Raw genomic sequence first — 57,267 nt, forward strand, 5'->3', positions numbered from 1 at the left:
TCAGTGCCGCCCTGCAAATATGGGCTTCAAGACGTGGGATCGGCTTGGAATACATCCAGCCCGGCAAACCGCAACAGAACGCCTATGTCGAGCGCTACAACCGAACCGTCCGCCATGAATGGCTCGGACAATACATATTCGAAACGATCGAGGAGGCACAGGACCACGCCACGCGCTGGCTATGGACATACAACAACGAGCGGCCCAACATGGCCATCGGCGGCATCACACCCGCAATGAAACTGAAAACAGCGGCCTGAAGTCCAGTTTTAAAACCCGCCAAAAATGGGATGATTACCCCCCCATGACCCGACAGTCGGGCCAATGGCGCGGCAAGGCCTTCATTCAGGGAGGGCGTAAATTCCTGCGCGATGCCCTTTACATGTCCGCCCTTGTCGCAACGCGCTTCAATCCGGATATGAAGGGAAAATACCAGGCCATGCGTAAAGCTGGAAAACCGGCAAAAGTCGCGATAACAACCATCATGCGAAAGATGATCCAACTCGCAAACACACTCATCAAGCACGACAGAAAATGGACCAAAAATCCTGCTTGATCAAAACGGATACTCTAGTTCCCCTTCGCTTTTATCTCATCCAGCATCTTAGCGACGTAATCCGCTACTCGTTCCACATTTTCGAAATGGTCGTAGCTCGCGACCAGTCGTTCATAGGGTTTCCCGACAACGCCGATGGGCATTTTTTGCAGAATATCAGACATATAGTCCCGCACCTGTTCTTCGGTCGGCGCGCCATGTTCGATAATATCGCGAAGTTTTTCGTAGTTCTCAATATCATTGATACGAAATACACCCGGCGCGGTATTGTACCATGCTTGCCCAAAAGTAAGAACTGGCTTTCCGAAAGTAATAGCCTCGAACCCTACCGTACCTGAGATAGTCGCAACAAGAGCGCAGTGTCTGATCAATTCCTTTGTATCAGTCTCAATCGGAACAAATTCAACATTCTCGAGCTTTCTCGCCCGCAGATAGAATTCTTCCGGACGCATATAGTCTTCCTGCTTTGGATTTTCCTTTACCAGTATTCTGATGTCCTTCGCTAAGTAAGCCAGCTCTTCGATAGCGTCCATTTGATTGATGAACTCTCCTCCTAAAGCGCTGGTCGTCAGCTCCGGCTGATAGTGAAGAGGAAGGTAAATGTATTCATAATGACCGAAGGAAACACGCTGTCGCTCTGCATTTGCAGAATTCAAGAGGAACTTGACTTTTTCGGATGACCAGTAATGATTAATTGGTGGCTGGCGGTACGAAACGATTTTCTCCAGTTTCTTGTGCCGCAAGGCTGTTCTCATCGCATTGAGGATGGATTCAAGTCCACCTTCCGCTAGAAATGCCCTATACCTGAAAATTTCTCGAACTGGGCTATATACTTGTGATTCCATCGTGACTATCTCTTCTTGAACACCACTAGGATATCTTACAAACCTCTTGACCTGATACCGGTTTATCGGGCTATCCATTGAAACCACTCGGTCAACTTTTGTCGCAAAGTTTACTATCTTGTTCCTCGCCTGCTCTTCCGCGAGTTCTTTAACCTCCTCACGATTGTAACATTGGCGAGAAGTTTTCCATTCTCCAAAATCTTCCAACTTCTCGAACACGAAAAAACGGCCCGGAATGATAGACTGGTATAAGATTCTGGTTGGAATGCCCTTATCTCTCGCGACTAAGTACAGGACGTAATCCGCACCCTGATGCGGCATGTTTGTCAATACAATGGCTTTTATACTTTTCTGATCAATTAAGTATGCGAAGAACGTATAATAAAGATCGTACAAATGATCTATCGAAGCAAAATCCCTTAGGCCAAAGTCAAAATTTGTTGTTTCGAATGTATACCTAGATATTAGATTGCAAAAATGCATGAATTCTTTCGGGGAGTTCTTCGAGGCTTTTATTATTTTTCCGAAATCTATTTTATCAACAATTTCTAGGAATCTGTTCCTTGATAAAATATTATTCAAAGTAAAGGATGAATTCTCAGAAGTCGAAATGGACAGAATTTTACCTTCAGTAAGGGAATTCAATCGGTCCAATACATCGCCATATTCCTTGGCAAACCCCCAAATGAGTGAGTAGTCTTTTTCATCATCCAAATCTTTTTCATAGAAATTCTGACGTTTGTCCAGTTTCTGGCGTACTGTGTTGATAGCCGCATCATCAACGTTCTTGTAATCAGGAGACTCGAAGAGCTCGACTAGCTCTTTATATTTTGACTGGTTGAACAGATGCAGGACCAAAAGTCTTTTCACCCTGACATCTTCAGTTCCATATACCTCAATATGTTCAAGAAGTTGTATTTCGAACAAAACAAGAATTCGGCTCTTCCAAAGATAGATAAGAATTTGGATGTCCGCTTCTTGCCTAGAACTATGCAGTTCGCGAATGCGCCTGCCAATTTTACGCACGATACCTGTATCTACGTAACTAAGATCCAAATTGTAAATCTCTTTAAGGCTCTTGGTCTTATTTAAACGCCTTAAGGAGGAGATTGTTCTTAAAAAATTCAGAAGGTCAATCATTCTTATACTTTCTCGCTATCGTTCGCGTAGAGCTCGGACCGAGATGCGCTCATAGCCGGAATATCTCCGGTGGTAGCTGTTTCAACCAAAAATCTGTGCCGCGGCCTCTTCGACAGAAGCCATTGCAACAACGGTGCTTACTTAGATGTTATTCATATTTGGCGCGAGACTTTTAATGTCTGAGTATGGTCATTTCAAAACATAACTAGTTCCAAGACATCGCCCTCCAGAAGTTTCTGTACCAGTGGAAGCACATCGGCCGGCGGCGCCTCGATCGTCCGGCACAGGTCGATGAAATCGAGCTTTCCATCCGCGTAGGCAACGATGTTGAGCAGTGTGCGGACCTGCTGGGCTTTGTTCTTGGTGCTTACGGAAGGATAGAGCCCCCGCGCTCCGAGCTGTGGTTCGCACGGCCGCTTGATTTGCCACGTCCGATTGTTGTCAATGATCGCAAGCGCCTGGGCAACGGCCTCGAAGCCGCCTTGCAGGCCGGACGGCGTGACCAGCGTCAGGTCATCGAGAGAGGTATGATACTCCGGGTACTCGGCATATTTCGTGCGCATGATGGAAGCGATCGGCAGGTCTACCCCCGGGCTGCAATACTGCCGTTCGTCACTGCCCCGCGTCAGGAAGCTAAACGTCTTGTAGTCGGGAGCAACCGAGTTGAGCGCAAGCCGGCCGGCGCGGTCGGACAGCGTACCGTCCTCCCGGGAGGGCAGGAACGAATAAGACCTGTCGTCGCCGATGCAGGTGATCACATAACCGGCGACAGTTCTCAGTCTGAGCAGGTCAAGGTGCTCGTGGACATAGGCGATGGCGCCGATCGTTTCGGGGACGAACACGAACCGGTAGGTATAATGATTGTCCTGCTGCGCGATCCACTCTGCGACCGCCGCCGCGACGACCGGTCCCGACAGTTCGTTGTTTGCCATGGAAGGATGGCACACATAGGTGGATATCAGGACCTCTTCCTCCGTCCTGCCGGGAATGATCAGATCCGCATAGTTCAGGACCCCGTCCACGTGCTCCGCGTCTATGACCGCGCGGTACATGCCCGGCTTCATGCCGTCGCGGGCGGCCTGTGAAACACAGAAGCCCCAGTGCGGCTTGTAATAGGAGGTGATGTAGGGGATGGCGTCCGGCTGCTCCGGGAGGGAATAGAGATGGCCTTCCAGCTCTTCCAGGGACAGTTCCCTGTCAACGCCGACGGAATAACCGACGACGTGCAGATTGTTGTCGACGAAATCCGCGACGACCTCCCCATCCGGCCCGGTCAGTCGCGCGGAGCGGATGTGCCATTCCTTCGGGACCGTCCAGTCGAACACCTTGGTGCCGCTCCGGACCGAATGAACCTGCAGATCCGGCAATATCTTCTGGAGATAGGCCAGCGTCTCGCGCACTCCTGGTCCGGTCAGGGACCGGCAGACCGGCCAGAGATCCCTGGCGCGGCCATGCGCTGTCTCGCCGATTTCCGGCGTCTCGAATCCGAGCGGCATTGGGCTTCCTTTCCGATTTCGCCGGGTCGTTACCCGAGAAGATCCCAGGACAGGGGTTCCCCGCGCTTCAGGGCGCGCCTCGCGGTCCTGCCGAGCACGTCCGGCAGGAACTTTGGCTTGAGGCCGTAGCCCGGGCGGATTGAGCGGACGTTGGACTCGGTCAGCGGCTCGCCAGCAGCGACGTCCTCGACCACGTAGAGCGACCTGCGCAGCCGGCCCATGCGGGCCTCGTCTTCGCCCTTGACGCCATAGTTCACCTTGCCTTTGGCGGCCCATGCCGCGCGGGTGTCCTCGACAAGACGCGTGAGCTCGTTCGGCTCGAGCGAAAACGCGGAATCGGGGCCGCCGTCGGATCGTGCGAGCGTGACATGCTTCTCGATCACCGCCGCGCCGAGTGCCACGGCGGCACTCGGCAGCGCCGTGCCCGGCGAATGGTCGGACAACCCGACGACGACGTCGAACGCCTCTCCAAGATGGGGAATGGTTGCAAGGTTCGCGTCTTCGGGCCGACTCGGATAAGCACTGACGCAGTGCAGCAGGCAGATCTGATCGTTGCCGCATTCCCGAACCGCGTCAACGGTTTCCGCGGCTTCCGCCAGGCTTGAGACACCAATGGAGATAATGACGGGCTTGCCCGTGCTGGCCGCCTTCTTTACCAGCGGAATGTCCATGGCTTCAAAGGAGGCGATCTTGTAGGCCGGGGCGCCGAGTTCTTCCAGGAAATCGATGGCGGTGAAATCGAACGGCGAAGAGAACACGGTGATGCCGACGGACTTGGCGTGCTCGAACAGCTCCTTGTGCCATTCCCATGGGGTGTTGGCTTCCTCATAGAGGTCGTAGAGCTTGCGCCCGTCCCACAAGCCGCCTTCCAAGGTAAAACCCGGGCCGTCGTGATCGATGGTGATCGTATCGGCTGTGTAGGTTTGTAGCTTGACCGCGTCCGCGCCAGATTCCTTGGCCGCGTCAATCAGACCGAAGGCTCGGCTGATGTCGCGATTGTGGTTTCCCGACATTTCGGCAATGACATAAGGCGGGTGGTCTGGGCCGATCTTGCGGCCGTCTATTTCAATACACCGTGCCTCTTTCTGCTTTGTCATGTCTGGTGGCCTCCGAGTTAATGACGCGGTCAATTCGCTTTCGCGATCTTTAGAATGTATTTCTGCCCATTGATCGTAAAAAAGGCTGGATAACGTTCATTATCTACCACGCGAAACAGCTGGAACTGCTCCGCGATCGACTTCTGCGGATCCAGTTCGCTGTCAGCAGGTTTGCGACGACGGTACCAAGTCGGTTCCCCCGTCTGAGGGACGGCAACCGGGCGTGTCTCCGCGACAAGATAATCCATGCAAATGTCAACGATGCTGCGTCCGAGCGCTTCTCGGATTTCGTCGTTAAGCTCATGCCCCTCGAAGGCTACCGTGCTCTGCCTGACGATCGGACCGGTATCGGCGGTGCCGTCCATCTCGAACAAGCTGAGAGGAATAACATCGAGACCTTCAAGGATCTGCCACACAACCGGTGAGAATCCGCGTCCCTTGGGCAGAGCGCTAGCATGCACCACCAAGTTTATCCTGTTTCGGGAGAGTACATGTTCCGGCGTCAATTTCAGGCAGCTCAAGTAGAAAGCTATGTCCCCTTCAAGTACCTGACCTTGGTCGCGGAAAAAAGCCGCTCGGTCATCATTTTCGCGGATCCGATCCACCAGTTCGTTTGCGAAACGATCGAACCAGCCTTCCGTGTCAGTGACGATGGAAACGGTTCGCTCGCCGGTCCACCACGTCTCAGACTTGCCCATAGGCCCTCTCCCTTTCCGCAACCAGTTGCAACACGCGTTCAGCAACACGCCGGGTCCCAGAACCGTCGCACAGCTCTGCGCTCGTTCTACCAAGTTGACGCAGATGTTCGGCGTCGTTCAGGAACCGAGTCAGCCCAGCGAACAGGTCCCGATCTGAAGACGTCCGCGCGTCTCCGATGAGACCGATAGCCCCTGCCCGGTTCATCAGATCGGCAATCTTGATCTGGTTGTCTGCAAGGATGACGACAAGAGATGGCAGGCCCAACGCACAGCGCTCCCACGTTGTGGTGCCTCCCGCCCCTACCGCCACATCGCACGCCAGCATCAACTTAGCCATGTTCCGGACGTCACTGTGCACTTGGAATCGGACGTCAGCGGTGCAGATTTCTTCAAGGAAAGCGTAGCTTGGAGCCTTCCGTCCCAGAACCACGTCAACACGGTCGATACCGCCGAGTTCCTTGAGCAAGCCGCAGATCCGACCAGCAATACCGCCGACATCGGTCATGCCGAGGGACACTAGCACGCGGCAGCTTTTCCCGCTGTTCGCCCGTCGACATAGCGCAGCCGCGCGATTCAAGGCGAACTCCTCGCGCAAAAGGGCGTATCCGGAACCGAGAAGCATGCGACAACCAAAGGGCACCAACGCTTTGTAGTCGGCTGCCTGCACACCGTAGGTCTGGTCCAATAGGACATCGCAGTCATGCGGACGGTCCGCCAGATCGTCGATGACCAGCAGGGTTCCCGCCCTAGCGCGCCACTGGCTCTCCTCGGGCGCCGCAAGACCATAGTGATCGAACACCAGCAGATCGAAACGGCCTGCTAAATCGCCCGTCTCTCCAACCTCGATCGTACGGACGTCGACCCCGTCCCACATGTCCGGCGGGATGACCTCAAGCGTCTCCGGAGAGGACAGGAAGACACAGGAATGGCCGCGTGCGCGGAAGGCGCGTGCGAGCGTCAGGCAGCGCATGACGTGGCCGCCGCCAAGCGTTACGCCCGCATCCACCCTGAAGCCTATCCGCCTGCTCATTGACACCGTGTTCCTGGTTGGGTCCGCTTCAGACTGCCAGCGGATAAGGGATTTGCTCGAAACCTGCGAATGTGCTCTGCCGCGCGTCTACCGCACCGCCGGACCCATAATGGTCGCTCAGCACCGGTGTTGCCCGGCAGATGTCCGCAAGCTCACGCCAGCCGCGGTCAGGCAGGCCCGGGACAACGCTTTCCAGCGCCCCGAAAAACGCAAAGTCGTCCGGCGTGTCGAGCGTCAAGCGCAGCTTGTGCTCCGCGAGATTCGGGGGCAGGTGAACATTCAGCTTCTTCAGGCCTGGGTTCCGGCGCACCGCCGGCATGACATGTTCGCGGTCATGCGCTGTCGGCTCGTTCCGGAGGGCCGCTTCCAGGACAGCAGCGCGGACCACCTCCACGTCGAGGCCGTGAGGAAAGCTCGGCGGAGCGTTGTTGGTCGCGAAATCCGCGTTATGGCCGAGCAGGGCCTCGACGACCGCGCCGCAGACCTGCGGATCGATGACCGGGCAGTCTGAGGTCACCCGCAGCACGATATCCGCGCGCGCAGCCCTAGCCGCGCCGACATAGCGCGACAGGACGTCCTTTTCATCGCCCCGGAAAACGCTGACGCCCAGCCGTTCCGCCTCCAGCGCCACCGGGGTGCAGTCCGGCGTCTTAACGGTCGCGCAGATCACCTCGTCGACATTCGGAATCGCCTTGCAGCGCTCGAGGCAGTGGGCAAGCACGGTTTTTTGCCCGAGATGCATCATGACCTTGCCGGGCAAACGGGTGGAGCCCATGCGCGCCTGCACGATCGCGACGACCCGAGTCTTCGCTCCGGCGTTCATGAATTCACACCGACGGCTTTTTTCAGGGCGTCGACGACACGATCGACATCATCTGGTTCCATGGCTGGGAACAGCGGCAGGGACAGTGTGCGCGCGTAAAACGTGTTTGCACCCGGCAGCGACTGATCGCCGTAGAGCGCCCTGAAATAGGGCTGCGTGTGAACGGGTATGTAGTGGACCTGGGTGCCGATGCCGGCCTCGCGCATCACCTCCATAACCTCCCGACGCGAGCGTCCGGCTGCACCGAAATCGATCCGGGCGGCATATAGATGCTGCGCGGGCAGACTGTCGGGCGCGCCCGCATTGGTGCGGATGAGCGGGCCGCAGTCCTGCAGCAGCTCGTGGTAGCGGGCCACCAGCGCCTGCCGCCGGGCAACGAATGCCGGCAACTTTTTCAACTGGCTGATTCCGAGCGCGGCCTGCATGTCGGTGATGCGGAAATTGTAGCCGATCGCCTGCATTTCGTAGAACCAAGGATTGGCCGTTTCGCCGTCAAAGGCCAGATCCCGATTCTGGAAGCGTCCTGCGTCCCGGACCATCCCGTGCGAACGTAGTTCGGCAAGGGTCTTCGCCAGCTCCGGGTCGCGCGTCGAGGTCGCCCCGCCTTCGCCGCAGGCGATCGTCTTGACCGGGTGGAAAGAGAAATTGGCCATGGCCGAGTGACGGCAGTCGCCGACCGTGAAGGTGCCTTCGGACGTGGTGTATCTGCTGCCGATCGCGTGGCAGGCATCTTCAACGATCGGGGGAGCCTTGTCCTGCGGCCAGGCAGCCACGATGTCGGCAAGTTGCTCCATCGGCGCCACATGGCCACCCAGATGCACCGGCATAACCGCCCTGACCGGGCGGCCGCCTACCCTGGCCAGCGCCCCTTCAAGGTCCTGTGCCCGCATGATGCCGGTATCGGGACAGACATCGGAGAAGATCACGTCGGCACCGACGTAACGCACGACGTTGGCGGTCGCCAGGAACGTGACGCTGGGAACGATGCACACATCTCCCGGTCCGATACCAAGCGCCAGCATCGATAGATGGAGCGCTGTCGTCCCGTTTGCCGAAGCAACGACCTCGGGATCTCCGAAAGCATTGGAGAGTGCCGCCTCGAAGCCGACCACTGCAGGACCCGATGTCAGGAAATCACCACGCAGGACATCGCAAACAGCTGCAATGTCGTCTTCATCGATCATCTGACAACCATACGGCAGGAAATCAGCCATTCATCACGCCTCGCACTCAAGGTCCTGCAACGACGGCTGCAGATCTCAGTGGCTGCTTTTGTTCAGCAGGTCCTCGAGACCGGCAGCGTCGAGCCACTCGGAATTGTTGTCGCTGGTATAGCTGAAGCGGTCGGTCACGCGTCTCACATGCGCCAGATCGAGATAGCTTTCTCGATTGAATTCGTTGAACGCGGGTTCGATGGCATACCGGTCGGGAAACTCAACGGTGACATATGAGTCATCTTCAGAGATCATGATCTCGTGCAGCTTTTCGCCCGGGCGGATGCCCACGATCTTTTGAGGCAACCCGGGAGCAAGAACATCGGCAAGATCGGTGATCTTCATACTCGGGATCTTCGGGATAAAAATCTCACCGCCCCGCATAAGGGCGAAAGAGGAAATCACAAACGCAACGCCCTGTTCGAGCGTAATCCAAAAGCGGGTCATGCGATCATCAGTTATCGGCAATTCTTCCACTCCGCGCTCAATCAGACCGCGAAAGAAGGGCACGACCGAGCCGCGTGACCCGACAACGTTTCCATAACGCACTACCGAAAACCGGGTTCCAATATTTCCGCTAAAATTATTGGAAGCCACAAAAATCTTGTCGGATGCGAGCTTGGTAGCCCCATATAGATTGATTGGGTTCGCAGCTTTATCGGTTGACAGCGCAATTACATGCTTCACATGATTGGCTAGTGCAGCGGAAACCACATTCTCCGCACCCTGAATGTTGGTGCGGACGCATTCTTGAGGATTATATTCGGCTGCCGGCACCTGTTTTAGCGCCGCAGCGTGAACCACGAAGTCCACCTCCCTCATTGCGAACTGAAGTCGTGCCAGATCCCGCACATCGCCGATAAAGAACCGGACAGCGCGCAGCTTCTCTGGCGGCAAAAGCTCCTGAAGTTCCATGTTCAAGTCGAATTGTTTCAGCTCATCCCGTGAATAAATAATAACCTTATGTGGATTTTGGGTCTGCAAAACTGTTTTTACAAATTGCTTGCCGAAGGAACCGGTGCCTCCAGTCACAAAAATAGTTGCGCCTTCGAAATTGGCGGAGTGTTCAGTGTCAAAAATTCGATACATTGAAATCTTCTTCTTCTCTATGGTCGTTCGCAGTGGCGCTCTGCATCCAGTATTGCTCGAGAAGTGTCAAGCGGACATTCCACGCGAAATCAAAAAATTGGGGGTCTTGCGGATCTGACGCGACATGAATTGCTGCTTATCGCGTGCAGTGATGACAACCACACTGCCGCGGCCAACGGGCTGGATTGCAACGATGCCAGCTTCGCGCGCTAATTTATTAAACAGCTCGAATTTGGCAACCGCTCCAGTATCTTTCATGTCGCGGCAGAAGAAAATCACTTCCGAGGGTTGCCAGCTTACACCGTTCCATATTTCTCCCAGCATGCCGCGATCCTGACGGTAAGGCACATTCAGTTGTCGCTCGACATAATGAATAAATGTTGAGCCAGCATCGAAGTTGATATTGCAGACTTTACCCCCGACGTCCAGAAAACGCTCCCAGAAACTCCCCCTTCCAAAGCAGTCCTTTGAGACATCTTCCGTCAACTGCTTTTTCATGGAACCGACGGCAGCAACCGAAAACATCGGCTCGACCGATCGGCAGGCTTGCGGCAACTTGCGTACATATTCCGATAGAGAACCACATGCAGACGGGGTGACCGCGGGTTCAAACCGACGTTCAGGCTTATCCGAGCCAAACGAATAGCTGAAAGTCGGAACAACAAGGGTTCCTTCCGGCCCGATAACATCGAACAGGGCATCGACCGTCCTGCCGCAGAGCTCATCCAGAGACCGGGCGCCCTCCATCCTGCCGGAATAGCCGACATTAGAATGCACGAAGATTACGTCGCCTGACTTTATGCCGCAGCGTGATACCGCCTCGGACAGGTCATCTGCCGTGTAGGATCCAGTCATGGTGTCCGTTTGTCCCGGATGATGTCTGCCAGACCGGAGACCTTCGAGAAAGTCCTGTTCTGAAAATCGTCTTCATCGAACTTGATGCCGAACTCCTGCTCGGCAGCCTCGATCAGCATGATGACCCCGAAGGAATCGATATATTCCGCAGCAAAAAAGTCGGCGCTTTCCATGTCATCGTCCGCCAGAGACGCAAGAGTCGGGTTCTGCTCCCTGAACCAGTTGATCAGCCAAGAAAGTTCCACCGCGCGCTCCTGCAGTTCAATGTTCATTTGCAACTCTTCTTATCCTGTTCTTCCAAGACAACGCACGGGCGCACCGTCTCCTTCATGGATTTTCAGGGGCAGAACAATGAGTTCGAACGCATCGACATTCCCCAAAGACCTCAGATTGGTCACATATTCAACAAGGATCACGTCTTTGCCCAGCAGGATGTAGTGGTTCGGCGAGTCGTTGTCCGAGGTGCGACCGTTTCTGGGATTGTCCGGCATGGGCGTATCCATCGCCAGGACCTTGACGCCGACATCAACCAGATACTGCGCACATTCCTCGGAAAGAAACGGGTGGTCCGTATAGTACTCTTCCGAATTGATTTGATCGGACCAGTCGAACCGCAGCATGAGGCGCTCCGGTGTGCGGCCGGTCAGCTTGCGTTCCATGTCAGCTTTGCTGACTTCGGCAAACGGGCCGAAGTCGGTCATGTTCAACAGCACGCAATCACCGACGAACAACGCTGGGTCCAACTCGTCAATGGTCTTTCCACCGACGATGAAGTGCCGCGGCGCGTCCATGTGCGTGCCGGAATGAGTGCCTAGCACCAGTTTCCGGGTTTCGCGCTTCTCGTAATGAAGTCGGCCCAACTGGCTGATTTCAACAAGCGGATGCCAATAGACCGGAAATGTCGTCATCCCTTCGCGCAGAGTTAACGTGAGATCCACCACTTCAGACATGTTTTAGCGACCCTATTTCTTTGTGATTTCGATAAGCTCTAGCAGTTCACCGTTTGGTCCGGAAGCAAGCAGAATTCTCAATGCCTTACCATTCACCTCCAGATCGAAGATTTCACCGACCTGTCGTGCCGATGCCTGACGCAGTTTCTCGGCATCCACCTCGATCGACGTCGTCAAACAGGCCAGGCACGGCCATCCCGCGTCGTCCAGGTATCTGTGTTCCTCAACGTTTCCGTGTTCCTCGACAAGCAGCAGTTCCAAGCGCCATTTCGGCATGAGGGCGGGCGGTTTTACAACCGCCCAGCGACGGCCGCCAGTGACGCCCTGCCGGTCGATTTTGCAGGACAGTCCTGACGAAAAGAAGGAGAGGCTCGCGTCAAGATCGGCAACGGTCAGCACGCCAGCATGGAGGCAGCTAGTCTCGCAGACCGGACGCAGATAACAATAGGTGTCCAGCCCGGAAAGCGCAAACCGGCCGAAGCCGTTGCCAAAGGCGGCAGCGAGGCATTCGCTTTCGCAATCTTCCGCAGGTTCCACTGTCACTGCGTCGACGGTCACATCCAGGACGGGCGTATAACCATTCCGGCCGCCCCTATGCATGACATCATGTGCCGTCAGCTCAATCGCCGATCCGTTGTCCGGGTCATACACGGCGATATCGTGGAGCGGCCCATACTCTGATAGAAGCGCCCGTTTTTGCGGGGCGTTGGCGACCCCCCGGTCGGCAAAACGCTCGGCCAGACCCAGCGAATCAAGAGCCCGCTGCCCCGTTTCCAGATCCGCGCACGTCAGTGCGATATGATCCACACCCACGATCATGGCGAAACCGGACGCACAAGAAGGCGTTTCTGAATCTTCCCGGTCGGCCCGGTCGGCATCTTGTCGACAGGATAAAACCGCGCGGGCCGGCTTGCGGCCGGCAATTCGCTGCGGGCACTTTCCCTCAGGTCTTCAAGGACCTGTGCCTCGTCGGCCGACTTTTCCAGAAGCACGAACGCCACGGGTACTTCCCCGTAGACATCGTCGCCTTCTCCGACCACCGCAATCTCGGACACACCGGCAACGGACTGGAGCTGCTCTTCGATTGCGGCCGGGCTGACATTGATACCCCCGACCACGACGAGGTCCTTCTTGCGGCCCGTGATCTTCAGGCAGGACCGGTCGTCGAACTCGGCCAGATCGCCCGTGCTGAAGGGCTGAAGTCCGTTCGCCCGGTCGATGGCACCGCTTTCCGGATCCAGATAGCCGGCGAAAAGATAAGGGGTCCTGATCTCCAGTTCCCGATCCTCGGCCACCCCGCTTTCGATCCCCTGAAGAAGCGAGCCGACGCTGCCGAGCTCTCCTGAGGAGGGACTGTCGCAGGACACCAGGAGCAGTTCCGACAACCCGTAACTTTGGAGAGGCCGAACGCCGTAGCTATCCAGGAATTCCTGGCCGAGAACCGGCGCCATCGGTGCGGTTCCGACAAAAGCATGTCTGAGGTCGCGGGCCGCGTATTCCCTTGAATCCTTCGTTCTGTCCAGCTTCATGACCATGCGCAGCATGGTCGGCGACAGCCAAAACGCGGTGGCCCGGTTGTCGATCACCTGGCGCCAGAAGGATAGCGCCGTGCGCGGTAGAAGGGCCGGTGCGACGATGATCGTGCCGCCTGCCATGAGCGGACACAGGATGGTATTGAGGAGACCGGCCATGTAGTACATCGGCATGACGTGCATCATGCGCTGCTCCGCGTCGCAGCCGAGTTGGGTATTGAAGGCGCCCGCGTTTGCCAGCATTCGTTCCGCGCAATGGGCGACCCCCTTGGGCCTGCCTGTGGTGCCGGACGTGAAATTCACCGAAAAAATGTCATTGTCGTCGTAGTCGGCAGAGACAGGCTGTGCCCGGGCATTCGGCGCCTCGTCAAGTGCCGCATCGAGGCAGGCAAGCAACGCTTCAGGCTCCACGGTCACGTCCGGCCGGAATACGGAGCCGATATACTCGATATCTTGCTGCGGACTGTCCGGGCTCACCGGACAGATAACGATCCGGTGGCGCAGACAGGCGAGATAGAGCACCAGTAGCGCCAGGCAGTTGGGCATCACGGCAAGAACCCGGCTCTGCGGTGCGGCGCCCAGGTCTTCCAGATATGCCGCGACTCGGTCGGCCGCATGCAGAAGCTGGGCTCCGGACACGGTCCTTCCTTCAATCAGCGAGACGACCGTCTCCCTTTCGGCCGCAGCCCGGATCCTGGCAAAAAAAGTGGAACGCAACATCGTGTCGGGTGACCGTTTCAAAGAATGTCCTGCTCTTGACCGAAATACTGACGTAGCGGGAAACGGTGGCGGAAGTTGTTTTTCGTATCCTGGGCGGAAATCTCCCTTGCTAGCTCATCCACGAGACCCGCCGGCGCCGTATCGCGCGTCTGTTCGCACAGATCCATGATCAGCACCCGCGGATCGACATTGTGAGCGATGCAGGCGTCCCGGATGACGGACATGTAGCTGGAATGAAACCCCGCAAGGCCGCAGGCCAGATCCACTGAATCCAAACCGACTTGAGTCAGGAAAGGCCGGACAAGGAGTTCCGACGTGTCCATCAGCCGGAAAAGATCGTAGTCGTGCTCATGGCCCATACGGTCCAGGATCGCCACAAAGTGCTCAGTGATAGTGTTGCCCGTACAGCGACCCATGCCCTGAAGCGAGGAATCGATCACTTCCACACCCAACTCCATCGCCTTCAGAGCATTGGCATTTGCCAGACCAAGATTGTTGTGCGCGTGAAATCCGAGCGCAATATCGGTGGCATCCCTTGTCGCGGTAATATAGTCTTCAACGGTCTGCGGCAGCATATTGCCGGCGGAATCCACCACATAGGCTATGTCCGCGCCGAAGGCTCCTGCCGTCGCGCAGGCCTTTGCGAACTCGGTCGGCGGGCGACTGTAGCTCTTCATGAAGTTAACAGCGACGAACATCCCAGCCTTCTTCGCCCTTGCGACAAACGCCTCCGCGGCATCGACCCTGTCGATGGAGACGCCAAGGCGGACAAAATCCATGTCGTGGTCGATGGCTGAGTCAAGATCTGGCAATTCAGCGATTCCAGGGATGCAGAACATACCCCAGGATCCGTTCTTGACAGTATCCGCCGTTGCTTTCATGTAGGCTTCGTCGGTCTCGCGCGCGACACCCTCGCCCTTGCGACTCGCTCCGAGACCTACGCCATGCCCGACTTCAATAAAATCGATCCCCGCCTCATCCAATTCCCTTGCGATCTGGCGCGTGTCGTCAACAGAAAACTGAAAATTTATTACATAGGATCCGTCGCGTAGAGTGGTGTCCAATAGCTTCATAATAAATGTCCTGCGCGCCAGCAACTTCCTGACCACGTCGGTCGGTGTATGGTCCATGCCGGACTGGCGGGCCGGTCACGTTCCGAAGAGTGTGTTTCACCTAAGCGGTATTGACCACTGATGCAAGCTTGGCTTGGGAGGGAAAGCGCCGTTCGGGGCCCAGGCAAACCCGGCTGAAGTTCTCTTCCACTGTCAATCGAACTCACAGGTGCCTGAGCACCCCGAATGCTTTCAATGCCCCCCTCGAACGCATCGACCAAGACCCGCAGTTGTCTCGGCCAACGTCGCGAAAGGTGTGAAAATGAAGCAAATTCCCCGCACTTCCGCTTCTCGATGACGAGCAATCCGCTTCAAACCATTTCAGTAACGTTTGTGAGACCGTGACCTAGACTGCGGTTTCGTGGCCACGCTTGAAGGCGCGGTAACGTTCATAGTCTCCTTCGGTGGCCACACCGCTTTCACCCGGAACGAATTCGCGCACGTACTCGTCCGCCATTCTTTCCACCGAGGGGTCACCGGAGCCCTGCCATCTTTCGATGTCCTCCCGGATCCAGTAGTAGGGGCCGACAGGGTCGTTTGTCGCGGGACGGGGACAGTACCTGTAGGGTGAAAAAACCGCATCGCTGCCCATCTTCTGCAGATAGTCGATCGCAAGGCCGGCGTTGTCCGGATGCTGCTTCAGGCTGTCCGGATCGCGGATCATCCGCTCGTAGTCCGCTCTACTTTGGGGGGCGATCAGATCGACCGGATAGTCGATCGTTCCGAAATGCGCACAGATGACGACGGGCAGCCCCCAGACGCTCATTTCCAGACAGGAGGTGCCGTTCCACAAAATGGCGACGTCCATCATGTCCTTGAGCTTACTGTTGTTGAACCAGTCATGCCCCAGAAGGATAACGTTGTCCGGAATTTCAACGCTGATGCCCTCGCACAGCGTCTGGGTCAGATGGCGCGCGATCTCGGGCCTTAGTTCATGGGGATGCGGTTTCACGAGCAAAAGCGTATCGCTGTCGCGGGCGCAATCGATGGTGTGATTGAGCCAATCCAGAATGTCGTGATGCGCGGGGCCGCCATCATAGGGCACGCCGAGGTCGCACAGCACCTTTCCGTAGCAAACCACGACCTTGCCGCCGCCTGCCCTGTGGTCCCGAATGCGTTTTTCGACCGCCGCAACAACGGGTGTCAGGTCCGTGACACCGACACGGTCAGCCGTCAGAACGGATTTCAGGCGCTCCTTTTCGACTTCGCTATCCGCCGGCTGCTCCAGCATGTCTCGGCGGACGATGAGCGGAGAGCGGATAAAGGGCCGCACAGTCATGTCCCGGACCCCCATCGTTGAGGCTACCTTCGTGCCCAGGTTGGAGAAGTAGTTCTCGTAGCCGTTAATGTGAAAGACAAGATGCATGTCGTCCCTGTAGCCGACTTCCGCGCAATATTCTTTGAAGATGTAGGATGGAGATGTCTGGGCAGAAACCGCCATGAACCGGACCGGCAAATCTTTCAGCACTGGGTTCGCTTGGATGCTTTTACAGACGGAGACCGCGCGATCGCATTTCAATAACTGGGTGTAGAAGAATTTCCAGATCGGCGCCTGCTCGATATCGATGTCGAAGCGGCGGTAACAGTTCGCCAGATATTCGAATACACCCTGGAAATAGTTTATCCCGTCACATTCCAGAACCTTGTTCTTCCAATCGATCTTCCAATCGTTCTTGAGTGTCCGGTCATAGTATGGCTCGTCGCTGAGCGTGGTATAATTATAGCTGATGATGCCATGATACTTGTCGATCTCGTCCAATCCGGTCGGCTCCTTGGGCAGGATTCCGGTTCCAAGATAGACTGTTGCATAGCTGCGCTTGCGCAACTCACCCAGCACGGGAACTCCCATTGCCATGGTGTTCTGTGCGTCATAGGGTAGTATGAAAATCACCCCTTTCGGCTTAGTTGGCTGTGGGACTTTAGACAGAAGTTCCGCGCAGGACTTGTAGAATGTCTTGCGTTCGCGGTCTTGCGTGAGGTCATGCAGTTGCTTGAAGATTGAGGGAGTGTCCCCACTTTTGAGCAGATTGTTGCGAAAAATAACTTCTGCACGATCCAACTGCTCGAGTCCCTCATCCATGCGCCCTTGCGCGAAAAGGTGATCGCTTGCCATGCGCCGGACATGCCAATTCATCCGGAACTCGCCGCGCGCAGCGACCTGAAGCCGTTCGTCGACCTTACTAAACTTACACATCCGAATACCGATTCGAACCAGATCCTGCTGGATGAGCGCGTTCGCCTTGAACCGCACAGCTGCGATCTCGGACGCCTCGTGCAGCATATCGCACGCAGCGGCGGAAACCGGCGCGTTGGCAGTCGCCAATTGCTCAAGCGCTCTGATGTACCTGCTCAGTGGCTTGGCAGCGCCGGATCGAGGCAATGCTGCCTCGACAGCTGCGCTTCCTCCTGCAAGATGCTCGCCCATCAACTTTTCCAGCTCCACAAACTCGCCGGAGCGGATCGCGTCGCAGTCGTAACCGACGGCGACAAAGCTAATCAAAGCAGTCCAAAACCCTGCATCCGTCTTGCCCTGCCAGTTGAGCCTCATGAACTGGGTCGCGAGATTGTCCGCCAAGTCGGACATGATGCGCTCACGACCGGACATATTGCGTTGGGTGATCACCTCGTTGTTGTTAACCAGGTTGAGCAGCGAAACCAAATACGCCAACTCGTTCCTGTTGTGCCGTATGATTAGCGCGATCAATTCGTGTGGAATATCGAAGTCTTCCCGGTGCAACACTTTGATCACAGCGTTCGACAGCGTCCTGGTGGGACTTCGTTGCACGTTCGGTAACTTAGCCCAGTTCGCGAACAGGCTGTAAAGGAGGTCGATTAGAGCCACCCTGCTGTGTTCATCCAAGCAGCTTTGACCGAAGGACGCCAGAAGCTGGTCCAGCTCGTAGAGGCAATTCAGCGATCGTTCGAGTCGCTTCAGAGTCCGAACTGTGAGCCTACTTTGCACGCGCTTAATGCACTCGCGTACGAAGGCGTTCGAAACATTCTGGAGCCTATTGAACGCGCCTTCGTTAAAATAACTATATAGAATAATCGGTAGATGGCGATCGAAGGTACCGAAATCGTCGGTGGCCGACAAACTCCGTTCAATTTCCTTGCTGTGTCCCGCTAGGTAATGTAGCGCATTGGTTGTATGAATCGGCCCTACGCCTATATTTGCACCTGGGTGAAAACCCGACAGAAAATCGGACAATATGATCGCCTGTGCCAGGTAATTCGCCTGACCGAGCATGAAAACGCGTTCGGACCAAACGGCAGCGGCTTGGGCGTCGACATAGGAACCATGATCAGCGACTGGGTCTTCTACGTTAAGAGCGGAGAATTTTTCCAAAAGCTTTTCTGCAGAGACGAAGGTTTGCGTGGCGCAATCAAAGATGCAGGTTTGCGGCCGTAACATCTGCCGGGCGATCTGCGCACCGGCAGCGTCAGCGCCGATCGTCTTCCCGCCGGGTGCGGATTGGCCGATCAGGCGGGTCGCCTTGCCATGTAGTGCAGACTCGGCGCACACATGCGGATCGTCGCTGTAGACGGTTCCGGCTGCCTCGTAAAAAACGCAAGGCGGAACGTTGATAACCCGAATTCGGTCCTCGGCGCGGTCAAGCCCGAACCCGTCCAAGCAGGCAGTCTTGTTCCAGCTGCCAAAGGAGACGAAAAGAAGGGATCGATCGCCACTGGTCATCTTGATATCGGCCTCGATCCATTCCGCTATCGCGCCATTTCTGTCCCGTTTACAGCGGCTGCTCAGAACCACTAGGTCGAAGTCTGTGCGCTCGGGCAACATTTCTGCTAGCACCTTGCGATAGCTTTCGCCATGAGAGCGGGCAAACCCGGAGATCAGCGAAACGTGCTGGGATGCAAGGTCTTCAAGACTTGAGGAAAAATTGCGCAAACGCTCGTGCCATCCGGGTCCGGCGGCCGCGTCATTGTCCGCGACTGTGTAGCGGCATGGCGCGCAACGAAGGTCTGCAAGGAAAGTGGAAAGGTCACCGGTGGACGGAATTCTGATCAAGTGACCGGACCAAAAGTCAGTGGGGTCACACGCATCCTGAGACCGCATAAAGTCGTTTAAAGGCGCCCAAACCGCGACATGGACGGCCGTTCCAACGGATCTCAAATAGTCGATCTGATCAACAACGTCTTCCACAACTGCCGCGCTCACGACGATGGAGCCAGCGCCGCCGTAACGAGCACGGTACGATCCGGACGCGAAAGCGGCCTTGTCGCAGAAGTCAACGCGGCCAACTGCGCCGATCAGCTGAGCAAAACATTTGTCAAGGTTTCGCGGAAGAGCCACGCAAAGCACATCATCGCTGCTGGAAACATGGTCCGAACATTTCTGGTCCAGATTGAACTCTTTCTTCCCAAAAATTTTGATATTTCCCAACGCGTTTAAAAACTTCATGTCATTTTTCCGAAATAAGAAGAGCAAAGACGGGCTTGCCAGCTACCAACCGAGTGCACTTGGCGCCTGCGAGCTCAGAGCCGATGTACTTAAAGCGACTGTCAAACAACAGGGTTCGTTGACCAGTTTTTGGTCAAATTTGCAAGCCTGCAAGACATTCTTTTTAACCGCTTGACGAACCGTGGAGCACGACGATTGCCCACGGAAATAGGTTTGGGATGAGGCGCCATACCATTGCAAATGCTGCAGACTTGCCGTGTTTGCGTCCCGTATTCGTTCTAGGCTTAAGGTTCATAATCAGTACCAGACGACTGCGGCGAGGCAGAGAGCCGACAGAAAGATTTTGACGTTGCGGTCATAGCGTGTAGCGATCCTGCGAAACTCCTTGAACCTGCCGAACATTCGTTCGATGGCGTTTCTGCCTTTGTAAAGATGCGGCGAGAAACAGTTTTTCCATTTTCTTGTTTTGCGAGGTGGGGTGTTGGGGAGAGATCCACGCGCTCTCACGGTCCTGCGGATACGGTCACTGTCGTAGCCTTTGTCGCCAGGCAGAACGCCTTTTGCCGGAACGCGCGGGAAGACCGCTTCGGCTCCGATGAGGAGGAAGGCAATGGGTCGGCCCTTATTGTCGTTCAGGGCGTGTGACCTGAGACCTGATCTTATTCCACTTCAGCGCGGAGTCCTTTGGTTGGTGGAGTGCTACCCAACATGCCCCCGGGAGGGGCTAGAGTTTTCCGGACCAAATCAGGAACACGGGCTGGCTGCGTGTTCTGATTTTATCAGGTCCATCGGCACCTTGTTGCCGATGGCACCGTGAGGTCTGTGTTCATTGTAGTCCTTGCGCCAATCCTCCAACTTTTCGGCTGCATCTGCAAGGCTCAGGAACCAGTGCGCATTCAGGCACTCAGCCCTGAACCGGCCATTGAAGGCCTCGATGAACGCGTTGTCCGTCGGTTTCCCCGGCCTTGAGAAGTCCAGCGTGACGCCCCTTCGATAGGCCCACAGATCAAGATCCCGGGAGATGAACTCGGAGCCCTGGTCGACCCGGATCGTCTTGGGATAGCCAATCCAGGTGCAGACAGTTTCCAGCGTTCTCACCACATCCTCGCCCCGATAGCTGAAGCGCGGATCAAGCGCCGGCAGATAGCGGGAATACGTGTCGATCACCGTTAGAACGCGGATCTTCCGACCGGTCGCGAGCTGGTCATGCACGAAGTCCCCTCTCAGCGAATGCAAGCATTCGCCTGCCGGGCAGCGCATGGCCCAGACATCGTTCGGCCCGACTGCTTCCTGCCGGTCTTCGCACAGCTTTGCCTTCACCCGGCGCTTGGGATGCTTGTTTCTCAGTTGCAGGCCCAATTCGTTGTAGATCCGCCGCGTTTTCTTCTGATTGATCATCCAGCCCTCCCGGCGCAGCAAAACATGCACGCGTCGGTATCCGAACCGGACGCGCGTCTGGCAAATCTCCTTGATCCGCTGTTCCAAAGCGGCCTGACCCCCTCTCATGATTTGCTTGCAAACCACTGCCGGGCAGTGGGGCCGACGGCATCTGTAACGGTAAGTCGTCGGGTCAAACCGGGTCACCGCGCACGCACGGCGAATGGACATCGACCAGTCCGACCGCATCTCGTCGACCAGCGTTCTCTTCCGGGCAGGCCTCAGAGCTTTCGTTTGACGATGTCCTGGAGCATTTCCTTGTCGAGAGACTAGTCAGCGACGATCTTCTTCAGCCGGGCGTTCTCCTGCTCCAACTCCCGGAGCCGTTTCATCTCCGACGGCATCAGGCCCGCGTATTTCTTCCGTCAGTTGAAACAGGTCGCCTGACTGATCCCAGCCTCACGGCAGATCTCCGCAACACAAACACCTTTTCGCCACGCCTGACGATGAACGCTTTCTGCGCATCCGAAAACTTCGATGCCTTCATCAATTCCGCTCCTTCCCAGCCAGGAAAAACGTCGCGGAAAACTCTAACTCAAATCGGGGGCATTTAGCGGGAGCACATCAATCAAGGAGGCCACCGTCAAACACTTCCAATACGATGATCATGGCCAGCTCGAAGCCCATCGCAAGACTTTATAAACGCTTACAATTTTGGGCACCGATTGAAGTCACTGCGTGGTCTCACACCCTATGAATACATTTGCAAGATATGGACTTCTGAACCCGAACGTTTCAAGCCTAATCCCATCCATCAAATACCGGGACTGAACACCTAAATACTCGGCTTTTCTGGAGTACGCCCCCTTGCCTTTCCCCCTATTCACGCGTATCCCGCACGGCCATTCCGTGTTCCGAGATTTTTCCCTGTTGGACTGCCCTTTGCGCATCCAGCGATCTGACTTTTTTTGCAGAGGACTTTTCCCATGCCCCCAACCATCGGCCTTGATTTCGGGACCTCGAACACCGTTGCCGTCTCGGCGGATGGGGGCGGGGGGACGCGGGCGATGGGGTTTCGGGATGGGGAGGAGGCGTTTGCGTCGTTGCCGACGGTGCTGAGCTTTCTGGACATGGGGCCGGCAAAGCGGCCGCATCCGGAGGTCGGGCCCTGGGCGATCCGGCAGTTTCTGGAAAGTTACGGCGATGTGCGTTTCATTCAGTCGTTGAAATCCTTCGCGGCCAGTGCCGCGTTCAAGGGCACCGGCATCTATGGCAGCCGATTCGAGTTCGAAGACCTGATGGCGACTTTCCTGAGGTGCGCTTTCGAGCGGGCCGGCAGCGCCGTCGAGCCGTCTTCGGTGCGGTTGGTCGTCGGACGGCCGGTGGAATTTGCGGGATATAATCCGAACGAGGCGCTTGCCATGGCGCGTTACCGCGCGGCCTTCGGCAAACTCGGCTTTGAGGACATCCTCTTCGTGATGGAACCGGTCGGGGCGGCGTTTTCCTATGCGCAGTCGCTGGACAGGGACACCACGATCCTGGTCGCCGACCTTGGCGGCGGCACGACCGACTATTCGCTGATGCGCTTTCACACCCATGCCGGTCATCTGTCGGCAACGCCACTCGGGCGCGGCGGCATCGGCATTGCCGGCGATACGTTCGACTACCGCATCATCGACAATGTGGTGCTGCCGAGGCTGGGCAAGGGATCCATGTACAAGAGCATGGGCAAGGTGCTTGAAATTCCGCCGAACCTGTTTTCCAATTTCGCCCGCTGGCACCTTCTGTCGATCTTCAAGACATCCGATGATTTCCGCGAAATGAAAAAACTGCTGCGCTGGTGCCTGGCGCCGGAAAAGATCGAGCTGTTTATCGATCTTGTCGAGGAAGACCAGGGCTATCCGCTCTACAAGTCCGTCTCGGAGACAAAAGCCGCGTTGTCATGCGAAGACGAAACGGAACTCGTCTTCGCGCCGCTTGGCAAGGACTTCAGGGCGAGTGTCACGCGCCGCGACTTCGAAAGCTGGATCGCGCCGGACTTGCAGAAGATGGACAAGGCGCTGGACACAGCCCTGGAAAAGGCCGGATTGCGGGAAACGGATATCGACCGGGTGTTCATGACCGGCGGCACATCGTTTGTGCCGGCCGTCCGCCGGCAGTTCGCCAACCGATTCGGCGCGGAGAAAACCTCCGGGGGCAACGAGCTGACCTCGGTCGCCAACGGCCTGGCGCTGATCGGCGCGCGTGAAGACGCGGCGGACTGGGCGGTCGCCGCTTAAAGCACATCCCGCCTTCAGTTGACCGCCGGCAAGAAGTTGAGATTGCTTTCAGTTATCGCCTTGGACCTCTTGTTCCTTTTCACCGTGACCGCGTTTTCACGCATCAGCGGCCCAACACGCCGACGGCCGACATCGATACCCGGTTCCTTCAACTCCTCGGTCGTGCGAGGACGCCCTTATACCAAGCTCAACAAATAAGAACCTGTTTGATGATTTGTTCAGGGCCGCAGGCGAGGAGCGGCACGCGGGCCGGCCTGGTTGGCCGGTCAAGCGGCGCAACACAGTCCGGTGGGCCTTTTTTGGCACCTCCCACTCTTCCCGGAGGTGGCGCTTCGCTCTGCGAAGCTCCGCGATCGCCTTTTCGAGATCAGATTGTATGGCCGGTTTCTCTGGATCGAAGCGATCCTGCTGTGGCCAAAGGTTCAGCGTCGAGAAATCAGCTCCAGGATCCTGGGCGACCTGCCCGCGCGGCACGCCGCTTGTCAGCGCAATCCGGATTGCTTCTTCGTGAAACTCCGCGCTGTGACGTCAGGACATGTACATTCTCCTTTGTGGCAAAATCCCAAGTTAAAGGAGCGGTACAAATCCGGGGCGGGTCCAAGTGTGCACGAAGATGCTCATTCCATACCTCCGAACATCATCACTGGCCGTTATATCGTGGATTGCATCGTCAGTTGTCCCAGTGGACCGGAAGAGATTTTTCAAAACCTTCCAGGGCTTCTATGCGGCGAGCCCAGGCATGACCCATTGGGAACTTTTGATCGAGGTCGGCAAAGCCAAGTTCAGTCATCAGCTCAGAGTGTGTTTCAAGCGCTCTGGCAAGGATGCGGACTTCCGGATACGAAACAGCATCCGCTGCGCTCGGATTGTCGCCGGCCATATAACGTTGACCATCCAGACGATTCTCAAGCCACTGAAGTTCATACATGACAGTATCCGCCGCTTCCCGCAGCTCCGGCGTCAAGGTATCCGCCCCCTTGAAAAAAATCGGGAGCAGCAGGCCATTCATGCCGTCCCTGAGTTTATCGGTCGTATCCCGGGTGGCCGACCAGATCCTGGCGTGTTCTTCCGGGTTCGTGCCAAACAAGGGCCGCTCGGGAAATTGCCGGTCGAACCATGCCAGTATCGCCAGGGAGTCGGTGATAACGACATCTCCGGCAACGAGGGAGGGGACGCGGCCGCGCGGATTGATCTCAAGATACATATCAGACTTGTGCTCGCCGTCTGAAAGGCTGAGATATTTGACCTTCATATCCAGGCCCTTGATGACCATGCCGAGCAACACCCGCCAGCCACGCGGAGAGCCGCTGATTGTGTAGATCGTAGGTTCCATACTCAATTACCTTCTATCGAATTGTGCATTTCGCGGAGGCCCTGGAACCCAACAGAGGCCCTGTCCCTCCTGATGCGGTTGAGACCCGGTGGAGACGAGGGACGTTTTGATCCAGCTTCCGGACCAGGCCTTCCAGCAGCAGCTTGCTCCGCCGTGTGGTCAGAACGTTGGTTGAGATGCCTTCGGCAGAGTTTGGCAACGCCACAGAATGCTGCGGTCCTTTGAACATCGGACCGCGCAAAATGATAAGGCTCCAGCTATCGCCCAGAATGGTTGCGGCGAAACGCAATCCACGGCCATGCCAGTCCTGTGTGGTTTTGAACATCATAGGACTCCAATACATTTTTAACTTGCTTTAAACAAGTTAAAAATGTATTGTCTTTTCAAATATCTCAACTAGCAATTTTATTTTGTGTATTAATTATCGAGGTTAAAAAGGGTCGAGTTTTCCTCACTCTGAATTTAAATTCATAAATGCAAGCTAAAATCTGCAAATGAACCAGAAGCTCCGAGAGCCCGCCCTGCGGGTAACGGAAGAACGAGGAAAGTAATGAACGGTCAGAATTACAAGAAATCCATCCGCGTGAATGCGACCAAAGAAGCTGTATTCAGCGCGCTTACCGGCGGTATCGACAAGTGGTGGACGAGCGAAGCAGGCAAATTCGAGAAGCTAGGCGATGTTGCCAAGTTCGGCTTTGCGGGCCGCGATAGTTATTGGTCCTTCAAGGCGATGAAACTGGACCCTGATCTTATTGAGTGGGAATGCGTTGAAGCCCTGCATATCCACAATGGCTTGCCGGGTGAGGTTGAAAAGGAATGGCTCGGAACCCGTACGGTCTGGGCGATCGAAGAGAAGGACGGAGTGACAGATATTCAACTTGAACATCAGGGCCTGACACCGGATCTGCACTGCTACGAAATTTGTGAAGCGGGATGGGATATGTTCTTTCTCGACAGCCTGAAAGCATATCTTGATACCGGCATCGGAAAGCCATTTTCTTGAATCGTGCTGGTGCCGAACCCGTTTAAAAAACTGGCGACAGGAGCTCTGATTCCAACTTCAACAAATAGGACCCTATTTTTGAAGTTGGTATTCGCCCGGCCTTTTCTGATGCAGTTTCCAAACTCGCGAGCAGCGGATTAACGACGACCCTCTCGAACAAGATTTCGACCTATCTGCTCTGACCTGTCTTTCTGTAGTTCATGATATGAGCTGTGACGTCATACTCTACCTTGCCCGGCATTTTTCCGGAAGCAGCACGAATGTGCTCAAACTCGAGAGACTGTAGAAGGCCACAGCATGCCCGTTGCCTGAGACCACCTCCAGCGATACCTCCTGTCCACTGAGCTCGATTGCAACCTGCGCCAAAAGCGTGCCGACGCCGGTTCGATAGCAGTCTGGATCGACATGGAGCCGGGCCAACTCATCCGCCGAGAAGGCGGCTGATCTGTCAACCCGGCCGTGGCTCTCCGCCACAAGAACCTGGTAATCGAAGAGACCCTCGCGAACCGCTGCGATGCGAAGCGGAACGAATGCATCCTGCAGGTTGGAAAATCGAAGCTCATCCAGGCGGGCTGCATCGTGAATTTCGCAGATACGTGGGAGGTCTTTCTGCCGGAAGGAACGGCAACAATGTCCGGAACCATGCGAGCTGGTCAATTACGTCTTGGCTTTTGGTGCAACTGACAACCAGATTCCAAGTATGGTCGCATGCAGCAATATGAAGCCCCCCGCAATCAGGAACCATCCCGCCAGATCACTGATTTCAACCTTCGCGGCGGTCCCAAACAAAGCCGAGGCCGCAGCATATAAACTCACGCACCAGCTGAGTTTAAGCGCTCCCCAAAGGCCTTGTTCGGCCCAGTTTGAATGGATGTAAAGCACAGTAATTGCGGTGGCTTCCAGGATCCAGGCAAGAAACCCGAAGGCGTAGACCGGATCAGACATGCGGGTAAATACGCCGAGCTCGACATAGCGCTGCTCAAACAGGCTCACGTGCCAGATAATGCTGGTTGCCGCTGTCAGGAAAAACGCGCCAACCCATGTGATCAAGAATTGCCGGGTCATGCGGCGGCCATCCCTGTGCCGGTAGTGACATATGCTTTTTTCTCGGTTGGTTCCGAATGTCCCACGAGAGACATGACGTGACGGGCGATTTTGTCAGCGGTCAATGGCTCTTCCCACTGATTGAGGAATTGTTCGGGTCGTTTGCCGACCGCGGCTGAATAGGCTTCGGCCGCAGCAAGGCCGAGAACGGTCCCCTGGACCAGCTGTTTCGGTATGATTGAATAGAATGTCAGATCCAGACCCAGCAGTTCGGCCTCCCTTTGAGCATAATCGGTCAGGAAGTGCTGCATCCGCTTCGCGCCGGCATACCCGCCAGACAGCCTGGAACCGGAGAGGCCAGCACCGCTCGAAAAGCTGACGACGACACTGCCTTTTTTCATCGGCTGATTTAGGGCCGCCGACGAAAATGCATGGGCAATTTGGGTGTCCGTGTTCCAGGGGCCGCTGAATTCTTCCCACGATTGTTCATGAAACGGAATCATCTTTGGCTCATAGCCGGCCGTGAGTATGAGCAAATCCGGATCTATCTCCTTCATCAGCTTGTCTGCTGCCCCAGGGGCGGCGGCGTCCATGGCTATCGTGGTGACTGCGGGCGCATCTGACTTCAGCTCCGCAAGAGACTTCTCTCCCCGGGCCACAACAATGGTGTCAGTTCCTTGACGGAACAGCGAGAGCGCCAGCTCTTTTCCGACACCGCGGCTGCCGCCTACGACAAGTGCGGTTTTGTGCTGTTTCATATTCTTGCTCTTCTAGTTCGGAGGAATGGCGAGATGTCCTGACATGCCGCCGAAAATCGGTGGAAAAACGGTAAGTGAGACGAGGATCCGCGTCTCTGTATGTCTGGAAAAGCTGTCTGAGTAACGACCCGGGAAAATGGACTGCGGCGGGCTGCTGATCGCGTTCAGGTCTTCAAGATCAGCACCATGTCCGCTTGACGCCTGAGACGCGGCAGGCAGCAAGGGAAACGTGCTTGCCACCGGCAATATTTGTCGGCGTGTTTTCATCAGGTTTTCCAGGTTCTTGGTCACTCTCATGTGGTGAGCACCGCCACCGTCGCACAAATGCAGGCGACACCGACAGCCATGCTGAATGGTTTCGGGTTTGGCAGGATCTTTTCCAAAGTCACCACAGCCGTCAGCAAGGCCACCCAATAGAAATTCATCACGCCGCCCATGAAGAGCAGCAGCATCAAAGGGAAGGACGATGTGAGGCAGTGCAGACCATAGGCCGCGCCGTTGCGAACTGGAGATGCATCAGACGGGACGGCATGACAGCTCGCCAAGCTGCGCGCCTTGATCGCCGTGAACTGGTATAGCCCTGCAATCGCAAGAAGGGTCGCGCTGAACCAGCTGTTCGCGCTCCACATCTTCATGCCATGCAGGAGACCGGCATCAACCAGCACATACTGCAAGCCGGTAGCGATCACCGAAAACCCAAGCCAGACACCAGCGTAACTGACCCAGAACCCGAGCAGGTTCGCTGCTGGCGACAGGCCTGCCTGTCTGTGAGCAGGTAGATGCCTGAAGGCGCCGGGCATCATCATTGCAAGCATCATGGTCCACCACATGAATGCCATTGACACCACGCCGATGCTCAAGGGAGATCCCATCATTGCGCTTTGACCGGCGGTTGGCGGAATTCCTGGCAAGGACATCTTCCAGACGTCCATGCCGGTTCCAGCTCCTGCAAGGAAATACAACCAGCAGGCCAGGGTCATGCCGATCAGACCAGCCCCTGCCATCGGCGCGTTGCGCAACATCCGCCAGACGCCCAAATCAATAGGCGTCATGATGCCTCACCCATTCCATGGGATTGCCTTCGGCGGGTTCGTGCCGGCCCATGGGCACCATGTCGATGTAGCTGTAAGCCGCATTGGTCACATCGAGACCGCGACCGTATGTGGAGTAGGTATGATAGATGTTACCCGCATCGTCCTTGGCAAAAACGCTTGTTCCATGGGCTTCATCCATTGGATAAAACGTCTTGTCCTTGAAGTTGTAGGTGACCGGATTTTCGGGTTTGTGGTCAGAGCCGAAGCTGACATCGAAGTCAGCGTTGAAGCTGTTCGAATGCGAAGACACCCAATGAAAGTCCCATCCCATCCGTTTTTTGAACGGCAGCAGCATCCTTATCGGCGCGCGTGAAATCGCCACGAAAGCAATGTCACGGCCGTTGAGATGTGGTTCCAGTCCATTGAAGTTGTCAGCCCAGAACGAGCAGCTTTTGCAGCCCTCGGTCCATTCGGGGCCGAACATGAAATGGTAGACAATGAGTTGGCTCTTGCCGCCGAACAGGTCAGCCAAAGAGGCCTCGCCCGTTTCCGTTTCAAAGACATAGCTCTTGTCGATCTTGACCCAGGGAAGCGCGCGACGCTCTTCAGAAAGAGCGTCCTTTTGCCTGGTGTGGGCTTTTTCCTTCTCAAGGAGCGCCTTGCGAGCTGATAGCCATTCTTCTCGAGACGCTGTTTTGATCGGCTTCATACTGGTTTCCTCTTCCGGTTCGGCCCGCAGACCCGAGGTCAGCTGGGCTGTGTCGTTTGATGGAAATCATATTGGCTTTTGGTATTTTTCGACAAGTAGGCAGAATTTTCGTATATAGTATGAAAAAAGATACTAATGGAGTGAGGAGTGATGCTCGACAAATCGTCAAAGTCGACAGATCAGAAGACGGATACCGCAAGCGAGGCACAAACTGCGCCTTGCCCGATGCCAGATATCGCCAAGCTCATCGGAGGGAAATGGAAGCTTATCATCTTGCAGATATTGATTTTTCAGGGAACCAAACGGTTCAACGAACTTCGGCGGTTATGTGATGGCGTCACCCAGACAATGCTGACCAACCAGCTTCGTGCTTTGGAAAAAGACGGATTGGTTGAACGAAAAGTCTATGCCGAGGTGCCGCCACGCGTTGAATACACAGCAACACAGAAAGCGCTGGATCTCGAAGAAATGTTCAAGGCAATGCACAATTGGTGGCTCAGCCACAGTTAGAGCCAGACCTGGGACTTAACGAGGACACCGGGGTACGGGCCCATAAAATTGTACTTTCAAGCATCAATCCGTCCCGGAGCAGCCGAAAGCCAATTCTGTCGGTGGCATCAATCCGGAGAGGGCCGCCGGAAACAGGCATTGGGGGCCCTCAAAGCGGACACCATACAGTGTGGCTCATGCAATTGCGCGAAACGGGACGAGTTTTCAATGGTCCCCGATGCGGATCTTCAAGTGGACGACCCTTTGGGTCAAACAAACCATCCAATAGGTTCTTATTTGTTGCGGCTGGTATTAGACCTCCAAGTTTTTCATGGGGTCCGGTAATTCATATACGTTGCGCCAGACGCAATCTGGAAATTCCTCTCGGGAGATAACCTGTCCTCCAAGAGACAAGACAAGGGATTTTGCGGCGCTGTTTTCATCTCGCATATGGGTTTGCACCAAATTCCACCCAAGCGTGTCATAGGCGAAATTGATAGCCGCAAGTGATGCCTCTTTGGCGTAACCCAGACGCCTCTGCGATTTCGCGATCCACCAAGTCAATTCTGGTCGAGGCCAGTCAGTGGGCCAGGCAAACCCACAGCTACCGACCAACTGTTCACAATTGCGTTTCTGAAGGATCCACTGTCCATATCCACGCAGGTGCCAATGCCCAACATCCCGCGCAAGCCTGCCCCAGGCCGCACTTGAACTGATGGGGCCGCCGTAAAAATGAGACGCCTCACGATCTCTGTAGAAATCACGGTATAATTCAAAGTCCTGTTCTTCGGGAACACGCAGTATCAAACGTTCTGTTTCGAGTACGGGAAGCACAGTCATTTTCAGTTACCCGGCGTACGACTTATTCTCATGCAAGGTCAGCGAATATTTTAAGAACCGGCAATGAATTCAAAGCTGTGGTTCGCCAGTTCTTCAACCCTCGAAGACGCTCCTGATACCATGCTCAACAAATAAGCCCCATTTTTTGCCTGACATTATATGGCGCGTCATCAAGGAAGGCTGATTTTTTTGCAAACTGGCAAATTGGATGCGGCGTCACTCGGGAGAATTTTTACCTGGCGAGGATTTTCGCTGTATCTGTTTTGCGGGATTTCCAACAACAATTGTATTTGCCGCCACATCCCTGGTCACGACGCTACCGGCACCGACAATCGCCCCATCGCCGATCGTCACCCCGGGCAGAATCACCGCAGCACCGCCTATCCAAACCTTGTCTCCGATGACCACCGGCAATGCGATTTCCAGTCCGGCTGCACGCTTGTCGGGATCTTGGTGATGTTCCGCGCAATAGATCTGAACGTTCGGTCCAAGTTGGCATTGGCGGCCGATCTTCACGGGAGCGCTGTCTAATATTGTGCAGCCCGCATTCAGGAACGTGCCATCACCCAGCTCGATGTTGAAACCATAGGGGCAATAGAATGGTGCTTCGATGATAGCGTTTGGCGCATTGAGCAGCTTGCGCAAGGACGGACCCATGCCGTTCCGCTCGGCCGGATGCATAAGATTGTGTTCGTGGACAGCGGATTGCGCACTGAGTCTCAAAGCGTCCAGCTCGGGATCCAGGCACGAATACCATTCGCCGGAGACCATTTTTTCGCGTTCGGATTTTGCCATCAAGCCTCACAGTTCGTAACCGGCAGCAGGCTGACAGAATGTAACCGTCAGGCTGAACGTATTCTTGTTGCAAATAGAAAGCAAAAAACAGTCCTCAAGACTCACCAGGAGAAGGAGGTACGCTCCCGGCAAGCAAATTGACCAGATAGTCCTTTGGAACCTGTGTCTGGCCGTCCCATTTCTGCGACCACTGGATCATGGCCATGAACACGGGAGCCAGATCCTTTCCCTTTTCCGTTAGCAAATATATGGACTTGCGGGCGTCATCCGGATCAGGTTTCTTTCTGAGAATCTCATCGTTTACAAGGTGTTCCAGACGGCTGGCCAAAACATTGGTCGCTATACCTTCCTCGGAACTCAGAAAGTCGGAATAGCGCTTCGCTGAGCCAAACATAATGTCACGAAGGATTAACATGCTCCATTTGTCGCCGAATGCAGCAGCCGCGTATCTGAAGGGACAACCAACCCACAGTTCTTTGGATATTTTAGCCATTGCACTTTGGTAGCACAGTCAAATTTGATTGTAAAAAAGAAGTCGGCAATCGTCTGGATGAGTGTTCTGCCACCTTGTGGAACATCAACTTCGGCCTGAATTCTGAATGAGCCCTCCCCAACTTCGGCGCAGTCTCCCTTCAGTCTGTTGCCGAGCCGTCTTGATGTGAGCGCGCCCCCCCAGACTGGGCCAGTTGACCGCCGGGAAGATGGTCTCGTGAAAACACGCGTGACGATCATGCAATCGCCGGTTCCGCAACAGGCTTTCAGTCGATCAGCTTGACGTCGGCCATCAGGTCGGCCGCCGTTTCCTGCAGCGCCTCGCTCAGCTCCGCCGGCGCCAGAGTGGACGGCAGGCGCAGATCGGCCGAGGCCTTGAAGAGCGCCTCGCCCTGCATGGAGCCGCTCGCGACTTCGGTCTCCAGATGCTCGATGCTGACGCCCTGCTCGCTCAGGACGCGGGTGATGTCCCGCAGGATGCCCGGATGGTCCTGGGACACGAGATCGAGATGGGCAAACGCGCCCTGGGGTACATCGGCGCCCGTCTGGTCGGAGCGGAGCGTGATGTCGATACCGTCCGCGGACAGCGCCCGCAGCTTTACAACCAGCTCGTCCGCCTTGTCGCCGGCGATGACTATGCGCACAATGCCGGCAAATTCGCCGCCAAGCCGGGCCATGGAGCTTTCGATCCAGTTTCCGCCCATACCGGCGATGATGTCGGCCACGCGTTCCACAAGACCCGGCCGGTCCCGGGCTATGACCGTGAAAACAAGATGTGTCTGCATGCCGCCTCTTGGTGTTTCCTGAGCAGTGACCTCATCGGGTCGGTTTTTCTGCTTCCCTATGATTTCATATGAACGCAGGTTGAACCAGACAAATTCAGACTGGTCAAAAACGAGCCTGAAAGTCGCCGCCGATCCCGCACTCTGGAGATGGCACACCTCACATTGCCGAGCCCGGGAAAGGCTCCTTCTGGTTCGGTTGCCATTCATGATACTTCTACCTATACAGATCCGTTGAAAAATTCAGGTTCGCAGATGCAGCAGATAAAACGTCGCCGTGTAGACAGGTTCTGGCTAACTCTGATCGAGCGCCCGGCGGTGTTCCTGGTGCTGGTTGTTGCCGGATTGGCGATGCTTCCGGTTGCCGTGTGGCTGGACCTGCGCGCCCTCTCGGACGATTCGCTAAAGTCACAGGCGGTCGACCTGGACCAGGCGATCAGCAAGATCAGAACCTATTACGCACAAAATGTCGTGGCGCGCGTTCTGGACAATCCCGGCACGGTGACGCCGACGCATGAGTATCACGATACGCCCGGCGGCATTCCAATCCCGGCCACGCTGTCCATCGAACTGGGCGAGGTAATCGGCGGCGATGCAGGCAATCTGAAATACCGCTTCGTCTCGGACCTGCCGTTCAGGGAGCGCCAGTCTCACGATCTCAGCGCGTTCGAACAGACCGCCCTCACCGACTTTCGCAAAAGCCGGGACCCGGAAGATGTCGTCATCGGGTACGCGGGGTCATTCTTTGACAGGAAGATCCAGATCGCCTCCCCCGTCATGATGGGAGAAGCCTGTGTCTCCTGCCACAACAGCCATCCGGAAAGCCCGAAGACAGACTGGGCGGTCGGCGATGTGCGCGGCATTCAGGCCATCACCATCAGTCAGCCGATTGCCGCCAACCTCTGGTCCTTCAAGTTCCTGCTGCTGTATTTCGCCGGCGCCGGAGCGATCGGAGCCGCCGTAACCGGCCTGCAATGGCACCAGGCCACCCGCTTCCACAAGATGAACATCAACCTGGCGCAGGCAAATACCAAGATCGCCAGGCTGAACGAGCAGCTCACCTCGGAGAACCTGCGCCTGGGGGCGGAGATCGAGGTCGCCCGCCGGATCCAGATGATGGTCCTGCCGACCAAGGACGAACTCGGCGGCATTCATCAACTGGAGATCGCCGCGTTCATGGAACCTGCCGATGAGGTCGGCGGCGATTATTATGATGTTCTGCAGCTCGATGACCGGGTCAAGATCGGCATAGGCGATGTCACGGGGCACGGCTTGGAAAGCGGTGTGCTGATGCTCATGGTGCAGTCCATCGCCGTCGCGCTGCAGGAGCGCGGGCCGTCCGATCCAAGGCAATTCCTCGTCGCGCTCAACACCGCGGTCTGCCGCAACATCAAACGCACCAAAACCGACAAGCACCTGACCCTGTCGTTCCTGGATTTCGGGGGGGACAAGGTCACCCTCTCTGGCCAGCACGAGGAACTGATCCTGCTGAAGGAAAACGGCGACTGCGAAATCGTCGACACGGTCGATCTCGGCTTTCCCATCGGGCTAGACGAAGATATCGAACCCTTTATCAAAACCAGGGACCTGCCCTTCGGCCGCGGCGACATGATCGTCCTCTATACGGACGGCGTGACCGAAGCCGAAAGCCCGGACGGCGAACTTTACGGTCTGGACCGGCTGGTGGACAGCGTCCGCAAGCATCGTGCGGCCAAGGCATCGAGCGTCCTTGAGGGCGTGCTCGGCGACCTCAAGGACCATATCTCCACCCAGACGGTGCATGACGACATCACCCTCCTGGTGATCCGTCACAAATAGGTTTCCAGGCGCTGGCGCCTGGAAACAATCGTCAGCCCAGGGCTTTTCGCAGCGCCGAAACGCGTTCCACGACGAAATACTCCAGCGCAAGGGCGCACAGGAGCGTAAGTCCGACCAGCGGGAACATCAGCGACAGGAACAGCATCAGGACCATGGCACCGCGCCAGTGGGGCATATCGGCGGGAGCCCGTGGCGCGAAAAGCCTAAGCGCGGCCTTTTTCGGGCGGCGAAGCCACCACATCACGATGCCGCTGACGCACAGCGTCATGACGGCAAGACACACCAGCGTGTTGAGCACCAGGTTCCAGATCCCCATCAGGCCCATATGAAAGGGAATTCCGACAGCCATCGCCTTGCCGGCGAGCGAATAGTCCGCAAAGGCCACATTCGCCAGAACGCGGCCCGTGTGCCGATCCACATGCACCGTGCGGTCGGAGAACGGGTCTTCCGCATCCGCGCTCATCGTGTCCTGGTTGATGGTCCAGACACCCTGATCGCCACCGGGATAGGAAATGCGGTAGCGGGCGTTGAAGCCGATTTCCCCGGCGAGCTGGGCCACGCTGTCGATATCGACCGGAACGCCGGGCGGGGTACCGGTCTCGCCGGCTTTCGATCCTGAGGCCGGCATGGGTGTCTGTTCCAGCGCCCAGGGCACGTCGGAGACCGCGCCGTGGTTCATGGATGCGTGCGTGTCATCGGACAGCGGGACATTGTCCCATTTTTCCGCCGGAAACGTGCTCCAGGCCTGAACCAGCTTGCCGCCCCATATCCCGGTCCAGGACATGCCCGTGATGAGGAACACCAGCAGCAAGGCGGAAACAATCACGCCGACGCTGGAATGAAGCTCCTTCCAGATCGACCGCCCCTTGCCGGCGAGGTTGGGAACGACCGCGTGCAGGAACGATCTGTCCCGGGGCCACCACAGGTAAAGACCCGTGACGATGAGCACGATCGACAAACCCGCGGCGATTTCCAGAAGCCTGTCACCCGTTGTGCCCAGAAGCAGTTCGCTGTGAATGTTGTCGGCGAAATCATACCAGCCCTGCCGGCGGACCCAGTTGTCAACGACTTCCCCCTTGTAGGGGTCGACGGCGACCATTGTCTGAACACCGCCCTCATTGATCCTGAACACCGAAACATTGTCGGCGGCACGTCCCTTCAACCATTCGACGATGGTGCCGCCGGGCAAGGTTTTCAGTGCCGCTTCCCCCTGCGCGGAAACGCTCAGGGGCGATTGGTCCAGCGGGACCGGAACCGTAATATTCTCACCGTCCCGGCCGTCGAAAAAGCCGATGTACATCATCATCATGCCGGTGACGGCGAGGACCATCAGAAACGGTACGACGAAAATGCCCGAATAGAAGTGCCAGCGCCAGGCAGCCATATAAAACCGGTTGGGGACCGGCGCGGGCCGCGCGCTCTCAAGTGTCTCGCTCATGAGATCTCCATAAACGGGTGTTGTCCGCTGTGAAGCCACAGGGACGCCCCGGTATCAATTTGCATTAGAATTCGAAAGGAAGATCAGCTTGTGAGCGGCGGCGCCCGGGCGTCGTTCTGTCCCCGGACCAGATAGGAAAGCCGGACGCCGGACAACGCCGGTCTGCCACCAGGGGCGGCGGAGAGGGCAAGCGGGAATCCGGGTGCCTCGTGAAGGACGGCAAATGCACCGACACCTGCGAAAAGGCACTTTCCGGAGGCGCCGTGGTCCGGGTCTTCTTGACCGGACCCGGGGGGGATTTCGACGCCGTTGGCGTCAAGCGTGATGGATTTGAGACCTTCGGTGGTGCACAGCGTGACTGTGAAGCCGCCATCGGCCTGCACCGTCGGCATGTAGCCCTGCGGCACCAGACCGGCAAGCAGGAATGGCAGCAGGAGCAATGCCCTGACTGCCATCTTCATATCCGGAATTTGCCGCCGGAAACGCCTCACGCCCCAATACCCCCGTCCGAGAATGATCCTTCTCTAATTCAACGGGGCGGGAAAGACAAATGCTGAAATCGGTAAAACCGCCAGGGTGTTTTCGTGAGAAAACTTCCGGCTGCCTTTTCCGGACAGGAGATGTCGGATTCACGCTTGATCCGCCTGAAGGCCTCCCCTAAGGTGCCGCAAACTGACGGCGTCCTTGCAAGGGACTGAAAGCGATTCCGGATGCGGTTGACCCACTCAGGGAACCAAGGCCGGAGCTGTCCAGGGCATTTGCAAAAGCATGTTTCGCGGCAGAATGGCTCGCGGCAAGCTTTTTGTATTTGTTTGCTTTCATCTCCCTTACCGCCGGCACCATCAACCGCCGTCCCGGCACCTGCCAAATGGGGGAGACACATGTTTCACCGGACCATCCTTGCCGGCCTCGCCGCCGTATCCATTCCCACGTCCGCCTTCGCTCATGGCGGACATCTGGGCGAGCTTGCGGGCCATTCGCACTGGATCGGTGCCGCGGCGCTGGCCGGAGCGGCTCTCGTTGCTGGCATCATTGCGCTTCAAGGCCGCAAGAAGAAGCAGGCCGACGAAGCTCCGGAGGCCGAAACGGCCGAGGAAGAGACCGCCGGAGAGACTGCCTGATGGCTGACAAACTCGGGCTGATGATCTGCGGTCACGGCAGCCGCAACAAGGGTGCCGTCAAGCAGTTCGCCCAGCTTGCGAAAGGTCTCAAGGACCGTTTCCCGCACTGGCCGGTGGAATACGGCTATCTGGAATTTGCCAATCCGGTCATCCATGACGGTTTGAACAAGCTGCGGGAAGCCGGATGCACGCGCGTTCTGGCGGTGCCGGGCATGCTGTTTGCCGCTGGTCACGCCAAAAACGACATTCCCTCCGTTCTGAACACCTATCAGGCCAAACATCCGGAGATGACAATCTCCTATGGCCGGGAACTGGCTGTCGACACGCGCATGGTGAAAGCCGCCGCGGCACGCATTCAGGAAGCCATCGACGCGGCCGACAGTGACGTCCCGCTGCATGAGACGCTGCTGATGGTGGTGGGGCGCGGAGCCTCCGATCCGGACGCCAATTCCAATGTCTCCAAGATCACGCGAATGCTGTGGGAAGGCTTCGGCTTCGGCTGGGCGGAGACCTGCTACTCGGGCGTCACCTTCCCGCTGGTCGGCGCCGGCCTGGAGCACGCGGCGAAGCTCGGCTACAAGCGCATCATCGTGTTTCCCTATTTTCTTTTCACCGGCGTTCTGGTGCAACGGATTTACGGCACGACCGACGAGGTCGCCGCCGGGCATCCCGAGATCGAGTTTCTGAAGGCGGGCTACCTGAACGATCATCCCCAGGTGATCGACACCATGGCGGACCGGGTGCAGGAAATCCTGCAGGGTGCCAACCTGATGAACTGCCAGTTGTGCAAATACCGCGAACAGGTGCTCGGATTCGAGGCGGAAGTGGGTCTCGCGCAGGAAAGCCACCACCACCATGTCGAAGGCCTCGGCGCGGAAGCCGAATGCCGGCTTTGCGAGGAAATCTGCACCGGCGCCTGCGAGAAGCAGGTGCAGGCCGCCGCCCATCACCATCATGATCACCCACACGATCACGGGCACACGCATGAGCACGGGCATGGTCACACACATGATCACGACCATGCACATGGGCACGACCACGGCCACCACCACCCTCCTTATCCGCATGCGGACCATCCGCACGGACCGAAGTCGCTGAACCGGCAAGGATCGGGAAAACCGTGAACAGTGAGCCCTGCCAGCCCTACGCCTATGAAAAGGACCCGGCGGCCATTTACCGGCAATCCTTTTCGATCGTACGGGCGGAGGCCGATCTTTCACACCTTCCCGAGGACCTGCATCCGGTGGCTGTCCGCCTGATCCATGCCTGCGGCATGACGGATTTGCCGCAGGATCTTGCCTGGTCCGATGGCGTGTCTGCCGCGGCACAGGAGGCCTTCGCGAAGGGGAGCACAGTGCTCTGCGACGTTGAAATGGTTGCGCACGGCATCATCCGCTCCCGCCTGCCGGAAGGCACCGATGTCCGGTGCACCTTGAACGACGACGCCGTACCCGGTCTCGCGGCAAAGCTGGGCACGACCCGTTCCGCTGCGGCGGTGGAATTGTGGCGAAGCCGGCTCGAAGGGGCCGTGGTGGCAATCGGAAATGCGCCGACCGCGCTGTTCCATCTTCTGGAAGCGATTGCAGCAGGCGCTCCGAAGCCGGCGCTCATTCTCGGGTTCCCCGTCGGATTTGTCGGTGCGGCGGAATCCAAGGACGCGCTGATCGCCAATCCGTTCGGCATTCCCTTTCTGGCCGTCAGAGGCCGCCGGGGCGGGTCCGCGATGGCCGCTGCCGCAGTCAATGCACTTGCCGCCGGTCTGCCGGAGGAAAAGTGAGATGGCGGAAGACAATCGGAAAGAGGGGCGGAAACAGGGGCGGAAACGGGGGCCGGAACAGGGATTGAAATCGCGCGCCGGCAACAAGCCCCTGCGCTCGCTCGGCTTCCTGTCGCAGCCCGGCAGTCAGGCAAAGGCCGTACCGGGAGCTCCCGGCGAGCCGGAGCACAAACACCACAGATCCCGTGGCTCACGCCCGGTCTCCGTAACTTCCGACGGCAAACCGCAGACGCTTCCCGTGAAGGCAAAGGTCAAGCCCTACGTGCTGGAGGACAAATGAGTTCGCCATGGCTGACGCTGATCGGTATCGGCGAGGACGGTGTATCGGCGCCGGGCGCCGCGGAGGCCCTGTCTTCGGCTGACATCGTCTATGGTGGTACCCGCCACCTCGAGCTGGCCGGTCCCCTGAAGGCTGAAAAGAGACCGTGGCCGAGCCCGTTCTCTTCCGTCTTCGGGGATCTGAAAGCCTGCTCGAACCGCAAGGTTGCCGTGCTCGCGACCGGAGATCCGATGTGGTACGGGATCGGCGCTTCGCTCCTCAAACACTTCAGTGCGGAAGAGATGACGGTGCTGCCGTCCCTTTCCGCTTTCCAGCTCGCGGCATCCCGCCTCGGCTGGGCGTTGCAGGACACCGAGTGTCTTTCGGTTCACGGACGCTCTGTCGATCTGCTGCGCGCCGCGCTCTATCCGCGAGCACGCATTCTGGCGCTTACCAGCAACGCGGACACACCGCGCCAGGTTGCGGATCTTCTTGCCGATGAGGGATACGGCCGGACACGGATGACCGTTCTGGAACATCTTGGCGGAGACAAGGAACGCATCGTCGCGGCGACGGCGGAAGACTGGTCCGGCGAGATTGCCGACTTCCATACGCTGGCGATCGAGGCCGTTGCAGATCCGGGGCTGCGGCTGCGGGCCCGAACACCGGGCCTCCCCGACGAAGCCTTCCGCCATGACGGCAAGATGACCAAGCAGGACATCCGCGCGGTCACGCTCGCCGAACTGAAACCGTTTCCGGGCGCACTCCTTTGGGATATCGGCGCCGGCTGCGGATCGATTGCCATCGAGTGGCTGCGCGCGGCGGACCGGACGCGGGCCATCGGACTGGAGCCCCACGCGGAGCGCCGGCAGATGGCGGCTGAAAACGCCGTTGCTCTCGGGGTGCCGCAGCTTGAACTGAAGGACGCTCAGGCGCCGGAAGGACTGGAGGGCCTGCCGCAACCGGACGCGATCTTCATCGGCGGCGGTCTGACCGCACCCGGGATCGTGGAGACGGCCCTCAGTGCGCTCGAACCCGGTGGGCGACTTGTGGCCAACGCCGTCACGCTTGAAAGCGAGGCTATCCTCATGTCGGCCTATCAAAGCCTTGGCGGCAGTTTGAAAAAACTCTCCGTTCACCGGGCAAGCGCCGTCGGCGGCCTGACCGGCTGGCGCCCTTCGATGCCGGTCACCCAGTGGAGCCTCAGCAAGACATGAGCGGAACCCTTTACGGCATCGGTCTTGGGCCCGGAGATCCGGAGTTGATGACCCTGAAAGCCCACCGGCTGATTTCCAGCGCGAAGGTGATCGCCTATCCGGCGCCCGACAGCGGCGAAAGCTTCGCCCGCTCGATCGCCGCCGGTGCGCTGCCGTCTGGCGTGCGCGAGATACCGATCATCGTGCCGATGCGCACCGACCGGTTTCCGGCGCAGCAGATTTACGACCGTGCCGCGAAAGAAATCGCGGCGGTTCTGGAAACCGGACAGGATGTGGTCACGCTCTGCGAGGGCGACCCGTTCTTCTACGGCTCCTTCATGTATCTGTTCGAACGCCTCGCTGACAGATTTCCCATCGACATCGTGCCCGGCGTCACGTCGCTGACCGCCTGCGCGGCACAGCTCCACCGGCCGCTGACATCGCGAAACGACGTGATGACGGTCATTCCCGGCCCCCTGCCCGATGCCGAGATCCGCAGCAAGATCGGCCAGGCCCAGGCGGTCGTCATCATGAAGGTCGGCCGCCATCTCGCCCGTCTCAAGGCCCTGCTCACCGAGATGGACCTCATCGACAAGGCGGGATATGTGGAACGTGCAAGCTTACCTGAGCAAAAAGTGCATCGCCTCGTTGACCTCGATGCGGAAACCGCCCCCTATTTTTCCATGATCCTCGTTTACAAGGGAGAAGAAGCGTGGACGCTTCCCCCATCCTATTCGTCCTGAATCAGGCCGGTCTCGACACCGCCCAGGACATTGCAGGCCGGTTCTCAACCGCGCGCATTCACGGTCTTGCCGGCCGTGTGCCGACGGCTGACACGCAGTTCAACGAGACCGTCGAGCACCTGCAGTTGCTGTTCAAGGCCGGACATCCGATTGTCGGCTTCTGCGCCAGCGGCATCCTGATCCGCGCCCTTGCGCCGATCCTGTCGGACAAACGCAACGAGCCGCCGGTGATCGCCGTTTCCGAGGACGGCTCGAGCATCGTGCCGCTGCTCGGCGGCCATCGCGGCGCCAATGAACTGGCACGTCTGCTGGCCAAGGCGCTTGGCGGCCACGCCGCGATCACCACCGCCGGCGATACCAAGCTGGGGATCGCCCTCGACGTGCCGCCGGAAGGCTGGCGTCTTGCGAACCCGGACGACGCCAAGCCGGTGATGGCCGAACTGCTGTCCGGTGCACCTGTTCGCATCGAGGGCAAGGCGGACTGGCTGAACGCGGCAAAGCTGCTGCAGGCAGAGGATGCCGCCATCACCCTGGCCGCGACGGAACACCCCCTTGACGGCAGCCCCACACGGCTCGTCTACAATCCGTTGAAATATGCCGTTGGCGTCGGCTGTGCACGCGGGTGTGCGCCCGAGGAACTGATCGGCCTGGTCGAGCGGAACCTTGCCGAGGCGAATATCGCCAAAGGCGCTGTCGCCTGCGTCGCCTCCATTGATCTGAAAGCCGACGAAGCCGCTGTCACCGCGCTTGCGGAGCATCTTGATGTGCCGCTGCGCGTATTTTCCGCGGTCGAGTTGCAGCGCGAGACGCCACGGCTGAAAAACCCGTCCAATGTGGTGTTCGCGGAAGTCGGCTGCCATGGCGTTTCCGAAGGGGCGGCCCTTTCGGCTTCCGGCGCCTTCGGAACGCTGACAGTCGAAAAGCAGAAGACCGACAACGCCACATGCGCCATCGCCCGGTCGCCCAATTTCATCAACGCGGACACTGCCGGCCGCGCGCGCGGCCACCTTTCGGTCATCGGCATCGGACCGGGCAAGGACGACTGGCGGACGCCCGAGGCAACCAATCTGCTTGCACAGGCCACCGATGTCGTCGGCTATTCGCTTTATCTGGATATCGTCGAACGGCACATTGGCGGCAAGACCCTCCACAACTTCCCGCTCGGCGCGGAGGAAGACCGGGTGCGCTTTGCCCTTGAAGAGGCCGGCAAGGGCAAGACTGTCGCGCTGATCTCCTCCGGGGATGCCGGTATCTATGCGATGGGCACCTTGGTTTACGAGCTGCTCCACCGCGAGGAGGAATTCGGCGGCGTTTCAGACGCGGCAAAACGTGTCAGCATCACCAATGCGCCCGGTATTTCCGCCCTGCAGGCCTGTTCGGCCCGCATCGGCGCGCCGCTCGGCCATGATTTCTGCGCCATTTCCCTGTCCGATCTCCTCACGCCGTGGGAAGTGATCGAAAAACGCCTGAAGGCGGCCGCCGAAGGCGATTTCGTCATCGCCTTCTACAACCCGGTATCCAGACGCCGCCGAACCCAGTTGGCGGAAGCGCGCGAGATACTGTTGCAGCACCGGTCCGCCGCCACTCCCGTCATTCTGGGCGTCAATCTGGGGCGGCCCGAGGAAACCCTGCGCGTGACAACGCTGGAAGCGCTGAGAGTGGATGACGTCGACATGCTGACCACAGTTCTTGTCGGCTCGTCGAACACCAGGACGGTAATGAAAGGTGACGGCAAGCCCTTCGTCTATACGCCGCGCGGCTATGCCAAGCGCATCGATGCTCCCAAGGCACTGAAGGACGACACACCTCACTCCACGGATCAGAGCGATCCCCAGCCCCCGGAAGGCACTCAATGACCGTTCATTTCATCGGCGCGGGACCGGGTGATCCGGAGCTCATCACCGTAAGGGGCCTCAGGCTCATCCAGTCCTGCCCTGTCTGTCTTTATGCCGGATCTCTGGTGCCGGAACAGATCGTCGCCGCGGCCCCGGACGGCGCGCGTGTGGTCGACACCGCACCGATGACACTGGACGAGATCATCGGCGAGATCGAAACCGCCCACGCGCAAGGACAGGACGTCGCCCGGGTCCATTCCGGCGATCCGTCCATCTATGGCGCCACGGCGGAGCAGATGCGCCGGCTGGATGCGCTGGGGATCGGCTACGACGTCACACCCGGCGTTCCGGCGTTCGCAGCCGCCGCCGCCGCGCTCAAAACCGAGCTGACCATTCCGGAAGTCGCCCAGACGATCATCGTCACCCGCACGGCCATGCAGTCCTCTGCCATGCCCAACAACGAGGATCTGGACACACTTGGCAAAAGCGGTGCGACCCTCGCCATTCACCTGTCGATCCGCAACCTGCGCGAGGTCGAGCGCCAGCTCGTGCCGCATTACGGGCCGGACTGTCCGGTGATCGTCGCTTACCGGGTCGGCTGGCCGGACCAGGCCTTCATCCACGGCACGCTCTCGACAATCGCCGGCCTGGTGCGCGCCTCGAAGATCACCCGCACCGCGCTGATCTTCGTGGGCCACGCTCTCAAGCCGGGCGAGGACTTCCGCGACAGCGCGCTTTACGATGCCGACCACGTGCACGTGCTCCGGCCGAAAAAGAAGGCGAAGGGGTGAGACCACCCGGCAAGAACAGACACCTGTTTCGCCGGCCGGCAGTTCAGACGGCCTGATCGAGCCTCACCCCCGCCGTGAACGCATTTGCATTGCAGCATCGGATGCGCCTATCCTGATCTGATAACATCAGAAAGAGGCAGGCATGAGTGCTGAAAATCCGCTGCTGCAACAGTCGGTCACCCTTGGAGGCGACCCCGACACGATCCGGGACTTTTACAAGAACTGGTCGGACAGCTACGACAGCGACCTGCTGCTCGACATCGGTTATGTCGCACCGCAGATCACCGCGGAAGCTCTCTGCCGGCGCGTGTCCGACACGGCGCTTGTCCTCGATGCCGGTTGCGGCACCGGTCTGGTGGGCATCGAACTCATCAAGCGCAAGCCCAACCTGAGCATCGACGGGATCGACCTGACACCGGAAATGCTGGAGGCGTCCCGCCGCAAGGAGGTTTACCGCAAGCTGAGCGAAGCGGACATGAGCGGGCGGCTTCAGGATATCGACGACGACACCTATGACGGCGTGGTCAGCGCGGGCGTCTTCACCAATGGCCATGTGGGACCCGATGGGATCGATGAACTCATCCGTATCACCAAGCCCGGCGCTCCGGTCGTTCTGACCGTACGCGACAGCGCCTGGGAGGCCGACGGATTCAAGGACAAGGTCGGCCAACTGGAAGCGGGAGGCCGAACAAAGTCGGTGGAGATCACCCACAGCCCGTATCACACCAAGGAAGACATCTTCTGTCAGCTTGTCGTGCTGGAGGTCGTTTAGGCCGGATCGGGCTGGTGCCGGACCTGCTTAACTTGAAGCAGCCGCGATCACATGCGCGAAGGATCCCATGACCGACCCGCGCCGCAGACCCATGTCTGAAAGCGCCACTCCTTCCGCGTCCTGCGCGCGAAAGAGCCGGTCCGCGGCCCCTTCGGAGACGATGGACGCATAGTGGAATTCATGCGCCGTCAATGCGCCGTTCCAGGGCAATCCGGCGAGCGGTTCGAGCCTGCGGTAGCCAAGATGGCGTTTGCGGGTCAGGAAGGAGGTTTCAAGCGGCAGCAGACCGAGCATCTCGTTTCGGATACCGTCAGCGCCGACGAGCCCGGACCCGAGAACCATATAGCCTCCGCACTCGCCGTAGATCAGCTTTCCGGCGTCCGCAGCGGACTTCATTCCAGCCCTGAAACGTCCGGCTGCGCTGAGCCGCGCCGCATGAAGTTCCGGATATCCTCCGGGCAGATAAATCGCGTCCGCATCCGCGGCCGGAGCTTCGTCAGCCAGCGGGGAGAAGACCGAAAGCCCGGCTCCTGCGGAGCGCCAATACTCCAGAAGATGCGGATAGGCAAAGGCGAACGCAACGTCGCGGGCAATGGCGATCCGCTGTCCGGGCGGCATGGGAAGACAAATACCCTCGCCATTCGCGGATGTCAGCCCGCCCGCGACCTCCGCTATCCGCGCGAGATCGACATGCCGCACGCAGAGTTCAGCCGCCCTGTCCAGAAAGGCTTCCAGATCCGGATGCTCGCCCGCCTGGACGAGACCCAGATGGCGTTCCGGCAGTATAAGGTCATCGGAGCGCGGCAACGCTCCCAGAACCTCCACCCTCAACGGTTCCAGGGCGGAGCGCAGCATCTTTTCGTGCCGGGCACTGCCGACCCGGTTGAGGATCACACCCGCAAGGCACACGTCTTTTCTGAAACCGGCAAAGCCGTGGACGAGGGCCGCGACGGATTGCGCCTGTCTGGCGCAATCGACAACCAGCACCACGGGCACCCCCACAGCCACCGCGAGATCGGCCGCCGAACCGGTGCCGTTGGCGGCCCCGTCGAAAAGGCCCATGGCCCCCTCCACAAGCAGAAGATCGTGTCCCTGCGCCTGGTGGCGGGCAAGCGTGCGCAGGGTGCTGCCCGTCATCGCCCAGGCGTCGAGATTGGTGCAGGGACTGCCGCTGGCCGCCTCGTGAAATTTCGGATCGATATAATCAGGGCCGGACTTGGCCGGTACGACGGATCGGCCGGCGTTTTTCAGCGCCCGCAGAAGCGCAAGCGTCAGCGTCGTCTTGCCGGCTCCGGAGGACGGCGCGGCGACCAGCAGTCCTTTTGCTTCCTTGACGTTCAGATTACCCGGCATCAGCCGTCTGCCGGTCTGCCCACAGCCCGAGCGGATCGGAGACCAGCTCCTTTCCGGAAAGCGCGCCGAGCCAGTCGAGCCCGCTGCGCAAGCGGACGACTTCGCCGACACAGACGATTGCCGGCGGCTCCAGCTTCGCCACGGCCGCGTCTTCGAAACAGCGGCCAAGGGTCGTCTCCAGCACCCGTTGACCAACCAGGGACGCATTGCATACGATGCCCACAGGCTCATCCACAGACCGTCCACCGGCAATCAGTTTGCCGGCTATGGCTTCCAGATGCTTCATCGCCATGTACATGACGATCACCGGCGAGCCCTTTGCAATACCGTCCCAATTGACCGCGTCCGGCGTCAGGCCGGTCTGGTCATGTCCGGTGAGAAAGGTGACCGCCTGGTTGCAGTCCCGGTGAGTTGCCGGGATGCCCGCGTAAGCCAGGCCGCCGATGCCGGCTGTGATTCCGGGGATCACACGGAACGGAACACCTGCCGCAACGAGGCCCAGCGCTTCTTCGCCGCCCCGGCCGAACACGAACGGATCTCCCCCCTTGAGACGCAGAACCCGTTTTCCCTTGCGGGCATAGTCGATCAGCTTCAGCGTGATGTCGCGTTGCTGGGGGCTCGGCTTGCCGCCGCGCTTGCCGGCATAGTCGGTCACCGCACCGGGTTTTGCCCAGGTGAGGATGCTTTGGTCGACAAGCGCGTCATAGACGATCACGTCTGCCTGCCGCAAACCGTTCAGGGCGTGCAGGGTCAACAGCCCCGGATCTCCCGGACCTGCGCCAGCAAGCCACACCCAGCCGGGCTCGAATTCCGGCAGGCCAGCGGGCACAGTGATATTGGTTTCGTTGCCGTTCATGGATCCTGTTTACCCGGCTGAGCGACAAGCGCCAAGCGATTCCGCGATGCGGAAGACGCCGAAAACGACATTTCAGCGCAAAGCCGCGCGACATTCGCTATAGAGGGACCATGTCGATTGTTGAGCCAAAAGAGCTGCGGCGCGGGTGGACGACGGGCGCATGCGCCACGGCGGCGGCAAAAGCCGCCTACACCGCTCTCGTGACCGGCGCGTTTCCCGATCCCGTGGAGATCACGCTGCCGAAGGGCGGAACCGCGGCTTTCGTGCTGACCCGGCATAGCCACACAGCGGGAGAAGCCAAGGCTACAATCACCAAGGACGCCGGTGACGACCCCGATGTCACCCACGGAGCGCTGATCACCTCGACGGTCCGGCTGCTTCCCTGGGGCAGCGGGGTGCGCTTCAGGGCGGGTGAAGGTGTGGGAACTGTCACGCTTCCCGGACTGCCTATTCCTCCTGGCGAACCCGCGATCAATCCGGTACCGCGCAGGATGCTGCAGACGGCCGTCGATGAAGTTGCCGGCTTCCATGACGCGGCCGGCGATGTCGAAATCGAGATTTCCATCGAGGGAGGCGCGGCGCTCGCCCTGAAGACAATGAACCCGCGCCTGGGTATTGCCGGCGGTCTTTCCATACTCGGCACCACGGGCATCGTGCGGCCGTTTTCCTGTGCCTCCTGGATCGCCTCGATCCATCGCGGCGTCGACGTCGCCCGGGCCATCGGACTGACCCATGTCACCGGTGCGACAGGCGCTTCCTCGGAAGACGCAATCCGCAGCCGGTACGAGTTGCCGGATGCCGCCTATCTGGACATGGGAGATTTCGCCGGCGGTCTCTTGAAATATCTGCGCCACCATCCGGTCGACAAACTGACGCTTGCCGGCGGCTTCGCCAAGTTTTCCAAATTGGCCCAGGGGGCACTGGATCTCCATTCCGCCCGCAGTTCCGTCGACTTCACATTTCTTCAGGAACTGCTCAGGGAATGCGGTGCTCCGGCCGCGATGATTTCAGCGGCCGGATCCGCCAACACCGCCAAGGAAGTGCTTGATCATTCGCTTGAAGCGGGGATCGGCCTCAGCGCCGCTCTGGCCAAAAAGACGAAAACCGCCGTCCGCGAAATCCTCAAGGAGGCACCGGTTGCGGTGGAAGTGCTGATCACAGACCGCCAGGGCAACGTGCTGGGAGAGTGCGGTTTTGACAGCGCGTCCTGATCATATCCTCCTGCTTGCGGGCACCCGGGAGGCGCGCCTGCTTGCCGGAACACTGGCGGGAACCTTTCCGAAAGCCCGGATCACCGCTTCCTATGCGGGCGTTGTGCGCGACCTGCCCGATCCCGGCGTTCCTGTGCGCGTCGGCGGATTTGGCGGGGTCGAAGGCCTCACCAGCTATCTGATCGCGGAAGCCGTTTCGGTCGTGATCGATGCTACTCACCCGTTCGCGGCGCAGATGAGCCGCAACGCGGTGGCGGCCGCAGCCTCTGCCGATATCCGACTGCTCCGGCTGGAGCGCGCGGTATGGACGCCGGTCGAGGGGGATACCTGGGTGAGTGCCGCTTCCATGGAAGAAGCCGCCACGGCCCTGCCCTGCGATGCCCGAGCCTTTCTGGCGATTGGCCGGAAGGACATCGACTGCTTCACGCGCCGACCGGATATCCATGCCGTTGCCCGCATGATCGAACCACCCGAGACGGTGCTGCCGGATCACTGGGAACTGATCCTGTCCCGCCCGCCGAAACTGGCGGAAGAGGAAGTCGCGCTCTTCAAGGACCGACGGATCACGCATGTCGTCACCAAAAACAGCGGCGGCAAACGCTCCAGCGCAAAGATCAGGGCGGCCAGGCATCTCGGCCTGCCGGTCATCATGGTCCGGCGGCCTGACCTGCCGGCAGCACTGACCTGCAGCGATACCCCGGACCTTCTCATAGCGGTCCGGCAGACAATGTCCTTTTAGGGTGTTGTGCTTCAGGGGCGATCAACTTCCACACCCGCCAGAAACAGGGCTTCTTCTTCCACGACCCTGAACAGTTGTTTCCGTGCGGGCAGAGGTGTCAGATTGTGATCGGCATTGGCGATAAAGTGTAGGCTAGTGTTCGGGAAGGCTGCAAGCCCATCGGCATTTCTGCCGAAATTTATCAGGAACGTTTCCATCGCCTCATCGCCTTCGGAATAGACGATGGTCAGCCGCGTTCCCCTGCCGGCCAGCTTACGGAATGCCTTATGAACCTTGCGGTTCCCTCGCGTGATTTTCTCCAGCACCGGAAATATTCCGGCGGGATACTGCACTGCCCGGTCGATCAGACGCACAAGGACATTGACCGCGGCCGCCTTTAGGTCGAACCGGCCCTCGCGGATTCGTGCCATAAGCCCTGGCTCCCTGAACTCGGCCCAGTATTTCCTGATGGGATGCGGCAGGCCGATAAAGCGCCAATGGAAGGCGTATGGGTTGATTGAAATGCACGCCTTCCAATGCGCACACTCAAGAGCTGCCTCAAAGGCCGTATAGGCGCCGCTGCACCTACCGAGCACGATGACCTTTTCGGCAAGGTCAAGTGACCTGAGCGTCTCGTAGGCCAGTTCGGCGTCTTCAATCTGGCTCTTGTAGTAGAGAACCTGAGCATTGCGGCCGGGCACCGGCGGACTGTCACCGATTCCGGCACCATCGAAGCGAAGGGTCGCGATACCCTTTTCAGCCAGCCTCCGCGCCAGCTGAACGTTCATCCGGCCCCAGCCGATCTGGTAATCGTAGGATGTCGACAGGATCGCCACCGTCACGCCGGTGAAGGGACCGGACGGCTCGCACAGGGTCCCGACAAGCCGGTTGTTTTCTCCGAAGCGGAGCGGTGTTTCCCTGAAATATCCACTCGCTAGCGGGACAACCTGGGGCGCTTTGGCGGGCGCTGCGGCCTGGCAGCGCCATTCAGGCAGAGATTTCAGCCACATAAGCAGATCGTCGCCAAAGGCAACGGGCAGCACCGGCGGCGAAGCGTCGGTCAGCATGGCGTTGTAATCCCGATAGACTTGGTACTGCAGGGCACAGCCCGCCGAGCGGAGTTTTTCCGTCACCGCAGGGTCAATCTGGACTTCCGGTCGGGGAGCCAGCAGCACGGGCATTCGCGACCGGAATTCCGGCTCAAGAGCTTTGAACCTCCTGAGGTCGGAGACCAGTTTCTCTGGCATGGCGATCCCGGCAATCGAGCCGGGTGTGCTGTCGCGGTCTTCCGGCCGCAAGCCGAGACCGTCATCGACGAATTTTGACCAGAGACTCAGTTCCCGCAAATATCCGCGACCCTTGAAGACCGGAGCAAGCAGGGCCAGACCGGCAATGTCCGTGGCTCCGGCAGCGAACTCGCAAGCCAGTCCTGCGCCCAGCCCCTGGCCAAGGACAACGATCCGCGAGACCCCGGAGAGAGCCCGCAATTCGTCCGCCGAGCTTTCGATTGCCTCCCGCCAGGATGCGAGACCGTCTTCCGCCGGATCGTCAAGGGCATTCCCCGTTCCGGGATAATCGAACCTCAGACTGGCAACGCCGTTTGCCGCAAAAAGATCGGCCAGATAGCGGTAGAATTTTCGGGTGAGTAACTCCTCGAGCCCCCAGGGCCTGAGGAAAAGCACTGCAAGACCCTTCGGCCTCTCCTGCCCACCGGCAGCGGTGAAATGACCGGTCAGGTTTGCGTAGACAACCGGCCGGGCAGCCGGAAGTCCGACATCTTCCCGCCCATCGCGCCCGTCAGCGGCAGCCGCCACGTTGTCATCCTTTTGCCCGGTGTCCCGCATGTGCATCGCTCACCATATTTCAGGTTTCTCCAGAACGGGAAGCTAACAACAACAGCAGTTAACAGGGCCCTATCCGGCAGGTATCCCGATCAAGCCGCCTTGAAACGGCTCGCGACCGCGGTGCGCAAACCTGCGATGTCGAACAGGATGGCTATGCCGACATAGGTCACCGCTCCCGTGACAACCGGCACGATCAGGTTCAGGAAGTCGTTCGTCAGTTGAAAGCGCATGGAAAGATAAGTCGGTATCGCCATCAGCCCCGTCGCCAGGCACACCTTCGCCGTCGGCCAGACCACCACAGGCAGACGATAGGCGTACCGGCTCAGATAATAACCGAACAGGACACCGCAGATTTCCGAAATCACCAGCGAAACCGCCGCCCCCATGAGCTCGTACCGGGGGACGAGAACCATCATGCAGGTGACGCTGATGACGAGAATGAAAAGTCCCTGGATTCCCATCAGGGACGGCTTTTTCGCCAGTTGAAAGCTAACATGGATGTACTGATAGGTAATGGAGCGGAAAAGCCAGGCGAAGACCAGGACCGGAATTAGTGCCGTTGCGGCTACGCGGAAATCCTCCCCGAGGATGAAGGTCGCCAGCCGGCCGGATGTCAGCGCCATTCCGGCGACCGCCGGCAGGATAAGAGCCATGAGGATCTCGAAGCTCTTTGCCATGTGCCGGTCGGTGGCTTTGAGCCCGTCGCGCGTGTAGTACCTGATCGCCATCGGCACCACGGCCGAGCCTATGGCAACGCCCATCATGAGAATGATCTGCCTGACGAAATCCGCGGAGGCGCCATAGATCCCGGCTGCGGCTTCGCCCAGAAGAGACACGATCAGTATCCGGTCGAAGAAGGAGTGGAGCGTGAAGGCAGCCCCGGATGCGGTCATGGGCAGTCCGAAGCGCAGCATCGTCTTCAGGATGGCGGGATCGAAGCCTTTCATCGGCCGTTTGAGGATCGAAGGCATGAAAAAGACGAGTGTGACGAAATAGCCGCCGGCGACACCGAGCAACAGGCCCTCTCCACCAAGATCGAATCCCATCACCAGCAGGCAGGAAATGGCGAAGGCCGTCGCGCTGCGCACGATCATCGAGGATGCGAAAAGTCCGGTACGCTGATGGGCGCGGAAGATCTCCTGCAGAAACTCGAACAGCCCCACGCCAATCGCCACGCACAGCGCCTCCAGCGCGTAACTGCCGGATTCTCCCGAGACCAGAACGAAGACTTCGAACAGAAGGGGGCTGACAATGGCGATCACCGCAAAGGCGGCCAGCCCCGTGAGACGCATGTCGACCTCTTCGCCTTCCGAGCTGAAACGAAGCAGGGAGACCTTGATCCAGTTGAAAAGCAACGAGGAAAAGAGGGTTGCGATCCCTATGCCGACGACATAAATGCCGTATTCATGCGGCGTCAGAACCCGCGTGAACAGCATCACGAGCGCGAAGCCGAACACCGCGGACACCACATTGGCGGTCATGTAGGACGAAACCTGACGAAGCACTATGAACCTGCACGCGTGAATTCTTGCAGGACCTGCATCATCGCCTTGGGCTGGAAGTTCTCATCCAGCGGCAACGGCCGGTTCAACAGTCCGTCCCTGCGCTTGAACCAGATCGGCACCCAGGTGTATTTGTCCGATATGCCCCAGGTCAGAATCGCCTTCGGCTCGACCACATCGCAGATCGCGGTGAGGTAATCCCGCACTCTGAGAGCCGAAATCTGATCGCGCACTCCCTGTGCTGCGGGCAGGTTGTTGTCGATGACGTCAAGTTCGGTGACGTAGATATCCAGGCCGAGCCCGTTCACCTCCTCGACAAAGCGCGACAGGCCCTCCTTGTCGATTTCGGCTTCCCCTGTGAGGTGCCCCTGAAGGCCCAGCGCATGGATCGGAACGTCGCGATCACTGAGCTCCTTCAGCAGGTCCAGCATCGCCACACGTCGTTGGCGGCAGACTTCGGTCGTCTTCTCGAAATTGAAATCGTTCAGGACGAGCTGGGCACCGGGGTCCGTCGCCGCCGCCGTCCTGAAGGCAAGCTCGATGTAGCCCTTCCCCAGGGCCTGAAGCCAGATGGAATCGCGCAGAGCCCCCTCTTTCGCGGGATCTTCCGAGATCGGTTCGTTGACCACGTCCCAGTTGGGAATACGGCCCCGATAGCGGCCGACGACGACCTCGATATGGTGGGTCAGCTCGAATTCGGCCTCGGACGCGGTGATCTCCTTCGTCCATTCCGGCAGGGCCGCGTACCAGACCAGCGTATGGCCGCGCATGGTCATGCCGTTGGCATCGGCAAAGGCGATCAGACGGTCGGGCTGGTCGAAGTTGAAAACGGAACGGTCCGGACGCAGATCGAACCACTTGAGGCCGCCCTCGCCCACCACCTGCTGGCAATATGCGCGAACCGCAGCCGCATAATCAGGATCGCTTTCCAGATTATCGACGCGGATTGCGGCACCATAGGGGACGGCATTCGCGGCGGCGGCCGCGTTTGCGGACATTCCAGCCGGAGAGAGCAGGCTCATGGAGCCGGTGGACGCAAGGCCAGCGCCAAGCGCACCAAGCACAAAATCCCGTCTATGCATCGACTTCGTATCCTTAGCGCCAAGTCGGGAACTGGCATCGGCCACGTAACGCCAACCTGTCTTTATCGGCGTCCTATCATGGTTATAGGTTGCCTGAAAACTAAATAATCTGACAGGTTAGCGGATGCTTAATCGGAACGGTATCTGCTGGAACGCAGATTCGCATTCGAACGGATTCGATACTGGAAAATGTATAGCACCACCCCAATCGCGCCACTGCAGAGCGCCCGCAATGGCCTGCCCGCACGTAGACATCCCGGTGTCTGGATCCTGACGGCTGCCCTGTTCCTTGGCGTGTTCTTCTATTTCTGGATCGGCCTCGCCCCCTTTCCGGACCCGAATGCGGCGAATCTGACCACCCCCTATGGCAGCAATTCCAACCGCTTCAATCAGATTGTCGTTGTCCTCATGTCGGGGCTGCTGCTGTTCGTGGTGCTCGGCAAGTCCAACCGCCGGTTTCTTCTGTGTCCGCGCAACCTTCTGCTGGCAATCGTGGTGTGGTATGCCTTTGCCAGCCTGTTCGCCGGCGATCCGGGCACCGCATTCCGACGGATCGTGTTTGCAGTTCTCGTGTGTGGCTGTGGCAGCGCCATCCTGCTGCTGCCGAAATCGCGCGAACACTTCACGACGCTTGTCTGCATCGCACTGACGGTGGTCATAGGGATGGCCTATTACGGCATCGCCGCCCTGCCGCATCTTGCCATTCACCAGGCCACCGATGCCCTGGAACAGCAACTTGCGGGCGACTGGCGCGGCCATATGGGCCACAAGAACGTCGCCGCCGCCGCCATGGTGTTCTCGATCTTTTTCGGCCTCTATATCTCAAGGACAAGATCCGCCCTTCTCGGCGGCATGATCGTGCTTCTGGCGACCGTCTTTCTCTGGAAATCCGGCAGCAAGACCTCCTTTGCCATGCTTCCACTGATCCTGATCCTGGTCTGGGTCTTCGAAATGTTCAGAATCCTGCGCCCGGTCATTGTCGTCGGCGGGCTGGTCGTCGTGAACACGCTGCTGATATCGGCGTCATTGTCGGAAAGCGTCCAGCAACTGCTTGCCGCCGCCGGTGTCGATCCGACGTTCACCGACAGGACGGCGATCTGGAGCATCGCACTCAATGCGATCGCTCAGAGCCCGATCACCGGTTACGGGTATCAGTCCTTCTGGCAGACCGAGGCGTTGTTCCGAAGCGGGTATTCGCTCTACTCCTGGGCGGTGACGGCCGCCAACGCCCATAACGGCTACCTGGAACAGTTCGTCAATGCCGGCATCCCGGGCTTTTTACTTGTCGTCACCTGGCTGGTGTTTCTGCCCATCAAATATGCGAACAAGGCCCTGGCGGGTGACAACGATCCGCTTCTCACCCGTCTGTTCCTCCGCATCTGGATGTTTTCCCTGTTCTTTGCATGTCTCGAAAGTCCGTTTTTCGGAAATTCAGGCCCTGTCTGGTTCACGATGCTCATCGGCGTCTTCGGCCTGCGGCTGCAGGCCTACGCCTGCCTGATATGCGCGGTGCCGGGCAAGCGGGGTGCCCGGGCGCAGGACGGGCTCGCGACAAACACACGTTAACGTCTTCCCTGTTATGAGAATGGTAAAGCTGCATGAAGTTGTCACCTTCGCGGGAGCGCATCCCGGCAGCACAAGGGTTCACCTCCAAGGGATCGATGGCTTGAATGTCCGACCAAACGAAAATCGAAGCCGTTGTCTGCATACCGACGTTTCGCCGCCCGGACTGGCTGGCCCGCACGCTGGCTTCCCTGGCTGAGCAGACGGCCGATTTCCGCTTTGCAATCGTCGTCGTCGACAATGATGCCGCCAATCCGCTAGGACGCGACGTCGCCGGAAAATTCTTCGCGGCACATGCCATTGCGAATGTGATCGTGACCGAGGAAAAGCAGGGGAACTGCTTTGCGATCAACAGGGCCTTCAGCGAAGCCCTCAAGACGTTTCCGGAAGCGGACTTCTTTCTCATGATCGACGACGACGAAACCGCCGCGCCGTGCTGGCTTGCCGAAATGGTCGGCCTTGCCGGACGGGAGGCCGCCGATATCGTCGGCGGACCGGTTGTGCGCAACTTCGAGGGCGCGGTGCCGGAGGAGGTGCGTATACACCCGCTGTTCCTGTCCATCGACGGAGCGACCCGGGAAATCGACCAGCTTCACGGCTCGGGGAATTGCCTGATCCGGCGCCACGTCTTTGAAAAACTGGGTGCACCGTTTTTCGACCTCCGCTTCAATTTCCTGGGCGGCGGCGACATGGACTTCTTCACCCGGTGCCGCCGGGCGGGCTTCAGGACCCTCTGGAACTCAAAGGCAGAGATACAGGAATTCGTGCCGCCGGAACGCACGTCCGCCAGGTTCCTGATGACCCGATCCATCCGGACCGGCTCGATAAACTACATGGTCGACAGGGCGAACGGCATGCCAGCGGCGGTGGCCTGCGTGAAGACCCTGGCAAGTCTCGGACTTGGAGTCCTGCGTTCAATAGCGGCGCTTGCCCGGACGCGGCGCCTGCTTCCGGCCAGTCATCCGTTGCTCCTGCCTGTGGGCCGCGCCTATGCGGCGCTCGGCTTTCTGCCCGCCCCCTATAAGGCTTCAGACGTGTCCTGAGCGTTCCGGGTCCGCCAAGGTCACCTCGCGTATGGTCTGAAGCGGTGTCTGAGTGTGGGACTGTATCGTGATGGCGTGCTGAGCAGGCTGCAGATCATCCATGAAGGCAATCAGTCCCGCCTCGTCCAGTTGCGGACCTCCCCAGTAGGTGAGGCAGCAGCTTACGGAGGTTCGCTCGTGGCGGGCGGCAAGAACCGGATCGCTGGCAACGGCAACGCCGTAAATCAGGTATTCGGAAAAATGCCGCTGCCGCGCAAGCCCGATCCACCAGGGACAGCCGCACACGGTTTCAATGCGAGCCAGCAGCGTCTTCACGGTTTCCCGCTCCCAGACGATCATCGGGCCGATGAAATCGTCTCCCGGCAGTGCCGGGATCTCCAGGCCCAGAATCCTGTGGGCGTTGCGCCACCAGCGGACATGATGCGGCCGGGAGGGATTGATGTCGCCGGGCGAATAGAAAAGCGGCGACTTCGGCTGTCCGGCGAGTTGCCGCAGATCCGTCAGCCGACAGAAAACCCCGTCCGAGTCCATGAACAGGACACGGTCGCTTTCCTGTGCGGCGGCCATCGCGAACTTGCGCAGTTGCTGCAGGTGCCAACCATAGACGGGCAATCGGATCCGCGGGGACCACCAATACCGCCTTCCACGCCATTTCGGCAACGGCCAGAGCTGCGGCAACAGTTGCGAAGACGGCACAATGGACCTTGCCGGACCCGACAGGTGCCTGAAGAGCTCGAGATCCTCGTCTCCAACCACGATGAAATGGTGGTCGTACCCGGTCACGAAGCGGTCGATCGTTTCACAGAGCAATTCGCATCGCCCCAGATCGTTGTGGTAGCTTGGCGTAATGATCGAGACCGATGTCGTTTGCATATTGGCTCCCAGCGCAGGCTATGGCGCATCGCGGCATACGGACACCGGGCCGAAAAGATCCTGCATGCCCGGAACCGCCCGTAGATTTCGGACTATCCCTTGTCCAGGTTACATGTGAACACTTCTTCTAAACATCTTCTTTATATCGATGGTCACAATACCGAACCGATATTGCCGTGACCCCGTTCGCAAAGCCTGGATATGCCCGCTACCCGTTACCTCATCATGATCTCAAACGCCGAACAAACCTGCGGCGTCGAAGAGTTTTCCAGGCTTCTGGCACACAGGCTCGGCGCACGGGCGGCAACTCGGGCGCTCGGATTCGGTCTCGCCGGGCTCCTGCGCGCCCTGAAGCGATCTGATGCGCTGATCCTGAATTTCCCCGTCGTCGGCTGGAAGAAGAAGCTGCTGGGCCCCACTCTGGCGGCCGCTTCCGCAAGGATCTGCGGAAAACGCACCATGGCGATCCTGCACGAATGGGCATCTCTCGACTGGAAGCGGCGGGTCGTGCTTGCACCTGTGGTGTTGCTGGCGACCGAACTCTGCTTTTCGGCCCCAGAAATCGCCGACGAATTCGCGGCAACGCTGCTCTCCCGCCTTGCCACCGGGCACAGGACGATCATCCCCATCCCGCCCAACCTGACGGCACCCGACACACTGACCCCCGGCAGCTTTTCCGCCCGTCTTTCAAGGGAACGCGCAGGCGGACGGATGATTCTGGGTCAGTTCGGTTCGATCTATCCGCAGAAGCAGGTGACTTCGGTTCTTTCGGTGGCTACGGACCTTCGGGCGCGGGGCGAGGATGTTTTCGTGGCCTTCGCCGGATCCTTCATCAAGGGCCAGGATACCGTCGAGCAGGACTTTTTCGCCACCGTTGACCGGCTGGGTCTGTCGGACAGGGTCGCCGTTAGCGGTTTCATCGAAAGCGACGCGGAACTGTTCGCCATCCTTCGCGAGGTCGAC

Annotated in this window: 51 protein-coding genes and 6 pseudogenes (1 of these 57 only partly in view); 22 read left to right on the forward strand and 35 right to left on the reverse strand. The window is 58.5% G+C overall.

From position 1 onward, the window contains the following. Positions 1-260: integrase core domain-containing protein (locus OA90_RS10875; protein WP_156510458.1), on the forward strand; the 260-nt coding region annotated here is incomplete at its 5' end. 41 nt (positions 261-301) lie between these two features. Continuing rightward, positions 302-556: pseudogene (locus OA90_RS10880) on the forward strand (transposase); the annotation flags it as partial. Positions 557-570: 14 nt separating this feature from the next. On the opposite strand, the gene OA90_RS10885 reads toward OA90_RS10880, so the two are convergent. The 16 genes and pseudogenes from OA90_RS10885 to OA90_RS10965 form a co-directional block, all read right to left on the reverse strand. Further along, positions 571-2,541, reverse strand: a complete 1,971-nt coding sequence (locus OA90_RS10885; RefSeq protein ID WP_068410744.1) for a hypothetical protein — start codon at positions 2,539-2,541, stop codon at positions 571-573. A 194-nt stretch (positions 2,542-2,735) separates the two neighbouring features. Continuing rightward, positions 2,736-4,037 (reverse strand): DUF4910 domain-containing protein, encoded by a 1,302-nt coding sequence (locus OA90_RS10890; RefSeq protein ID WP_068410747.1) that lies wholly within the window; start codon positions 4,035-4,037, stop codon positions 2,736-2,738. 29 nt (positions 4,038-4,066) lie between these two features. Continuing rightward, the gene (gene pseI, locus OA90_RS10895) at positions 4,067-5,134 is read right to left on the reverse strand and encodes a pseudaminic acid synthase (RefSeq protein ID WP_068410750.1); all 1,068 of its coding nucleotides are present in this window, start codon (positions 5,132-5,134) and stop codon (positions 4,067-4,069) included. Between the two features lie 29 nt (positions 5,135-5,163). Then, a complete protein-coding gene (locus OA90_RS10900) occupies positions 5,164-5,832 on the reverse strand; it encodes a formyltransferase family protein (protein WP_068410754.1) in 669 nt (222 codons plus the stop codon). Further along, the gene (gene pseG / locus OA90_RS10905) at positions 5,819-6,862 is read right to left on the reverse strand and encodes a UDP-2,4-diacetamido-2,4,6-trideoxy-beta-L-altropyranose hydrolase (protein WP_068410757.1); all 1,044 of its coding nucleotides are present in this window, start codon (positions 6,860-6,862) and stop codon (positions 5,819-5,821) included. The genes OA90_RS10900 and pseG overlap by 14 nt, the downstream gene beginning before the upstream one ends. Positions 6,863-6,890: 28 nt before the next feature. Next, positions 6,891-7,685: a glycosyltransferase family protein gene (locus OA90_RS10910; RefSeq protein ID WP_068410760.1), complete on the reverse strand. Its 795-nt coding sequence runs from the start codon at positions 7,683-7,685 to the stop codon at positions 6,891-6,893. Next, positions 7,682-8,899, reverse strand: coding sequence for a UDP-4-amino-4,6-dideoxy-N-acetyl-beta-L-altrosamine transaminase (gene pseC / locus OA90_RS10915; RefSeq protein ID WP_068410763.1), 1,218 nt, complete (start codon positions 8,897-8,899; stop codon positions 7,682-7,684). Before pseC ends, OA90_RS10910 begins: the two co-directional genes overlap by 4 nt. 45 nt (positions 8,900-8,944) lie before the next feature. Beyond that, positions 8,945-9,988 (reverse strand): UDP-N-acetylglucosamine 4,6-dehydratase (inverting), encoded by a 1,044-nt coding sequence (pseB, locus tag OA90_RS10920; RefSeq protein WP_068410768.1) that lies wholly within the window; start codon positions 9,986-9,988, stop codon positions 8,945-8,947. Between the two features lie 66 nt (positions 9,989-10,054). Next, the gene (locus tag OA90_RS10925; protein ID WP_068410771.1) at positions 10,055-10,843 is read right to left on the reverse strand and encodes an AAC(3) family N-acetyltransferase; all 789 of its coding nucleotides are present in this window, start codon (positions 10,841-10,843) and stop codon (positions 10,055-10,057) included. Next, positions 10,840-11,115: an acyl carrier protein gene (locus OA90_RS10930; RefSeq protein WP_068410773.1), complete on the reverse strand. Its 276-nt coding sequence runs from the start codon at positions 11,113-11,115 to the stop codon at positions 10,840-10,842. The genes OA90_RS10925 and OA90_RS10930 overlap by 4 nt, the downstream gene beginning before the upstream one ends. Before the next feature lie 12 nt (positions 11,116-11,127). Next, positions 11,128-11,793, reverse strand: a complete 666-nt coding sequence (locus OA90_RS10935; RefSeq protein WP_068410776.1) for a cyclase family protein — start codon at positions 11,791-11,793, stop codon at positions 11,128-11,130. A gap of 12 nt (positions 11,794-11,805) precedes the next feature. Beyond that, a complete protein-coding gene (locus OA90_RS10940) occupies positions 11,806-12,612 on the reverse strand; it encodes a hypothetical protein (RefSeq protein ID WP_068410779.1) in 807 nt (268 codons plus the stop codon). Beyond that, positions 12,609-14,045, reverse strand: coding sequence for a class I adenylate-forming enzyme family protein (locus OA90_RS10945; protein WP_068410782.1), 1,437 nt, complete (start codon positions 14,043-14,045; stop codon positions 12,609-12,611). Before OA90_RS10945 ends, OA90_RS10940 begins: the two co-directional genes overlap by 4 nt. A gap of 17 nt (positions 14,046-14,062) precedes the next feature. After that, entirely contained in the window at positions 14,063-15,118 is a 1,056-nt protein-coding gene (locus OA90_RS10950; protein ID WP_068411511.1) for a 4-hydroxy-2-oxovalerate aldolase, read from the reverse strand. A gap of 385 nt (positions 15,119-15,503) precedes the next feature. Beyond that, entirely contained in the window at positions 15,504-19,574 is a 4,071-nt protein-coding gene (locus tag OA90_RS10955) for a hypothetical protein (protein ID WP_068410783.1), read from the reverse strand. Positions 19,575-20,318: 744 nt separating this feature from the next. Continuing rightward, positions 20,319-21,498, reverse strand: a pseudogene (locus tag OA90_RS10965) (IS3 family transposase). 77 nt (positions 21,499-21,575) lie between these two features. Between OA90_RS10965 and OA90_RS27985 the strand changes: the two are divergent. Further along, positions 21,576-21,790 (forward strand): annotated as a pseudogene (locus OA90_RS27985) (IS481 family transposase); the annotation flags it as partial. A 147-nt stretch (positions 21,791-21,937) separates the two neighbouring features. Continuing rightward, a complete protein-coding gene (locus OA90_RS10975; RefSeq protein ID WP_068410795.1) occupies positions 21,938-23,230 on the forward strand; it encodes an Hsp70 family protein in 1,293 nt (430 codons plus the stop codon). 41 nt (positions 23,231-23,271) lie between these two features. Here the strand turns inward: OA90_RS10975 and OA90_RS29470 are convergent. Together OA90_RS29470 and OA90_RS10980 are read right to left on the reverse strand one after the other, a co-directional pair. After that, positions 23,272-23,406: pseudogene (locus tag OA90_RS29470) on the reverse strand (IS3 family transposase); the annotation flags it as partial. A gap of 494 nt (positions 23,407-23,900) precedes the next feature. Then, a complete protein-coding gene (locus OA90_RS10980; RefSeq protein ID WP_068410798.1) occupies positions 23,901-24,563 on the reverse strand; it encodes a glutathione S-transferase family protein in 663 nt (220 codons plus the stop codon). Positions 24,564-25,113: 550 nt separating this feature from the next. Between OA90_RS10980 and OA90_RS10990 the strand changes: the two genes are divergently transcribed. Further along, a complete protein-coding gene (locus tag OA90_RS10990; RefSeq protein WP_068410804.1) occupies positions 25,114-25,566 on the forward strand; it encodes an SRPBCC domain-containing protein in 453 nt (150 codons plus the stop codon). A gap of 225 nt (positions 25,567-25,791) precedes the next feature. Here the strand turns inward: OA90_RS10990 and OA90_RS10995 are convergent, their stop codons facing one another. The 5 genes from OA90_RS10995 to OA90_RS11020 all read right to left on the reverse strand — a co-directional run bounded on the left by OA90_RS10995 (position 25,792) and on the right by OA90_RS11020 (position 29,111). Continuing rightward, complete coding sequence (locus tag OA90_RS10995) at positions 25,792-26,223, reverse strand: GNAT family N-acetyltransferase (RefSeq protein ID WP_082836981.1); 432 nt, start codon at positions 26,221-26,223, stop codon at positions 25,792-25,794. Continuing rightward, the gene (locus OA90_RS11000; RefSeq protein WP_068410807.1) at positions 26,224-26,631 is read right to left on the reverse strand and encodes a hypothetical protein; all 408 of its coding nucleotides are present in this window, start codon (positions 26,629-26,631) and stop codon (positions 26,224-26,226) included. Further along, entirely contained in the window at positions 26,628-27,368 is a 741-nt protein-coding gene (locus OA90_RS11005; RefSeq protein ID WP_068410810.1) for an SDR family oxidoreductase, read from the reverse strand. The genes OA90_RS11000 and OA90_RS11005 overlap by 4 nt, the downstream gene beginning before the upstream one ends. 293 nt (positions 27,369-27,661) lie before the next feature. Beyond that, on the reverse strand, positions 27,662-28,420 hold the full coding sequence (locus OA90_RS11015) for a DUF2182 domain-containing protein (protein ID WP_082836982.1): 759 nt from the start codon (positions 28,418-28,420) through the stop codon (positions 27,662-27,664). Next, positions 28,407-29,111 carry a DUF899 domain-containing protein gene (locus OA90_RS11020; RefSeq protein ID WP_068410820.1) on the reverse strand — a complete coding sequence of 235 codons (705 nt, stop codon included), beginning with the start codon at positions 29,109-29,111 and terminating at the stop codon, positions 28,407-28,409. Before OA90_RS11020 ends, OA90_RS11015 begins: the two co-directional genes overlap by 14 nt. Before the next feature lie 225 nt (positions 29,112-29,336). On the opposite strand from OA90_RS11020, the gene OA90_RS11025 reads away from it, so the two are divergent. Continuing rightward, entirely contained in the window at positions 29,337-29,621 is a 285-nt protein-coding gene (locus tag OA90_RS11025) for a helix-turn-helix domain-containing protein (protein WP_208986098.1), read from the forward strand. Positions 29,622-29,912: 291 nt separating this feature from the next. On the opposite strand, the gene OA90_RS11030 is transcribed toward OA90_RS11025, so the two are convergent. The 4 genes from OA90_RS11030 to OA90_RS11045 form a co-directional block, all read right to left on the reverse strand. After that, positions 29,913-30,440: a GNAT family N-acetyltransferase gene (locus OA90_RS11030; protein ID WP_082836983.1), complete on the reverse strand. Its 528-nt coding sequence runs from the start codon at positions 30,438-30,440 to the stop codon at positions 29,913-29,915. A gap of 216 nt (positions 30,441-30,656) precedes the next feature. After that, the gene (locus tag OA90_RS11035) at positions 30,657-31,235 is read right to left on the reverse strand and encodes a sugar O-acetyltransferase (RefSeq protein WP_068410826.1); all 579 of its coding nucleotides are present in this window, start codon (positions 31,233-31,235) and stop codon (positions 30,657-30,659) included. A gap of 94 nt (positions 31,236-31,329) precedes the next feature. Next, positions 31,330-31,728, reverse strand: coding sequence for a helix-turn-helix domain-containing protein (locus OA90_RS11040; protein WP_068410828.1), 399 nt, complete (start codon positions 31,726-31,728; stop codon positions 31,330-31,332). Positions 31,729-31,993: 265 nt separating this feature from the next. After that, the gene (locus OA90_RS11045) at positions 31,994-32,512 is read right to left on the reverse strand and encodes an ACT domain-containing protein (protein WP_068410831.1); all 519 of its coding nucleotides are present in this window, start codon (positions 32,510-32,512) and stop codon (positions 31,994-31,996) included. Positions 32,513-32,860: 348 nt separating this feature from the next. On the opposite strand from OA90_RS11045, the pseudogene OA90_RS29475 reads away from it, so the two are divergent. Both OA90_RS29475 and OA90_RS29005 read left to right on the forward strand, forming a co-directional pair. Next, a pseudogene (locus OA90_RS29475) lies at positions 32,861-33,379 on the forward strand (DUF3365 domain-containing protein); the annotation flags it as partial. Positions 33,380-33,523: 144 nt separating this feature from the next. After that, positions 33,524-34,327: pseudogene (locus tag OA90_RS29005) on the forward strand (PP2C family protein-serine/threonine phosphatase); the annotation flags it as partial. A gap of 31 nt (positions 34,328-34,358) precedes the next feature. Here the strand turns inward: OA90_RS29005 and OA90_RS11055 are convergent. Then, positions 34,359-35,765 carry a PepSY domain-containing protein gene (locus tag OA90_RS11055; RefSeq protein ID WP_068410839.1) on the reverse strand — a complete coding sequence of 469 codons (1,407 nt, stop codon included), beginning with the start codon at positions 35,763-35,765 and terminating at the stop codon, positions 34,359-34,361. Between the two features lie 83 nt (positions 35,766-35,848). Beyond that, complete coding sequence (locus OA90_RS11060) at positions 35,849-36,220, reverse strand: DUF2946 family protein (protein WP_156510459.1); 372 nt, start codon at positions 36,218-36,220, stop codon at positions 35,849-35,851. Between the two features lie 426 nt (positions 36,221-36,646). On the opposite strand from OA90_RS11060, the gene OA90_RS11070 reads away from it, so the two are divergent. From OA90_RS11070 to OA90_RS11110, 9 genes are all read left to right on the forward strand, one after another. Beyond that, positions 36,647-36,886 carry a DUF6732 family protein gene (locus OA90_RS11070; RefSeq protein ID WP_068410848.1) on the forward strand — a complete coding sequence of 80 codons (240 nt, stop codon included), beginning with the start codon at positions 36,647-36,649 and terminating at the stop codon, positions 36,884-36,886. Beyond that, complete coding sequence (locus OA90_RS11075; RefSeq protein WP_068410850.1) at positions 36,886-38,010, forward strand: sirohydrochlorin chelatase; 1,125 nt, start codon at positions 36,886-36,888, stop codon at positions 38,008-38,010. The genes OA90_RS11070 and OA90_RS11075 overlap by 1 nt, the downstream gene beginning before the upstream one ends. After that, entirely contained in the window at positions 38,007-38,663 is a 657-nt protein-coding gene (locus OA90_RS11080) for a precorrin-8X methylmutase (protein ID WP_208986089.1), read from the forward strand. Before OA90_RS11075 ends, OA90_RS11080 begins: the two co-directional genes overlap by 4 nt. A gap of 1 nt (position 38,664) precedes the next feature. Then, on the forward strand, positions 38,665-38,943 hold the full coding sequence (locus OA90_RS11085) for a hypothetical protein (RefSeq protein ID WP_068410856.1): 279 nt from the start codon (positions 38,665-38,667) through the stop codon (positions 38,941-38,943). Continuing rightward, positions 38,940-40,139, forward strand: a complete 1,200-nt coding sequence (locus tag OA90_RS11090) for a bifunctional cobalt-precorrin-7 (C(5))-methyltransferase/cobalt-precorrin-6B (C(15))-methyltransferase (protein WP_068410859.1) — start codon at positions 38,940-38,942, stop codon at positions 40,137-40,139. Before OA90_RS11085 ends, OA90_RS11090 begins: the two co-directional genes overlap by 4 nt. After that, positions 40,136-40,861 carry a precorrin-2 C(20)-methyltransferase gene (gene cobI / locus OA90_RS11095; RefSeq protein WP_199823673.1) on the forward strand — a complete coding sequence of 242 codons (726 nt, stop codon included), beginning with the start codon at positions 40,136-40,138 and terminating at the stop codon, positions 40,859-40,861. The genes OA90_RS11090 and cobI overlap by 4 nt, the downstream gene beginning before the upstream one ends. Continuing rightward, complete coding sequence (cobJ, locus tag OA90_RS11100) at positions 40,831-42,717, forward strand: precorrin-3B C(17)-methyltransferase (RefSeq protein ID WP_068410865.1); 1,887 nt, start codon at positions 40,831-40,833, stop codon at positions 42,715-42,717. The genes cobI and cobJ overlap by 31 nt, the downstream gene beginning before the upstream one ends. Further along, a complete protein-coding gene (gene cobM / locus OA90_RS11105; protein ID WP_068410874.1) occupies positions 42,714-43,487 on the forward strand; it encodes a precorrin-4 C(11)-methyltransferase in 774 nt (257 codons plus the stop codon). Before cobJ ends, cobM begins: the two co-directional genes overlap by 4 nt. A 142-nt stretch (positions 43,488-43,629) precedes the next feature. Continuing rightward, entirely contained in the window at positions 43,630-44,259 is a 630-nt protein-coding gene (locus OA90_RS11110; protein WP_068410876.1) for a class I SAM-dependent methyltransferase, read from the forward strand. Positions 44,260-44,286: 27 nt separating this feature from the next. Here the strand turns inward: OA90_RS11110 and OA90_RS11115 are convergent, their stop codons facing one another. Beyond that, on the reverse strand, positions 44,287-45,612 hold the full coding sequence (locus OA90_RS11115) for a cobyrinate a,c-diamide synthase (protein WP_068410879.1): 1,326 nt from the start codon (positions 45,610-45,612) through the stop codon (positions 44,287-44,289). Next, positions 45,602-46,468: a uroporphyrinogen-III C-methyltransferase gene (gene cobA, locus OA90_RS11120; protein WP_068410882.1), complete on the reverse strand. Its 867-nt coding sequence runs from the start codon at positions 46,466-46,468 to the stop codon at positions 45,602-45,604. Before cobA ends, OA90_RS11115 begins: the two co-directional genes overlap by 11 nt. A 110-nt stretch (positions 46,469-46,578) precedes the next feature. Between cobA and OA90_RS11125 the strand changes: the two genes are divergently transcribed. Continuing rightward, complete coding sequence (locus OA90_RS11125) at positions 46,579-47,679, forward strand: cobalt-precorrin-5B (C(1))-methyltransferase (RefSeq protein ID WP_068410885.1); 1,101 nt, start codon at positions 46,579-46,581, stop codon at positions 47,677-47,679. After that, positions 47,663-48,418, forward strand: coding sequence for a cobalt-precorrin-6A reductase (locus OA90_RS11130; RefSeq protein WP_068410888.1), 756 nt, complete (start codon positions 47,663-47,665; stop codon positions 48,416-48,418). Before OA90_RS11125 ends, OA90_RS11130 begins: the two co-directional genes overlap by 17 nt. Before the next feature lie 11 nt (positions 48,419-48,429). Here OA90_RS11130 and OA90_RS11135 read toward each other — a convergent pair whose 3' ends face one another. The 3 genes from OA90_RS11135 to OA90_RS11145 all read right to left on the reverse strand — a co-directional run bounded on the left by OA90_RS11135 (position 48,430) and on the right by OA90_RS11145 (position 52,825). Next, complete coding sequence (locus tag OA90_RS11135) at positions 48,430-50,211, reverse strand: alpha/beta fold hydrolase (protein WP_199823674.1); 1,782 nt, start codon at positions 50,209-50,211, stop codon at positions 48,430-48,432. A gap of 119 nt (positions 50,212-50,330) precedes the next feature. Beyond that, a complete protein-coding gene (locus OA90_RS11140; protein ID WP_199823675.1) occupies positions 50,331-51,746 on the reverse strand; it encodes an oligosaccharide flippase family protein in 1,416 nt (471 codons plus the stop codon). Then, the gene (locus OA90_RS11145; protein WP_068410894.1) at positions 51,746-52,825 is read right to left on the reverse strand and encodes an endo-1,4-beta-xylanase; all 1,080 of its coding nucleotides are present in this window, start codon (positions 52,823-52,825) and stop codon (positions 51,746-51,748) included. The genes OA90_RS11140 and OA90_RS11145 overlap by 1 nt, the downstream gene beginning before the upstream one ends. A gap of 189 nt (positions 52,826-53,014) precedes the next feature. Here OA90_RS11145 and OA90_RS11150 point away from each other — a divergent pair, with 189 nt between their 5' ends. Together OA90_RS11150 and OA90_RS11155 are read left to right on the forward strand one after the other, a co-directional pair. Next, positions 53,015-54,391 (forward strand): O-antigen ligase, encoded by a 1,377-nt coding sequence (locus tag OA90_RS11150; RefSeq protein ID WP_082836986.1) that lies wholly within the window; start codon positions 53,015-53,017, stop codon positions 54,389-54,391. Between the two features lie 104 nt (positions 54,392-54,495). Continuing rightward, positions 54,496-55,431 (forward strand): glycosyltransferase family 2 protein, encoded by a 936-nt coding sequence (locus OA90_RS11155; RefSeq protein ID WP_068410897.1) that lies wholly within the window; start codon positions 54,496-54,498, stop codon positions 55,429-55,431. Here OA90_RS11155 and OA90_RS11160 read toward each other — a convergent pair. Then, a complete protein-coding gene (locus OA90_RS11160; RefSeq protein WP_068410900.1) occupies positions 55,417-56,304 on the reverse strand; it encodes a DUF6492 family protein in 888 nt (295 codons plus the stop codon). The two genes, OA90_RS11155 and OA90_RS11160, sit on opposite strands and share 15 nt — an antisense overlap. Before the next feature lie 201 nt (positions 56,305-56,505). Between OA90_RS11160 and OA90_RS11165 the strand changes: the two genes are divergently transcribed. Further along, on the forward strand, positions 56,506-57,267 hold the 5' portion of the coding sequence (locus OA90_RS11165) for a glycosyltransferase (protein WP_068410902.1). The gene runs 318 nt beyond the window's last position; the window shows 762 of its 1,080 coding nt (coding positions 1-762); it begins with the start codon at positions 56,506-56,508; its stop codon lies beyond the right edge, outside the window.

This window comes from Labrenzia sp. OB1, assembly GCF_001624695.1.
Classification (GTDB): Bacteria; Pseudomonadota; Alphaproteobacteria; order Rhizobiales; family Stappiaceae; genus Roseibium.

Excerpts from the sequence above, each read along its gene's own strand:
- OA90_RS10890 (WP_068410747.1), bottom strand. The coding sequence starts at position 4,037 with ATGCCGCTCGGATTCGAGACGCCGGAAATCGGCGAGACAGCGCATGGC.
- OA90_RS11085 (WP_068410856.1), top strand. The coding sequence starts at position 38,665 with ATGGCGGAAGACAATCGGAAAGAGGGGCGGAAACAGGGGCGGAAACGG.
- OA90_RS10955 (WP_068410783.1), bottom strand. The coding sequence starts at position 19,574 with ATGAAGTTTTTAAACGCGTTGGGAAATATCAAAATTTTTGGGAAGAAA.
- OA90_RS11090 (WP_068410859.1), top strand. The coding sequence starts at position 38,940 with ATGAGTTCGCCATGGCTGACGCTGATCGGTATCGGCGAGGACGGTGTA.
- OA90_RS10980 (WP_068410798.1), bottom strand. The coding sequence starts at position 24,563 with ATGGAACCTACGATCTACACAATCAGCGGCTCTCCGCGTGGCTGGCGG.
- OA90_RS10990 (WP_068410804.1), top strand. The coding sequence starts at position 25,114 with ATGAACGGTCAGAATTACAAGAAATCCATCCGCGTGAATGCGACCAAA.
- pseB (WP_068410768.1), bottom strand. The coding sequence starts at position 9,988 with ATGTATCGAATTTTTGACACTGAACACTCCGCCAATTTCGAAGGCGCA.
- OA90_RS10910 (WP_068410760.1), bottom strand. The coding sequence starts at position 7,685 with ATGAACGCCGGAGCGAAGACTCGGGTCGTCGCGATCGTGCAGGCGCGC.
- OA90_RS11015 (WP_082836982.1), bottom strand. The coding sequence starts at position 28,420 with ATGACGCCTATTGATTTGGGCGTCTGGCGGATGTTGCGCAACGCGCCG.
- OA90_RS11040 (WP_068410828.1), bottom strand. The coding sequence starts at position 31,728 with ATGGCTAAAATATCCAAAGAACTGTGGGTTGGTTGTCCCTTCAGATAC.
- OA90_RS10950 (WP_068411511.1), bottom strand. The coding sequence starts at position 15,118 with ATGAAGCTATTGGACACCACTCTACGCGACGGATCCTATGTAATAAAT.
- OA90_RS11035 (WP_068410826.1), bottom strand. The coding sequence starts at position 31,235 with ATGGCAAAATCCGAACGCGAAAAAATGGTCTCCGGCGAATGGTATTCG.
- OA90_RS10885 (WP_068410744.1), bottom strand. The coding sequence starts at position 2,541 with ATGATTGACCTTCTGAATTTTTTAAGAACAATCTCCTCCTTAAGGCGT.
- pseC (WP_068410763.1), bottom strand. The coding sequence starts at position 8,899 with ATGGCTGATTTCCTGCCGTATGGTTGTCAGATGATCGATGAAGACGAC.
- OA90_RS11045 (WP_068410831.1), bottom strand. The coding sequence starts at position 32,512 with ATGCAGACACATCTTGTTTTCACGGTCATAGCCCGGGACCGGCCGGGT.
- cobM (WP_068410874.1), top strand. The coding sequence starts at position 42,714 with ATGACCGTTCATTTCATCGGCGCGGGACCGGGTGATCCGGAGCTCATC.
- OA90_RS10930 (WP_068410773.1), bottom strand. The coding sequence starts at position 11,115 with ATGAACATTGAACTGCAGGAGCGCGCGGTGGAACTTTCTTGGCTGATC.
- OA90_RS10945 (WP_068410782.1), bottom strand. The coding sequence starts at position 14,045 with ATGTTGCGTTCCACTTTTTTTGCCAGGATCCGGGCTGCGGCCGAAAGG.
- OA90_RS11020 (WP_068410820.1), bottom strand. The coding sequence starts at position 29,111 with ATGAAGCCGATCAAAACAGCGTCTCGAGAAGAATGGCTATCAGCTCGC.
- OA90_RS11160 (WP_068410900.1), bottom strand. The coding sequence starts at position 56,304 with ATGCAAACGACATCGGTCTCGATCATTACGCCAAGCTACCACAACGAT.
- OA90_RS10900 (WP_068410754.1), bottom strand. The coding sequence starts at position 5,832 with ATGGGCAAGTCTGAGACGTGGTGGACCGGCGAGCGAACCGTTTCCATC.
- OA90_RS10975 (WP_068410795.1), top strand. The coding sequence starts at position 21,938 with ATGCCCCCAACCATCGGCCTTGATTTCGGGACCTCGAACACCGTTGCC.
- OA90_RS11030 (WP_082836983.1), bottom strand. The coding sequence starts at position 30,440 with ATGACTGTGCTTCCCGTACTCGAAACAGAACGTTTGATACTGCGTGTT.
- OA90_RS10940 (WP_068410779.1), bottom strand. The coding sequence starts at position 12,612 with ATGATCGTGGGTGTGGATCATATCGCACTGACGTGCGCGGATCTGGAA.
- OA90_RS11060 (WP_156510459.1), bottom strand. The coding sequence starts at position 36,220 with ATGGCAGTCAGGGCATTGCTCCTGCTGCCATTCCTGCTTGCCGGTCTG.
- OA90_RS11125 (WP_068410885.1), top strand. The coding sequence starts at position 46,579 with ATGTCGATTGTTGAGCCAAAAGAGCTGCGGCGCGGGTGGACGACGGGC.
- cobA (WP_068410882.1), bottom strand. The coding sequence starts at position 46,468 with ATGAACGGCAACGAAACCAATATCACTGTGCCCGCTGGCCTGCCGGAA.
- OA90_RS11055 (WP_068410839.1), bottom strand. The coding sequence starts at position 35,765 with ATGAGCGAGACACTTGAGAGCGCGCGGCCCGCGCCGGTCCCCAACCGG.
- cobI (WP_199823673.1), top strand. The coding sequence starts at position 40,136 with ATGAGCGGAACCCTTTACGGCATCGGTCTTGGGCCCGGAGATCCGGAG.
- OA90_RS11155 (WP_068410897.1), top strand. The coding sequence starts at position 54,496 with ATGTCCGACCAAACGAAAATCGAAGCCGTTGTCTGCATACCGACGTTT.
- OA90_RS11150 (WP_082836986.1), top strand. The coding sequence starts at position 53,015 with ATGTATAGCACCACCCCAATCGCGCCACTGCAGAGCGCCCGCAATGGC.
- OA90_RS11115 (WP_068410879.1), bottom strand. The coding sequence starts at position 45,612 with ATGCCGGGTAATCTGAACGTCAAGGAAGCAAAAGGACTGCTGGTCGCC.
- OA90_RS10925 (WP_068410771.1), bottom strand. The coding sequence starts at position 10,843 with ATGACTGGATCCTACACGGCAGATGACCTGTCCGAGGCGGTATCACGC.
- OA90_RS10935 (WP_068410776.1), bottom strand. The coding sequence starts at position 11,793 with ATGTCTGAAGTGGTGGATCTCACGTTAACTCTGCGCGAAGGGATGACG.
- OA90_RS11145 (WP_068410894.1), bottom strand. The coding sequence starts at position 52,825 with ATGCATAGACGGGATTTTGTGCTTGGTGCGCTTGGCGCTGGCCTTGCG.
- pseG (WP_068410757.1), bottom strand. The coding sequence starts at position 6,862 with ATGAGCAGGCGGATAGGCTTCAGGGTGGATGCGGGCGTAACGCTTGGC.
- OA90_RS11025 (WP_208986098.1), top strand. The coding sequence starts at position 29,337 with ATGCCAGATATCGCCAAGCTCATCGGAGGGAAATGGAAGCTTATCATC.
- OA90_RS11000 (WP_068410807.1), bottom strand. The coding sequence starts at position 26,631 with ATGACCCGGCAATTCTTGATCACATGGGTTGGCGCGTTTTTCCTGACA.
- OA90_RS11110 (WP_068410876.1), top strand. The coding sequence starts at position 43,630 with ATGAGTGCTGAAAATCCGCTGCTGCAACAGTCGGTCACCCTTGGAGGC.
- OA90_RS11005 (WP_068410810.1), bottom strand. The coding sequence starts at position 27,368 with ATGAAACAGCACAAAACCGCACTTGTCGTAGGCGGCAGCCGCGGTGTC.
- OA90_RS11070 (WP_068410848.1), top strand. The coding sequence starts at position 36,647 with ATGTTTCACCGGACCATCCTTGCCGGCCTCGCCGCCGTATCCATTCCC.
- OA90_RS11075 (WP_068410850.1), top strand. The coding sequence starts at position 36,886 with ATGGCTGACAAACTCGGGCTGATGATCTGCGGTCACGGCAGCCGCAAC.
- pseI (WP_068410750.1), bottom strand. The coding sequence starts at position 5,134 with ATGACAAAGCAGAAAGAGGCACGGTGTATTGAAATAGACGGCCGCAAG.